At 67.1% G+C, this 50,214-nt stretch carries 61 protein-coding genes, 1 tRNA gene, 1 pseudogene and 1 riboswitch (1 of these 64 only partly in view); of the genes and pseudogenes, 35 read left to right on the forward strand and 28 right to left on the reverse strand.

The genetic code is table 11. The features are described from left to right. Positions 1-584: 584 nt before the first annotated feature. Positions 585-2,018, forward strand: a complete 1,434-nt coding sequence (locus WG901_RS17710) for a porin (protein WP_339588844.1) — start codon at positions 585-587, stop codon at positions 2,016-2,018. 628 nt (positions 2,019-2,646) lie between these two features. On the opposite strand, the gene WG901_RS17715 is transcribed toward WG901_RS17710, so the two are convergent. The 3 genes and pseudogenes from WG901_RS17715 to WG901_RS17725 form a co-directional block, all read right to left on the reverse strand. Next, positions 2,647-2,733: transfer RNA gene (locus tag WG901_RS17715), tRNA-Leu, on the reverse strand. Positions 2,734-2,874: 141 nt separating this feature from the next. Next, the gene (locus tag WG901_RS17720) at positions 2,875-3,462 is read right to left on the reverse strand and encodes a thioredoxin (RefSeq protein WP_339588852.1); all 588 of its coding nucleotides are present in this window, start codon (positions 3,460-3,462) and stop codon (positions 2,875-2,877) included. 291 nt (positions 3,463-3,753) lie between these two features. Then, positions 3,754-3,897 (reverse strand): annotated as a pseudogene (locus tag WG901_RS17725) (MJ0042-type zinc finger domain-containing protein); the annotation flags it as partial. A 50-nt stretch (positions 3,898-3,947) separates the two neighbouring features. Here WG901_RS17725 and ftsE point away from each other — a divergent pair. The 4 genes from ftsE (at position 3,948) to WG901_RS17745 (ending at position 6,897) form a co-directional block, all read left to right on the forward strand. Continuing rightward, positions 3,948-4,691 (forward strand): cell division ATP-binding protein FtsE, encoded by a 744-nt coding sequence (ftsE, locus tag WG901_RS17730; RefSeq protein ID WP_339588439.1) that lies wholly within the window; start codon positions 3,948-3,950, stop codon positions 4,689-4,691. Between the two features lie 98 nt (positions 4,692-4,789). After that, positions 4,790-5,647, forward strand: a complete 858-nt coding sequence (locus WG901_RS17735; RefSeq protein WP_417603726.1) for a cell division protein FtsX — start codon at positions 4,790-4,792, stop codon at positions 5,645-5,647. A 9-nt stretch (positions 5,648-5,656) separates the two neighbouring features. Then, the gene (locus WG901_RS17740) at positions 5,657-6,187 is read left to right on the forward strand and encodes a YdcF family protein (RefSeq protein WP_339588441.1); all 531 of its coding nucleotides are present in this window, start codon (positions 5,657-5,659) and stop codon (positions 6,185-6,187) included. A 2-nt stretch (positions 6,188-6,189) separates the two neighbouring features. Further along, a complete protein-coding gene (locus WG901_RS17745; RefSeq protein WP_339588442.1) occupies positions 6,190-6,897 on the forward strand; it encodes a lysophospholipid acyltransferase family protein in 708 nt (235 codons plus the stop codon). Here the strand turns inward: WG901_RS17745 and WG901_RS17750 are convergent. Genes WG901_RS17750 through WG901_RS17760 form a run of 3 tightly spaced genes read right to left on the reverse strand, consistent with a single transcriptional unit; the run spans position 6,894 to position 9,748 of the window. Beyond that, a complete protein-coding gene (locus WG901_RS17750) occupies positions 6,894-7,685 on the reverse strand; it encodes a transglutaminase-like domain-containing protein (protein ID WP_339588443.1) in 792 nt (263 codons plus the stop codon). The genes WG901_RS17745 and WG901_RS17750 overlap by 4 nt on opposite strands. Before the next feature lie 54 nt (positions 7,686-7,739). Beyond that, complete coding sequence (locus WG901_RS17755; protein ID WP_339588444.1) at positions 7,740-8,654, reverse strand: prephenate/arogenate dehydrogenase family protein; 915 nt, start codon at positions 8,652-8,654, stop codon at positions 7,740-7,742. Further along, positions 8,651-9,748 carry a pyridoxal phosphate-dependent aminotransferase gene (locus WG901_RS17760; RefSeq protein WP_339588445.1) on the reverse strand — a complete coding sequence of 366 codons (1,098 nt, stop codon included), beginning with the start codon at positions 9,746-9,748 and terminating at the stop codon, positions 8,651-8,653. The genes WG901_RS17755 and WG901_RS17760 overlap by 4 nt, the downstream gene beginning before the upstream one ends. A gap of 117 nt (positions 9,749-9,865) precedes the next feature. Here WG901_RS17760 and WG901_RS17765 point away from each other — a divergent pair, with 117 nt between their 5' ends. From WG901_RS17765 to metW, 4 genes are read left to right on the forward strand one after another with little or no spacing between them, the layout of a single operon-like run. Next, complete coding sequence (locus tag WG901_RS17765) at positions 9,866-11,395, forward strand: flavin monoamine oxidase family protein (RefSeq protein ID WP_339588446.1); 1,530 nt, start codon at positions 9,866-9,868, stop codon at positions 11,393-11,395. Between the two features lie 43 nt (positions 11,396-11,438). Further along, positions 11,439-12,548: a homoserine O-acetyltransferase MetX gene (gene metX, locus WG901_RS17770; protein WP_339588447.1), complete on the forward strand. Its 1,110-nt coding sequence runs from the start codon at positions 11,439-11,441 to the stop codon at positions 12,546-12,548. Next, complete coding sequence (locus WG901_RS17775; RefSeq protein ID WP_339588448.1) at positions 12,545-12,976, forward strand: GNAT family N-acetyltransferase; 432 nt, start codon at positions 12,545-12,547, stop codon at positions 12,974-12,976. The genes metX and WG901_RS17775 overlap by 4 nt, the downstream gene beginning before the upstream one ends. Then, positions 12,973-13,566, forward strand: coding sequence for a methionine biosynthesis protein MetW (gene metW / locus WG901_RS17780; RefSeq protein ID WP_339588449.1), 594 nt, complete (start codon positions 12,973-12,975; stop codon positions 13,564-13,566). The genes WG901_RS17775 and metW overlap by 4 nt, the downstream gene beginning before the upstream one ends. A 52-nt stretch (positions 13,567-13,618) precedes the next feature. Here metW and WG901_RS17785 read toward each other — a convergent pair whose 3' ends face one another. Both WG901_RS17785 and WG901_RS17790 read right to left on the reverse strand, forming a co-directional pair. Continuing rightward, on the reverse strand, positions 13,619-14,008 hold the full coding sequence (locus WG901_RS17785) for a VOC family protein (protein ID WP_339588450.1): 390 nt from the start codon (positions 14,006-14,008) through the stop codon (positions 13,619-13,621). Positions 14,009-14,020: 12 nt separating this feature from the next. Beyond that, a complete protein-coding gene (locus WG901_RS17790) occupies positions 14,021-14,401 on the reverse strand; it encodes a VOC family protein (RefSeq protein WP_339588451.1) in 381 nt (126 codons plus the stop codon). A 174-nt stretch (positions 14,402-14,575) separates the two neighbouring features. Between WG901_RS17790 and WG901_RS17795 the strand changes: the two genes are divergently transcribed. Together WG901_RS17795 and WG901_RS17800 are read left to right on the forward strand one after the other, a co-directional pair. Further along, entirely contained in the window at positions 14,576-15,007 is a 432-nt protein-coding gene (locus WG901_RS17795) for a hypothetical protein (RefSeq protein ID WP_339588452.1), read from the forward strand. Positions 15,008-15,093: 86 nt separating this feature from the next. Continuing rightward, positions 15,094-15,765: a glutathione S-transferase family protein gene (locus tag WG901_RS17800; RefSeq protein ID WP_339588453.1), complete on the forward strand. Its 672-nt coding sequence runs from the start codon at positions 15,094-15,096 to the stop codon at positions 15,763-15,765. A 35-nt stretch (positions 15,766-15,800) separates the two neighbouring features. Here the strand turns inward: WG901_RS17800 and WG901_RS17805 are convergent, their stop codons facing one another. Further along, entirely contained in the window at positions 15,801-16,760 is a 960-nt protein-coding gene (locus WG901_RS17805) for a complex I NDUFA9 subunit family protein (protein ID WP_339588454.1), read from the reverse strand. 152 nt (positions 16,761-16,912) lie between these two features. Here WG901_RS17805 and WG901_RS17810 point away from each other — a divergent pair, with 152 nt between their 5' ends. Genes WG901_RS17810 through WG901_RS17825 form a run of 4 tightly spaced genes read left to right on the forward strand, consistent with a single transcriptional unit; the run spans position 16,913 to position 20,113 of the window. Further along, on the forward strand, positions 16,913-18,409 hold the full coding sequence (locus tag WG901_RS17810) for a DHA2 family efflux MFS transporter permease subunit (RefSeq protein WP_339588455.1): 1,497 nt from the start codon (positions 16,913-16,915) through the stop codon (positions 18,407-18,409). Between the two features lie 31 nt (positions 18,410-18,440). Beyond that, entirely contained in the window at positions 18,441-18,995 is a 555-nt protein-coding gene (locus WG901_RS17815; protein ID WP_339588456.1) for a hypothetical protein, read from the forward strand. A gap of 15 nt (positions 18,996-19,010) precedes the next feature. Beyond that, positions 19,011-19,631: a 6-phosphogluconolactonase gene (locus tag WG901_RS17820; protein WP_339588457.1), complete on the forward strand. Its 621-nt coding sequence runs from the start codon at positions 19,011-19,013 to the stop codon at positions 19,629-19,631. Further along, positions 19,619-20,113, forward strand: coding sequence for an NUDIX domain-containing protein (locus tag WG901_RS17825; protein WP_339588458.1), 495 nt, complete (start codon positions 19,619-19,621; stop codon positions 20,111-20,113). Before WG901_RS17820 ends, WG901_RS17825 begins: the two co-directional genes overlap by 13 nt. 112 nt (positions 20,114-20,225) lie before the next feature. Here WG901_RS17825 and dinB read toward each other — a convergent pair whose 3' ends face one another. After that, on the reverse strand, positions 20,226-21,344 hold the full coding sequence (gene dinB / locus WG901_RS17830) for a DNA polymerase IV (RefSeq protein ID WP_339588459.1): 1,119 nt from the start codon (positions 21,342-21,344) through the stop codon (positions 20,226-20,228). Positions 21,345-21,436: 92 nt separating this feature from the next. Here dinB and WG901_RS17835 point away from each other — a divergent pair, with 92 nt between their 5' ends. After that, positions 21,437-22,678, forward strand: coding sequence for a multidrug effflux MFS transporter (locus WG901_RS17835; protein ID WP_339588460.1), 1,242 nt, complete (start codon positions 21,437-21,439; stop codon positions 22,676-22,678). Continuing rightward, a complete protein-coding gene (locus WG901_RS17840; protein ID WP_339588461.1) occupies positions 22,678-24,159 on the forward strand; it encodes a glycerol-3-phosphate dehydrogenase in 1,482 nt (493 codons plus the stop codon). Before WG901_RS17835 ends, WG901_RS17840 begins: the two co-directional genes overlap by 1 nt. Before the next feature lie 2 nt (positions 24,160-24,161). On the opposite strand, the gene WG901_RS17845 is transcribed toward WG901_RS17840, so the two are convergent. The 6 genes from WG901_RS17845 to WG901_RS17870 form a co-directional block, all read right to left on the reverse strand. Beyond that, entirely contained in the window at positions 24,162-24,533 is a 372-nt protein-coding gene (locus WG901_RS17845) for a hypothetical protein (protein WP_339588462.1), read from the reverse strand. A 119-nt stretch (positions 24,534-24,652) separates the two neighbouring features. Then, positions 24,653-25,594 carry a phytoene/squalene synthase family protein gene (locus tag WG901_RS17850; RefSeq protein ID WP_339588463.1) on the reverse strand — a complete coding sequence of 314 codons (942 nt, stop codon included), beginning with the start codon at positions 25,592-25,594 and terminating at the stop codon, positions 24,653-24,655. A gap of 12 nt (positions 25,595-25,606) precedes the next feature. Continuing rightward, a complete protein-coding gene (locus WG901_RS17855; protein ID WP_339588464.1) occupies positions 25,607-26,188 on the reverse strand; it encodes an LOG family protein in 582 nt (193 codons plus the stop codon). Beyond that, positions 26,185-27,663: a phytoene desaturase gene (locus WG901_RS17860; RefSeq protein ID WP_339588465.1), complete on the reverse strand. Its 1,479-nt coding sequence runs from the start codon at positions 27,661-27,663 to the stop codon at positions 26,185-26,187. Before WG901_RS17860 ends, WG901_RS17855 begins: the two co-directional genes overlap by 4 nt. After that, complete coding sequence (gene crtY, locus WG901_RS17865; RefSeq protein WP_339588466.1) at positions 27,660-28,862, reverse strand: lycopene beta-cyclase CrtY; 1,203 nt, start codon at positions 28,860-28,862, stop codon at positions 27,660-27,662. The genes WG901_RS17860 and crtY overlap by 4 nt, the downstream gene beginning before the upstream one ends. A gap of 101 nt (positions 28,863-28,963) precedes the next feature. Beyond that, positions 28,964-29,443 carry a hypothetical protein gene (locus WG901_RS17870; protein WP_339588467.1) on the reverse strand — a complete coding sequence of 160 codons (480 nt, stop codon included), beginning with the start codon at positions 29,441-29,443 and terminating at the stop codon, positions 28,964-28,966. A 134-nt stretch (positions 29,444-29,577) separates the two neighbouring features. On the opposite strand from WG901_RS17870, the gene WG901_RS17875 reads away from it, so the two are divergent. Beyond that, positions 29,578-30,120 (forward strand): GNAT family N-acetyltransferase, encoded by a 543-nt coding sequence (locus tag WG901_RS17875; protein ID WP_339588468.1) that lies wholly within the window; start codon positions 29,578-29,580, stop codon positions 30,118-30,120. Positions 30,121-30,200: 80 nt separating this feature from the next. Then, positions 30,201-31,091, forward strand: a complete 891-nt coding sequence (locus tag WG901_RS17880; RefSeq protein ID WP_339588469.1) for a MipA/OmpV family protein — start codon at positions 30,201-30,203, stop codon at positions 31,089-31,091. Between the two features lie 12 nt (positions 31,092-31,103). Here the strand turns inward: WG901_RS17880 and WG901_RS17885 are convergent, their stop codons facing one another. Continuing rightward, a complete protein-coding gene (locus tag WG901_RS17885) occupies positions 31,104-31,745 on the reverse strand; it encodes an SOS response-associated peptidase family protein (protein ID WP_339588470.1) in 642 nt (213 codons plus the stop codon). A gap of 38 nt (positions 31,746-31,783) precedes the next feature. Beyond that, a riboswitch (TPP riboswitch) is annotated at positions 31,784-31,889 on the forward strand. 47 nt (positions 31,890-31,936) lie between these two features. On the opposite strand from WG901_RS17885, the gene thiC reads away from it, so the two are divergent. Together thiC and WG901_RS17895 are read left to right on the forward strand one after the other, a co-directional pair. Further along, positions 31,937-33,796, forward strand: a complete 1,860-nt coding sequence (thiC, locus tag WG901_RS17890) for a phosphomethylpyrimidine synthase ThiC (RefSeq protein WP_339588471.1) — start codon at positions 31,937-31,939, stop codon at positions 33,794-33,796. Between the two features lie 56 nt (positions 33,797-33,852). After that, a complete protein-coding gene (locus tag WG901_RS17895) occupies positions 33,853-34,293 on the forward strand; it encodes a COG3650 family protein (RefSeq protein WP_339588472.1) in 441 nt (146 codons plus the stop codon). 25 nt (positions 34,294-34,318) lie between these two features. On the opposite strand, the gene WG901_RS17900 is transcribed toward WG901_RS17895, so the two are convergent. Next, complete coding sequence (locus WG901_RS17900) at positions 34,319-34,627, reverse strand: alkylphosphonate utilization protein (protein WP_339588473.1); 309 nt, start codon at positions 34,625-34,627, stop codon at positions 34,319-34,321. Positions 34,628-34,689: 62 nt separating this feature from the next. Between WG901_RS17900 and WG901_RS17905 the strand changes: the two genes are divergently transcribed. Next, entirely contained in the window at positions 34,690-34,983 is a 294-nt protein-coding gene (locus tag WG901_RS17905) for a YciI-like protein (protein ID WP_339588474.1), read from the forward strand. 13 nt (positions 34,984-34,996) lie between these two features. Here the strand turns inward: WG901_RS17905 and WG901_RS17910 are convergent, their stop codons facing one another. Beyond that, positions 34,997-35,239: a DUF2061 domain-containing protein gene (locus tag WG901_RS17910; protein WP_339588475.1), complete on the reverse strand. Its 243-nt coding sequence runs from the start codon at positions 35,237-35,239 to the stop codon at positions 34,997-34,999. A 202-nt stretch (positions 35,240-35,441) separates the two neighbouring features. On the opposite strand from WG901_RS17910, the gene WG901_RS17915 reads away from it, so the two are divergent. Further along, positions 35,442-36,200 carry a sulfite exporter TauE/SafE family protein gene (locus WG901_RS17915; protein WP_339588476.1) on the forward strand — a complete coding sequence of 253 codons (759 nt, stop codon included), beginning with the start codon at positions 35,442-35,444 and terminating at the stop codon, positions 36,198-36,200. A gap of 55 nt (positions 36,201-36,255) precedes the next feature. Here the strand turns inward: WG901_RS17915 and WG901_RS17920 are convergent, their stop codons facing one another. Continuing rightward, positions 36,256-36,546: a hypothetical protein gene (locus WG901_RS17920; protein ID WP_339588477.1), complete on the reverse strand. Its 291-nt coding sequence runs from the start codon at positions 36,544-36,546 to the stop codon at positions 36,256-36,258. 176 nt (positions 36,547-36,722) lie between these two features. On the opposite strand from WG901_RS17920, the gene WG901_RS17925 reads away from it, so the two are divergent. The 4 genes from WG901_RS17925 to WG901_RS17940 are packed head-to-tail and all read left to right on the forward strand — an operon-like array spanning position 36,723 to position 38,447. Next, positions 36,723-37,136: a DUF1801 domain-containing protein gene (locus tag WG901_RS17925; protein WP_339588478.1), complete on the forward strand. Its 414-nt coding sequence runs from the start codon at positions 36,723-36,725 to the stop codon at positions 37,134-37,136. Continuing rightward, positions 37,133-37,624 (forward strand): helix-turn-helix transcriptional regulator, encoded by a 492-nt coding sequence (locus WG901_RS17930; protein WP_339588479.1) that lies wholly within the window; start codon positions 37,133-37,135, stop codon positions 37,622-37,624. Before WG901_RS17925 ends, WG901_RS17930 begins: the two co-directional genes overlap by 4 nt. Further along, complete coding sequence (locus tag WG901_RS17935; RefSeq protein ID WP_339588480.1) at positions 37,621-38,028, forward strand: VOC family protein; 408 nt, start codon at positions 37,621-37,623, stop codon at positions 38,026-38,028. The genes WG901_RS17930 and WG901_RS17935 overlap by 4 nt, the downstream gene beginning before the upstream one ends. Positions 38,029-38,036: 8 nt before the next feature. Then, positions 38,037-38,447 carry a DUF1801 domain-containing protein gene (locus tag WG901_RS17940; protein ID WP_339588481.1) on the forward strand — a complete coding sequence of 137 codons (411 nt, stop codon included), beginning with the start codon at positions 38,037-38,039 and terminating at the stop codon, positions 38,445-38,447. Here WG901_RS17940 and WG901_RS17945 read toward each other — a convergent pair. Beyond that, positions 38,444-38,890, reverse strand: coding sequence for a hypothetical protein (locus WG901_RS17945; protein WP_339588482.1), 447 nt, complete (start codon positions 38,888-38,890; stop codon positions 38,444-38,446). The two genes, WG901_RS17940 and WG901_RS17945, sit on opposite strands and share 4 nt — an antisense overlap. 114 nt (positions 38,891-39,004) lie before the next feature. Between WG901_RS17945 and WG901_RS17950 the strand changes: the two genes are divergently transcribed. From WG901_RS17950 to WG901_RS17960, 3 genes are all read left to right on the forward strand, one after another. After that, complete coding sequence (locus WG901_RS17950) at positions 39,005-39,757, forward strand: DUF72 domain-containing protein (protein ID WP_339588483.1); 753 nt, start codon at positions 39,005-39,007, stop codon at positions 39,755-39,757. Between the two features lie 23 nt (positions 39,758-39,780). After that, a complete protein-coding gene (locus tag WG901_RS17955) occupies positions 39,781-40,074 on the forward strand; it encodes a hypothetical protein (protein ID WP_339588484.1) in 294 nt (97 codons plus the stop codon). Between the two features lie 112 nt (positions 40,075-40,186). Beyond that, positions 40,187-41,725, forward strand: a complete 1,539-nt coding sequence (locus tag WG901_RS17960) for a hypothetical protein (protein ID WP_339588485.1) — start codon at positions 40,187-40,189, stop codon at positions 41,723-41,725. Between the two features lie 6 nt (positions 41,726-41,731). Here WG901_RS17960 and WG901_RS17965 read toward each other — a convergent pair whose 3' ends face one another. After that, on the reverse strand, positions 41,732-42,058 hold the full coding sequence (locus WG901_RS17965) for a lmo0937 family membrane protein (protein WP_339588486.1): 327 nt from the start codon (positions 42,056-42,058) through the stop codon (positions 41,732-41,734). Between the two features lie 36 nt (positions 42,059-42,094). Between WG901_RS17965 and WG901_RS17970 the strand changes: the two genes are divergently transcribed. Further along, positions 42,095-42,601: a hypothetical protein gene (locus tag WG901_RS17970; protein ID WP_339588487.1), complete on the forward strand. Its 507-nt coding sequence runs from the start codon at positions 42,095-42,097 to the stop codon at positions 42,599-42,601. Positions 42,602-42,603: 2 nt separating this feature from the next. On the opposite strand, the gene WG901_RS17975 is transcribed toward WG901_RS17970, so the two are convergent. Next, a complete protein-coding gene (locus tag WG901_RS17975) occupies positions 42,604-42,888 on the reverse strand; it encodes a DUF3175 domain-containing protein (protein ID WP_339588488.1) in 285 nt (94 codons plus the stop codon). A 123-nt stretch (positions 42,889-43,011) separates the two neighbouring features. Here WG901_RS17975 and WG901_RS17980 point away from each other — a divergent pair, with 123 nt between their 5' ends. Beyond that, positions 43,012-44,319 (forward strand): phosphotransferase family protein, encoded by a 1,308-nt coding sequence (locus tag WG901_RS17980; RefSeq protein ID WP_339588489.1) that lies wholly within the window; start codon positions 43,012-43,014, stop codon positions 44,317-44,319. On the opposite strand, the gene WG901_RS17985 is transcribed toward WG901_RS17980, so the two are convergent. After that, complete coding sequence (locus WG901_RS17985) at positions 44,316-44,747, reverse strand: cupin domain-containing protein (protein ID WP_339588490.1); 432 nt, start codon at positions 44,745-44,747, stop codon at positions 44,316-44,318. The two genes, WG901_RS17980 and WG901_RS17985, sit on opposite strands and share 4 nt — an antisense overlap. 142 nt (positions 44,748-44,889) lie before the next feature. On the opposite strand from WG901_RS17985, the gene WG901_RS17990 reads away from it, so the two are divergent. Both WG901_RS17990 and WG901_RS17995 read left to right on the forward strand, forming a co-directional pair. Next, positions 44,890-45,765, forward strand: a complete 876-nt coding sequence (locus WG901_RS17990; RefSeq protein ID WP_339588491.1) for an SDR family NAD(P)-dependent oxidoreductase — start codon at positions 44,890-44,892, stop codon at positions 45,763-45,765. Then, positions 45,762-46,586, forward strand: a complete 825-nt coding sequence (locus WG901_RS17995) for a sugar phosphate isomerase/epimerase family protein (RefSeq protein WP_339588492.1) — start codon at positions 45,762-45,764, stop codon at positions 46,584-46,586. The genes WG901_RS17990 and WG901_RS17995 overlap by 4 nt, the downstream gene beginning before the upstream one ends. On the opposite strand, the gene WG901_RS18000 is transcribed toward WG901_RS17995, so the two are convergent. From WG901_RS18000 to WG901_RS18015, 4 genes are all read right to left on the reverse strand, one after another. Next, positions 46,583-46,864 (reverse strand): DUF427 domain-containing protein, encoded by a 282-nt coding sequence (locus WG901_RS18000; protein ID WP_339588493.1) that lies wholly within the window; start codon positions 46,862-46,864, stop codon positions 46,583-46,585. The genes WG901_RS17995 and WG901_RS18000 overlap by 4 nt on opposite strands. 19 nt (positions 46,865-46,883) lie before the next feature. Beyond that, a complete protein-coding gene (locus WG901_RS18005) occupies positions 46,884-48,467 on the reverse strand; it encodes a GMC family oxidoreductase (protein WP_339588494.1) in 1,584 nt (527 codons plus the stop codon). 74 nt (positions 48,468-48,541) lie between these two features. Then, positions 48,542-49,201, reverse strand: a complete 660-nt coding sequence (alkB, locus tag WG901_RS18010) for a DNA oxidative demethylase AlkB (RefSeq protein WP_339588495.1) — start codon at positions 49,199-49,201, stop codon at positions 48,542-48,544. Then, positions 49,188-49,886 (reverse strand): 2OG-Fe(II) oxygenase, encoded by a 699-nt coding sequence (locus WG901_RS18015; protein WP_339588496.1) that lies wholly within the window; start codon positions 49,884-49,886, stop codon positions 49,188-49,190. Before WG901_RS18015 ends, alkB begins: the two co-directional genes overlap by 14 nt. Before the next feature lie 144 nt (positions 49,887-50,030). Between WG901_RS18015 and WG901_RS18020 the strand changes: the two genes are divergently transcribed. Then, a protein-coding gene (locus WG901_RS18020; protein ID WP_339588497.1) for a VgrG-related protein crosses the window boundary here: on the forward strand, positions 50,031-50,214 show its beginning. The gene runs 572 nt beyond the window's last position; the window shows 184 of its 756 coding nt (coding positions 1-184); it begins with the start codon at positions 50,031-50,033; the stop codon falls past the right edge of the window.

The following is a 50,214-nucleotide window of genomic DNA, read 5'->3' on the forward strand; positions in this document are numbered from 1 at the left end:
ACTCGCCAAGGGGCTAAACTCGCGCGCATCCCCGCAGCGTCCAGCTGCGCCTCCATAAGATGCCGAAGTACAGCTCATGCCTGGAGGTGTCCGAGACACGGCGCCTGCGGTCGATCGAGGCGCTGCCAAAGGATCTTTTCGATCGCCTACCTGCGGCGCGGCGAAGCGTTTGAGGTCTGGCGATGGGAGCGCGCCACCGGTTTTGCAGGCGGCCGTTGCACGTTGCCATGAGTGGCGGCCGGTTGCCTAGGACCGCTGGGCAGGTCCGTCCTGTCGGTCTGTGCCGACCAAGCGGACGTCTAAGGCCTAGGCCCAAGTCACACGAAACGACGGTTGGTTGATCAGGAGTTTGCTCCGATCGGGGCGGTGGATTCCGGCCGGTGCAACGAGATTGCGCTCCGCGAATCTGGAACTCGGGTTTGTGAGAGAACCTGTGTTCCCACGATAAGAAGCAGCTGGGCGAGATTGTCGCGTATATGTGACTTATTAGTCATCTAAATGTCATGAAACCGCAATAAGCGCGCCTTGCAACTGATGGAGAATGCGGCGTGCGCGTATTGAATTCCCATGGCATCGTCCTATCGATGGGCCTGCTTGCGCTGACACCGCAAGCCGCACGCGCACAGTCGAGCGCGGATCTCCAGAAGCAGATCGACGAGCTCAAGGCGCAGGTCCAGGCCCTGACCAATGCCTTGGCGGCCCAAAGGAATGCCCCGGTCGCTCAGGCTCAGGCTCAGGCTCAGGCTCAGGCTCCTGCGTCCATGCCGGCCCCGGCTGTGCCGTCGGATGCATCGCTCGCCGCCGCGCCTGCGCCGGCGCAGGTGGCTGCGGTCACTCCACCCCCCGCGTCGCCCGCGACGAAGCCCAAAGCCTGGTACGACCGCCTGTCGCTGCGCGGCTACACGCAGCTGCGCTACAATGCCTTTCTGTCTGGTGACGACACTGCGCCGGCAGGGCAGTCGCGGCTCCGGTCCGTCCACGACGCTTCGATCTCGGATCGCGGAGGTTTTTCGCTACGCCGTACCCGACTGGTCCTGCAGGGGGACGTGTCGGATCGGGTTTCGCTCTATCTCCAGTCCGATTTTGCGACGGCCGTCAACAACCAGTCGGGCACCGAACGCCGCGAAGGCTTCGTCCAACTGCGCGACGCCTATGCCGACGTGTTCCTCGACAAGGCGAAGACGTTCCGCGTCCGCCTGGGCCAGTCGAAGGTCCCGTTCGGTTGGGAGAACATGCAATCGTCTTCGAACCGCCTCACGCTCGACCGCAGCGATGCGATCAACAGCGCGGTTCCAAGCGAGCGCGATCTCGGCGTCGTCGCCTACTACACGCCTCCGCCTGTCCAGAAGATCTGGGACCGGCTCGCGCACGACGGACAGAAGCTGTTCGGAAATTACGGTGCTTTCGGACTGGGCGTCTTCAACGGCCAAGGCACCAATCGGACCGAGCAGAACCGCGGGCTGATGAAAGTCGCCTTCGCGACCTGGCCGTTCGAACTCGATGGTCTCGGGAACGGTCTCGAGGGACAGGTGTTCGAGATCGGCGCGTCGGGCATGCTCAATGACGTCCTGCCCGAGTTGCGTACCGGTTCGGTGAGCGCGCAGGCGTTCAAGGACAATCGCGTCGGATTGCACGCCATGCTCTATCCCCAGCCATTCGGCATTCAGGCGGAATGGAACTGGGGCAAGGGGCCAGAATTCGATCCCGCCACCCTGTCGATCGCAACCAAGCGCCTCAGTGGCGGCTACGTGCAGTTGATGTATCGCCTTCCGACGGATTCATTTGGCGCTGTCATGCCATATGCGCGCTGGCAAAGGTACCGCGGCGGGTGGAAGGCTTCGGTCAATGCGCCGCGTCTGGAAACTGACGAGGTCGAACTGGGTGTTGAGTGGCAGCCGTGGAAAGCGTTGGAGCTGACGGTAGCCTATGCGAAAATGAAGCGCTCCGAAGCGGACGAGCGGCGCACCGGCCGAGCGGAGGGCGACCTCATTCGCACCCAGGTGCAGTGGAACTATTGATTGCCGCGACCGACGATCGGCAGGCGCACCACTGCGAGTATCCTCAGTGAGCCTCAAGGCAGGGGAGTGCTGCAGGCCGGACATCGCGAGTGCCTCCACCGATTCGGATGCCGTTTCGTGAGGCGAGCTTCAGGATAGGTTCCGCGCGTATCGACGCCGAACCAGGTCGAGGCGTGCGGGCAGGGGCTTGTGCTGGGCAGAGCTTTGTTCTCGCATCGCCCGGCCTCAGCTTCAATGAGTTCGGAAAGCGCGAGGGCGGTGTCGTGCCCAGCTTGCCAGACCGCTTCGCATTCCCCGGACTTGATCCAAAAATCATGGGGCTGCCGCTGCCGTCGCTCCGCCCAAGTCCTGACGCGCAAGCTGCTCCTTTCGAGCGACCTTCCGATCGAGTGGGCGGGGCAGGGGGCGCTCTTGGATGTCACGGCGTCAGGCGCAGAACCCTATTACCCCAGGTGAAGCCGGATTCTTTCAGGCAGAGCGCGCGATTTCGTTGTGCCACGGGGGACACGGCACCGTGCGATCTCTGGCTTCAGCTAGATTTCCGTGTTGCGCCAAAGCCTGCAGGCCTGCGCGACTTTGCGCGGCAGGCTTGCCCGAAGGCAAAAGTCAGTGCTTTTTCGAAGCTACCTGGTGCGGTCGAGAAGACTCGAACTTCCACGGGCTTTCGCCCACAACGACCTCAACGTTGCGCGTCTACCAATTCCGCCACGACCGCTAAATCATCGGGCTGCCGAAGCCGCCCGGGTGGGGTAGGAGCGGGCCATTAGCAAAGGGAGTCGGGGCCTGCAAGCGATGAGTCGGCTTGTTTGCAGACTATTTTTCCGGCTGTTTTCGCGATGGCGGCGAAGCGGCGCCGTCAGCCCGGCTTCCAGCCGATTTCTGCGATCCGAGCGGTCTTGGGAACGTCGGTCACGGCTTCGTTGACCTCGATCGTTTCGCCAGGGGCCAGCAGGCGCTTGGGCGGCGCGACTTCGTACGAGAAGACGATCTTCTCGCGCGCATCGCGCAGCACGATCAGGATCGTCGGTACCGTCCGGCGGGTCTGTCCGACATTGGTGACCGTCCCGCTGGCGCTGAAGAACTCGGCGCCATTGGGCATCGTGCGGCGATCCTGGCGGTTGGCCGGGAAGTTGAGCACGAGGTCGGGCTGCGCCTCGGCGAATGTCGCTCGCGCGAGCGGCATCCAGTCGGGCAGGCCATAGCGCGCCACGACCGCGACGGCGCCCAGGGCAACGACAGCGAAGAGCGCGGCGGCCATCGTCCACATGCGCAGGCGGTTGCGCCGCGGCTTGAACGGCGGTTCGAATTCGAAGCTCGAGCGGGCCTCGTCGAAGTAGCGGTCACCGCCCTCGTCGGCATAGACCCGCGTGGTCTCCTCGGCGATCGGGCCGAGCGGCGGCTCGGGTTCGGGTTCCGGTACGGCTTGGGGCGACGGCCAGGCCAATCCCTCTGCCGCCTGATCGTCGGGCTCGGCTGCGATGGGCGTGACCGTGGGAGAGTCGGCAGGCGCCGGCGGCGTGGCGATCGTCGCGGCCGGAACTGGGTCGGGCGCGACGGGCGGTGCCGGAGGCGGCGGAGCAGGAGGTGGTGACGACGCAGGCGGTGGCGAAGCAGGAGGCGGAGCTGCCGCCGGAGGCTGCGCATCGGCGCCGGACACCAGCGCTTCGGCCGAGGGGCCGTCCTGGAACCAGCTATGCCGACACTTGGCGCATCGAACGGTTCGTCCGTCCACGCCAATCGCGCTGTCCGGAACGACGTAGCGGGTCGAACATGCGGGACACGCGATAATCATGACGCCATTGTTAAACATGCCAGGCCTATGCGCGACAAGGCTTAGGCGGTGGATGGAACGCCGCATTGGCCTTTTTTCCACATGCATAGGTCTGTATAGCCCTCGCCAGACACCGAAGACCCGATCGAAACCGCACAATGAACCAGGCCCCCGACGGCGAAATCGTCCATTTCGACAACGTCGGCCTGCGTTACGGCACCGACCGGGAAGTGCTGAGCGACGTGTCGTTCACGCTTTATCCGGGGAGCTTCTATTTCCTCACCGGCGCGAGTGGCGCCGGCAAGACTTCGCTGCTCAAGCTGCTTTACCTGGCACAACGCCCCTCGCGCGGGATGATCCGCATGTTCGGCGCCGATGCGATCACCCTGCCGCGCGATCGGCTGCCGGCGCTGCGTCGGCGGCTCGGCGTCGTCTTTCAGGACTTTCGCCTGGTGCCGCACCTTTCCGCGGTGGACAACGTCTCGCTGCCGCTGCGCGTCGCAGGAATACCCGAGCGCGATATCGCCAAGCCCGTCGCCGACATGCTCGAATGGGTCGGCCTTGGAGATCGCATGCACGCACGCCCCGCGACGCTTTCGGGCGGCGAACAGCAGCGCGTCGCCATCGCCCGCGCGGTGATCGGCCGCCCCGACCTGCTCGTCGCCGACGAGCCGACGGGCAACGTCGATCCCGACATGGCGATCAAGCTGCTGCGGCTGTTTGAGGCGCTCAACCGCCTGGGCACGACCGTGGTGGTCGCCACCCACGATGTCCATCTGCTCAAGAAGGTGCCGGAATCGCTGATCATGCGGCTCGACAAGGGGCGCTTGTCCGATCCGACGGGAGCTCTACGCTATCCGCCCAAGCGCGCCACGGCGGGCGCGGGCGAGGACGAGGCGTGAACGGAGAAAGCGGCGGCGGAGCGCGAGTGCTGTCCTGGCGGCGGCTGTCGGGGGTCGGCGAGCACGAGCTCGTCCCACAGGCGCGCCTGTCGGGGCCGATGCCCTGGGTGATCGCGATCATGGTGGCCCTGACCGTCATCGCCGCGGCTGCCGGTCTCGCACTGCATAACGCCGCGGACGCCACCAGCGCGGAACTGCGCGGGGGCGTCACCGTCCAGGTCGTCGAGGCCTCCCCCGAGAAGCGCACGCGCCAAGCGCAGGCGGTGGTGCGGAGGCTCGGCCAGATGCCCGAGGTCGAGAGTGTAAGGCTTGTTCCGCAAGACGAACTCGACGGGCTGATCGAGCCCTGGCTCGGCGGCAAGGCCGGGCATGACGACGACGACTACGAGGGCGACGATGCCGCCGCCATTCCGGTCCCGGCGCTGATCGATGCGCGGATCACCGGCGAGGTCACCGAGGCGCGGCTCGCGGCGATCCAGGCGGCCCTGCGTGGCGATGCGCCGGCGGCGCGGGTCGATGCCCAGTCGCGCTGGCTCAAGCCCGTGCTCGATGCGATCGAATCGCTGCAGTGGCTGGCGATCGCGCTCGTCGCCCTGCTGGCGCTGGCGCTGGCCGCCGCCGTTCTGCTCGCGGTGCGCTCGGCGCTCGGCGCCAATCGCGACACGATCGAGATCGTCCATCTGCTCGGCGCGACCGATCGTCAGGTCGCGCGCGTGTTCCAGCGCACTACGGGCATCGATGCCGCGGGCGGTGGCCTGCTGGGCATGGCGCTTGCGCTGGTCGTCCTGCTGTTCCTGGCGCGACGCTTCGCGTCGCTGGGGGCGGGCATGGTCGACTACGGCGCGCTCGACTGGTTCGACTGGATCGTGCTCGGCCTGGTGCCGATCGCGGCGATCGCGCTGGCGATGCTGACCGCGCGTCTCACGGTCCTGCGCACTTTGCGCAAGATGCTCTAAGACGCGCAGATGATCCGCCGAATCCTGTCCTTCGTGGTGCTCGTCTGGCTGCTCGGCTTCGTCTGGTTCGCCGTGGCGCTGTCGGGACCGGTCGAGGGCGGCAAGAGCGATGCCGTGGTGGTGCTGACGGGGGGTGGCGGACGGATCGGTCGCGGGCTCGAGGCGCTGCAGAAGGGCTGGGCGAAGCGGCTGCTGGTCTCGGGTGTGGACCGCGAAGTGCGGCCGCGCGAATTCGCGCACGAGTACAAGGTGCCGCCTGCGCTGATGGCCTGCTGCGTGACCCTGGGCTTCCAGTCGGTCGATACGCGTTCGAACGCCAGTGAGACCGCGGACTGGATAGCGTCGCACAAGTTCCGCTCGGTGCGGCTCGTGACGACAGACTGGCACATGCGCCGCGCGGCGATGGAGCTTAGCGCGCAACTGCCCGGTCATGTCGAACTGATCCGCGACGCAGTGCCGTCGCAGCCTACGTTCCGCACCCTGTTCCTCGAATACAACAAGCTGCTCGCGCGGAGCGTTCAGCGACTGGCAGGGATGTGACGATGGCCGATGCGAACCGGACGCGCCCGGGCGACGTGGCGCGCAGCCTGGTGTTCTATCTCGTCTTCTATTTCGGCACGGTGTTCTACGTGCTGGGCTCGCTCGCGGCCCTGGCTTTGGGGCGGCGGGCCTTCATCGCTGCGGTCGATGGCTGGTCCGCGTTCCACCGCGTCTGTGCGCGTTACCTGCTCGGCATTCGGGTCGTGCTCGAAGGCGAATTGCCGACCGAGGGCGTGCTCATTGCGCTCAAGCACGAAAGCTTCTTCGAGGCGATCGACCTGCCTCACATGCTCCACCGTCCCGCGGTGATCGCCAAGGCCGAACTGCTGCGGATTCCGCTCTGGGGTCTGGTGGGGGCGACCTATGGCCTGGTCGGCGTCGAGCGCGACCAGGGCGCCAAGGCGCTGCGCACGATGCTGACAACGGCGCGCAAGCTGGTGGCCGAAGGGCGCGTCCTGGCCATCTTTCCCGAGGGCACACGCGTACCGCACGGCACTCGACCCGAACTGCAATCTGGCTTCGCCGGGCTCTACAAGCTGTTGGCCCTGCCGGTGGTCCCCGTCGCGGTGAACAGCGGCGGGCTCTATCACCGCCGCTGGAAGCGCCCGGGGACGATAACCCTGCGCGTGGGCGAGACGATTCCCAAGGGATTGCCGCGTGACGAGATCGAGGCGCGCGTGCGCGTGGCGATCAACGTGCTCAATCCCTAGTTGCGCGTGACCCTCACCGATTGGTGATTAAGCTCGGCCCAGCCGTAGCTCGTGAGGAACGAGACGTCGGCGGCATCGCGGCCCACGCCGATCTTGGCCATTTCCTCGGCTTGGGCCATGCCCGTCGGATCGACCAGATACCAGGCGCCGCCAAGGAACACCTCGGGCACCGCATGGAAGTCTTGCGGCTCGACCCCGAGCGCATAGACGCTGGCGAAGCGCGCCGGGATCGCGCTGGCGCGGACGAGCGAGATCAGCAGATGCGCGAAGTCGCGGCAGACGCCTTGGCGCATGACGAAGCTTTCGAGCGCGGTGGTTGCCGACGTGCTGACGCCGGGCTGGTAGGTGCAATGGCTCTGCACCCAGTCGCACATCGCGGCGACCCGCGCGCCGCCGACGAGGCCGCCGAATTGCGCATCGACGAAGTTCTGGAACTGGTCCGATGGACAATAGCGCGATGGCAGCATGTATTGCACCGTTTCGCCGGGGAGCTGGTGTGGCGGCACTACCGCCAGGCTGTGCAATTCCCCGCTGAGACGATGGATCGCGACGGTCGCGGTGTAGCGAACGCGCAACTGGCCCTGCAGCCGCAGCCAGATCCGATCCCCGATCGTGTCATGGCCCGGCACGCGGGCGAAATGCTCGACCGGGCTGATGTCGATATAGGCCTTCTCGACGGTCTGCTCGGGAATCAGCGCGGCCTCGAGCTGGAGCAGAACGTCGGTACGTTCTGCGAAATCGTAGGCGAGTTCCGCCTCGATATTGATTGTCGCGACACCGTTTACCATTCGGCCCCAGAAGAACCGAAACGCGATAAAGTTTCAACGTCTCACTTTTTTAATTCAGATCTTGCCGTGATCGCTGCGGCCGAAATCGGGGCGCGCGTCGTCCTGGCCCTCGGCGATGATCGAGCGGCGGATCGCGCGGGTGCGGCTGAAATGCTCGAACAGCGTATCGCCGTCGCCCACGCGGATGGCCTTCTGCAGCGCGGTCAGGTCCTCGGTGAAGCGCTGGAGCATCTCGAGCACCGCGTCCTTGTTCGACAGGAACACGTCGCGCCACATCGTCGGGTCCGACGCGGCGATGCGGGTGAAGTCGCGGAAGCCGCCGGCCGAATACTTGATCACCTCGCTCTGCGTCACGGCCTCGAGGTCCGAGGCCGTGCCGACGATCGTATAGGCGATCAGGTGCGGCAGGTGGCTGGTAACGGCGAGCACCAGGTCGTGGTGCTGCGCGTCCATGATCTCGACGTTGGCGCCGAGCGCTTCCCAGAACTCGACGAGGCCGGTCAGCAGCAGCAGGTTGCTCGGTTCGGGCGGGGTGACGATGCACCAGCGGTTCTGGAACAGCGAGGCAAAGCCCGCGTCGGGACCCGAATTTTCGGTACCGGCCACGGGATGCGCGGGGATGATCGTATGGTGCGGCAGCGCCTCGCCCAGCGCCTTGGCGACGGCCTGCTTGCTCGAGCCGACGTCGCTGACCAGCGCGGTGGCGGGAATCGCATCGGCGCAGGCGCGCGCCGCTTCGCCCATCGCGCTCGGCGGCACGCAGAAGATCACCAGTTCGGCCTCCCGTACGGCTTCGGCGGCAGTCTCGCAGACCTGGTCGACGAGGCTGCGCTCGGCGGCGCGCGCGCGCGTCTCGGGCAGGTGGTCGTAGCCCGTGGTCTGCGCGTCGGGCAGATATTCGCGCACCGCGAGGCCGATCGAGCCGCCCTGGAGGCCCAGGCCGATGATGGCGATGCGCTGGAAGGTCATTGCGCGGCTTCCGCCATCTCGCGCAGACCTGCGGCGATCACGTCCATCTGTTCGGCGGTGCCGATCGTGATGCGCAGGCCGTGCGGCAGGCCCTGGCCCGGCAGCCACCGGGTGATCGTGCCCCGCTCGGCCAGCCCGTTGTAGGCGGCCTCGCCGGTCAGCTTGCCCGCGAACAGGAGCAGGACGAAATTGGCCTCGCTCGGCACGGCGCGGATACCGTGGTTGCCCATGGCCTCGATCGCCGCGACGAAGCGCTTGCGTTCGGCGGCGTTGTGTTCGCGCGAATGCGTGACGAAGGCCTGATCCTCGACCGCGGCGAGCGCGGTCGCCTGAGCGCTGTTGGACAGGTTGAACGGGCCGCGGATGCGGTTGAGCACGTCGATCACCCCCGGCGCTGCGGTGCCCCAGCCGACGCGTTCGCCGGCCAGGCCGTAGCCCTTGGAGAAGGTGCGCGTGACCAGCACGTTGCCGTGTTCTTCGGCGAGCGCGAGGCCGCCGTCGTCGTCCTCGGGCGCGACATATTCGGCATAGGCCTGGTCGATCACCAGCAGCACGTCCGCGGGCAGGCCAGCGTGCAGCCGCGCGAGTTCCGCGCGCGGCGTGAAAGAGCCCGTCGGATTGTTCGGGTTGGCGACGAAGACCAGCCGGGTCTTCTCGTTGACCATGGCCAGCAGCGCATCGACGTCGGTGCCGTAGTCGTTGTCGGGCGCGACCACCGGCGTCGCGCCGCAGCGGCGCGCGGCGATGTCGTAGAGCGAGAAGCCGTAGCGGACGTAGAGGATCTCGTCGCCGGGACCGGCATAGGCGCTCGCCGCCACGCTCAGCAGCTCGCCCGAACCCGTGCCGCAGATGATCCGCGCGGGATCGACGCCGTGGACCTTGCCGATCGCGGCGCGCAACGCATTGCTGTCGGGATCGGGATAGAGCGAGGGCACCACGGCCTGCGCGCGCGCTGCCAGCGCCTTGGGGCTGGTGCCTAGCGGGTTCTCATTGGCCGAAAGCTTCACGAGCGGCCGTCCGTCCTTGCCGGCACTCTTGCCGGGGACGTAGGCGTGGATCTCGGCGATCCAGGGTTTGGGCTGAGGACCGGTCATGCGGCGGGCTTTAGGGCGGCTTTGGCGCAAAGCACAAGCGCTGCGTTTTCGGCACCTTCACAGAGCGGTCAAAATGATGCTTTCTGTCGCCGGGACGCGACGGCTTGGGGGACGAGCATGCGAACGGACGGACTGTTCTGGCGGGCGCTGAACGCGGCGCGCGCGGCTAACCTGGAAGACATGGGCCAAGCGCCGGCGATCGCGGCATCGGCCGGGCTTACCCGACGCCGGATGCTCGGCGCCATGGCCGCCAGCGCGGCTTTGCCCGTGGTCGGCTGCGCGCCATTGCCCACGGCCAGTTTCTCGACCCGCGTCGCGATCGTCGGCGGTGGCCTCGCCGGGCTGATCGCGCTGCGCGATCTGCGCAAGGCGGGGATAGAAGCGACGCTCTACGAAGCGCGCAGCCGGCTCGGCGGGCGGGTCTCGACCTATCACGGCGGTCCGGTACCGGCCGACGACGGCGGCCAGTTCATCAACGGCGATCACGACGATATCCTGGCGCTGGCGCGCGGGCACGGGCTCGAACTGATCGACCGCGCGCCGCTGGCCGGCAGGACCCTGCTCGTCGATCAGTATTGCCGGGTGCTTTCGGAAGACCAGCTTGCCGAGGACCTGCGGCCATTGGCGGCGGCAATTGCCGCCGATGCCGCGGCGATCGATGCCGATGCCGGCGCCCTGGCCGCGCTCGATGCGATCTCTGTTAGCCAGTATCTCGATCGCCACCACAACGCGGTGAAGCCCTATGTCCGCGCGCTGATGGAAGCGACGATGCGCACCGAATACGGCCAGGATCCGGCCCAGGCCTCGGCCGTCCAGCTCATCTGGAACCTGCCCCAGGTCGATGGCCGCCAGCTGCGCGTGATCGGTTCGAGCGACGAGCGCTACGTGCTCAAGGGCGGTTCGGGCAGCCTGGTCGAAGCGCTGGCGCCCGAGCTGATGCCGCATGTGCATACCGGGCATGTGCTGGAATCGGTGCGGCCCTCGGAAGCCGGCGCGCGCCTGCGCTTCGCCGGCGGAAAGGTCGTCGAGGCAGAGCGCGTGATCGTCACCGTGCCCGCGCCATTGCTGCGCACGATCGACTTCGGCGCCATGCTTCCGCCGATCTGGCAGCGCTACGCGGCCGAGATCGACAACGGCCGCAACGAGAAGCTCAACGCCGCCTACCACGGCAAGCCCTGGGAAGGCTCGATGGGCCGGGCGGGCGACGTCTGGCCGCTGGCCGGTGGCTTCGCCGAGGGCTGGGACGCGACCACCGTGGCGGGCGACACCGGCCTGATGACCTTCTTCATGGGCGGCGCGCAGTGCGCGGCCTCGACCAAGCACGATGCCGCGCGCCTGCGCCGCGATTTCGAGACGGTCGTCGGCGCGGCGGTACCCGGTCTGACCGAGGCCGCGACCACCTGGCAGCGGCGCACCAACTGGAGCAACGACCGCTTCGCGCGCGGCTCCTACGCCTGCTTTCGACCCGGCCAGCTCACGCGTTATGCCGGGCTGTTCTGGCTCGAGGAGGCGGGCAAGGCGGTGCAGAGCCCCACGGTCGGGCCGCTGGTCTTCGCCGGTGAACATCTGTCCGATGCCTGGCCGGGCTTCATGAACGGCGGCGCGCAGACCGGCCGGTTGGCGGCGCAGGCCGTGCTCGGTTCCTGACTCATTGACAGCAGGCGGGACCTCCCCCAAGTCCGCACATCCTATGGCTACTGCCGCCGTCATCGCCGCCAGCGAAGTGCTGGAACTGACCGAACCGCTGCCGCTCGATTGCGGTCAGCAGCTCGAAGGCGTGCGCATCGCCTACGAGGCTTATGGCACGCTCTCCCCGGCACGCGACAACGTCGTGCTGATCCAGCATGCGACGACCGGCGACCAGCACGTCGCCAGCCCGCATCCCAAGACCGGCAAGCCCGGCTGGTGGGATCGCATGGTCGGCCCGGGCAAGCCGATCGACACCGACCGCTTCTTCGTGCTCTGCGCCAATGTCCTGGGCTCCTGCATGGGATCGACCGGGCCGGGCAGCCTCGCGCCTGACGGCAAGCCCTATGCCATGCGCTTTCCGGTCATCACGATCCGCGACATGGTCCGCGCGCAGGTGGCGCTGCTCGACACGCTCGGGATCGACAAGCTCTACTGCGTCGTCGGCGGGTCGATGGGCGGCATGCAGTCGCTAAGCCTCGCCGCCAACTGGCCGCATCTGCCCGAACGCATCATGGTCATCGCCGCCACGGCGACGATGCCGGCGCAGAACATCGCCTTCCAGGAGGTCGGTCGCCAGGCGATCACCGCCGATCCCAACTGGCAGCAGGGCGCCTATTACGGCACCGGCAAGGCGCCCGACGCCGGCCTCGCGGTCGCGCGGATGGCTGCGCACATCACCTATCTGTCCGAGGCCAGCCTGACCGAGAAGTTCGGCCGGCGGCTGCAGGACCGTGCCTCGAAGACCTTCGGTTTCGACGCTGATTTTCAGGTGGAAAGCTACCTGCGCCACCAGGGTGCGAGCTTCACCAACCGCTTCGACGCGAACTCGTACCTCTACATCACGCGCGCGATGAGCTATTTCGACCTCGCCGAGGAGCACGGCGGGCTGCTCGCCGACGCCTTCCGCGCCAGCGACGCACGCTTCTGCGTGATCAGCTTCGACACCGACTGGCTCTATCCGACCGAGCTCTCGCGCAAACTGGTGCACGCGCTCAACGCTTCGGGCGCGCAGGTCAGTTTCGTCGAGCTTTCGGCCCCGTTCGGCCACGACAGCTTTCTGCTGGAAGTTCCCGCGCTCGACCGCGTCATCGCCGGGTTCCTCAGCCGATGAGAGCGCTCCCCGCGGGCTATGTCCTGGTCGACGATCGCGATCGTATCGATGCCGTTGCCGCCCATGCCTATCTGACGCGATCCTATTGGGCCGAGGGCATTCCGCTCGAGACGGTCGCGCGCTCGATCGCCGGTTCGCTCTGCGTCGCGATCCAAAGCGACGGACGCCAGGTCGCCTTCGCGCGGATCATCAGCGACTATGCGACCTTCGCCTATCTGGCCGACGTCCACGTCATCGAGGAGCACCGCGGGCAGGGGCTGTCGCACGTCATGGTCGAGCACTTCCTCGCGCATCCGCGGCTGCAGGGACTGCGGCGCTGGGCGCTGTTCACGCTCGATGCCCACGGGCTCTACGAACAATACGATTTCTCGCGCTATCCCCATCCCGAGCGGGTGATGACGCGCGACGACCCGGACGTGTACCGATGACAGAACTCCGCCCCGACCTCGCGCTGATCGCGCAGAACGTCGCCAAGGGCACGCGCGTGCTCGATGTCGGCTGTGGTGACGGCACCCTGCTGCAGGTGCTGCGCGACGAACGCCAGTGCCAGGTCAACGGCATGGAGATCGATCCGGGCGACGTCGCCGAATGCGTCGGCAAGGGGCTGTCGGTGATCCAGGGTGACGCCGACAAGGACCTCGCCTTCTATCCCGACGGCGCTTTCGACTATGCGATCCTCAGCCAGACCTTGCAGACGACGATGCGCCCAGACCAGGTGATGGAGGAATTGTTGCGTATCGGGCGGAAGGCTTTCGTTTCCTTCCCCAATTTCGCGCACTGGCGGGTGCGACTGTCGCTGCTGTGGGGCGGGCGCATGCCCGTGACGCGGCTGCTGCCCGTGGCCTGGTACGAGACGCCGAACATCCACCACCTGACCGTTTCCGACTTCCGCGCCTTCGTCGAGGAGCGCGGGATCAAGGTCGAGGAAGCCTGGTACCTGTCGGGCGATCGGCTGCGCGGCACCAGCGTCGCCAACTTTCGCGCCGAGCACGCGATCTTTCTGCTGTCGCGCTCATGAAAAACCTCCCCGAGCGGATCGGGGAGGTTCTGAAAGCCGGTAGCCGGTCGGCTCAGCCGATGGTCAGTCCGTGGTAGACGGCCAGCTTGTTGCCATCGGGATCACGCAGATAGGCGCCGAACTTGCCGCCGGTCTGCGGCTTGGGCTCGGGCTTGCCTTCGCAGGTGCCGCCGTTGGCGATACCGGCATCGTACCAGGCCGAGACCTGCTCGTCGCTGTCCGCGGCGAAGAGGATCGTGCCGCCATTGGCATGGGTCGCCGGCTGGCCGTCGCGTGCCGGCCCGACCGCGAAGTTCGGGCCGCCGGGGATCTTGTACATGATGATCGGATATTCGGCCGGCATCGACGAGGGCGGCAGGCCGAGCGCACCGAAAGTGGCGTCGTAGAAGGCGCGCGACTTGGCGAGATCGTTGGTGCCGAGGCGGAGATTGAGCAGGTTCATGAGATCGTTTCCTTACTGGCCGAGCGGATACATCGCGCAGAGCTTGTTGCCGTCGGGATCGCGCAGATAGGCGAGGTGAAGCTTCGCGAAGCCGAGGTCGCGCGGGCCGGGGGCATCCTCGCAGCTCGCGCCGCCGTTGGCGACGCCGGCGGCGTGCCAGGCGTCGGCCTGCTCGGCACTGGCCATCTGGAAGCCGATCGTGCCGCCATTGGCATGCGTCGCGGCCTCGCCGTCGATCGGCTTGGTCACCATGAAGTTAGCGCCGTTGTGCGCATAGGCCAGGCGGGTGCCCATATCCATGCCCGGATTGCCGCCGATCGCGCCGAACAGCGCGTCGTAGAAGGTCTTCGATTTTTGAAGGTCGTTGCTGCCGACGACCACGTGCGTGAACATGGAACCTCTCCCGTTTGTTGTGATGCGGTGCGGTTTCTATCGGCGCGGGGGCCGCGGTCAATGGCTCATTGCCGTCTGTCGCAGACCGCGTTCAGGCGAGGTCAAACTGGGCTATCCTAGGGCGTGCCTTCGTCGATTCGCCCGTTAATTGGTTACACCGGGAAGGACCTTGCCATGCCGCGTCTCATGCCGCGCCGCAGTCTGCTTTCGACCGTTTCGCTCGTCGCCCTCGCGTTCGCGCCGCTGCCGGCCTTCGCACGTGACGATGCGGCCGGCGATGTCGCCAAGCAACTTTCCGATCCGGGCAACCAGGTCGCGGCGACTGTCGCCCTGACCGCGCTTAGTGAAGCCCTGCTCGACATAAGGATAGAGCCGTTGCGACGCGCCCTGGGCGCGATCGGCAGCGATCGGGCCGACGATCTGCCGCTTGACGCGCGGCTGCGCGATCTCGCCGGTCCCGGCGCGCGTGACCTGCCCGGCGACATAGGCCGGACGGTGCCGAAGACGATGGGGGCCGCCGCCGGGATGGCCGGTGCCGTCGGCGAAATGCTGCCCGAACTCCAGGCCGCGATCGACCGGATGAAGAACGCGCTTCCCCAGAACTAGGGCCGGCCACTTTTCCACCCGAATTCGCCGCCATCCGGACTCGCTCCGGGTGGACGCCGCGCACCCGCTTAGGCATTACGACCGGCATGTGGCAGCTCCATCAATTTCCGCTGTGCCCGTTCAGCCGCAAGGTCCGTCTGCTGATGAGCGAGAAGGGCATCGGTTACGAGCTCTGGCGCGAGAGCCCCTGGGAAGGCCGTGACGAATTCCTGGCGATGAACCCGGCCGGGCGCACCCCCGTGCTGCACGATGCCGCGCGCGGCGTGACGCTGTCGGACAGCCGCGCGATCTGTGAATATTTCGAGGAAACCGTCGATCGCAACCCGATGATCAACGGGACCGCGGTCAACCGCGCCGAGATTCGCCGGCTGGTCGCGCTGTTCGACGAGAACTTCTACGGGGACGTCACCGCGCCACTGCTCCACGAGCGGATGAAGAAACGGCTGGTCTATCGGCTTTCACCCGATTCAAAGATGCTGCGCGAGGCGATGAAGCTGGCGCACGAGCACCTCTATTACATCGACTATCTGATCGATAACCGCCCCTGGCTGGCGGGAGCGACGATGAGCCTGGCCGATCTCGCCGCGGCCGCGCAGATCTCGGTGGCCGACTACCTCGGCGGCATCGACTGGTCGGCGCACGAGCAGACACGCGGCTGGTATTCGGTGTTCAAGAGCCGGCCGAGCTTCCGGCCGCTGCTGTCCGAGCGGATGGAAGTGATCCAGCCGCCGAGCCACTATGCGGACGTGAACGCCTGATCCTCGATCCTCCCCGCAAGGGGAGGACCTGCTCGTTATCCAGCCTTGGCCTTCGCGCCGAACCGGCCAAAGCGGCGGTACTGGACCAGCCAGCGATCGAGGAACAGGCCGAGCGGGCGCGGCGTGATGCCGAGTGCGCGCAGGCCCGGCATCGCGCCGTTGGCGACATTGCCGGCCTTGAGCAGCGCGTACTGGTCGCTGGTGATCGGTGCGCCGGGCAGGAAGCCCAGGCTCGCGATCGCCGATCCGACGAAGTCGGGCAGTTCGATCAGCCAGCGGTCGCGGCCCTGGGCCGCGGCGATGCGCTGGTTGAGCTCGAGCACGGTCAGCACTTCGGGACCGGCGATCTCGTAGGTCTTGCCGCCGTGCTTGCCGGGATTGGCAAGGGCGGAGGCGACGGCTTCGGCCGCGTCGTCGACGAACAGCGGCTGGAGCTTCGCCTCGGGCGCGAAGACCGGCATCGCCGGGACCGTGGCGATCAGGCGCGCGAACATGTTCACGAAGTTGTCGTCGGGACCGAACAGGATCGACGGGCGTAGCACCGTCGCCGTCGGGAAGGCCGCGAGCACGGCCTCCTCGCCCTCGGCCTTGGTCCGCGCATAGTCGATCTTCGAATCGGTCTGGGCGCCGATCGCCGAGACATGGACGAAGGAGCCGACGCCGGCGGTGCTGGCAGCGGCCGCGATCTTACCAGCGCCACGGCCCTGGACCGCGTCGAGATCACCGGTGAAGGCACCGACCAGATTGACCACGGCATCGGCGCCCTGGAAGGCGGCGGCCAGGCTGGCCGGGCGCGTGACGTCGACGCGCAGGAACTGGACCTGGCCGAGATTGGCCTGGGTGCGCGAACGGAAAGCGCGTTCGGGATGGCGGCTGGCGATGCGCAGGCGCGCGCCACGCGCGAGCAGCTCCTGCACCAGATGCTTGCCGAAGAAGCCGCTGCCGCCGAGCACGGTCACCAGCTTGCCGCGAAGTTCCTTGCCGTCGCTTGCCATTTCGTTCGATTCCAAAGCGTATTGCGTTGCCGCCCCTTTGCACGCAGCCGCGCAGCCGCGCAACCGTCGGCGCAATGCCCGGGGCGATCGACCGCGTTCCAGACTCGACGTCTCGCCAAAGCGCGGCGGGCGTGCCAAGGCGCCGCCAGCCGATGGACCAAGCCTATCCCCCCGCGCTGCGCCGCAACCTCATCACGCTGTTTGCGCTGTCGGGAGCGTTCATGACGCAGCTCGACGCGACGATCGCGAATGTCGCGCTGCCGCATATGCAGGCCTCGACCTCGGCCTCGCGCGAGCAGGTCACCTGGGTGCTGACCTCCTATATCGTCATGGCCGCGACCTTCACGCCGCTGTCGGGCTGGCTGGCCGGGCGGATCGGCCGCAAGCGCGTGTTCCTCGGCTCGATCGCGGGCTTCACGATCGCCTCGGTGCTATGCGGTGCGGCGGTCAACCTCGACCAGCTGATCGCCTTCCGCCTGCTCCAGGGCATCATGGGCGCCTCGTTGCTGCCGATGAGCCAGGCGATCCTGCTCGACATCAACCCGCCCGAGAAGCACGGCTCGGCCATGGCGATCTGGGGCATGGGTGCGATCCTGGGGCCGATAGTCGGCCCGCTCGCAGGGGGCTGGCTGACCGACAACTTCAGCTGGCGGTGGATCTTCTTCATCAACGTTCCCGTCGGCATCGCCGCTTTCGTCGGATTGATCGGCATCCTCGACGAAACGCGCGACAAGGTTGCCAAGCGGCTCGACCTGACGGGCTTCGCGCTGCTCGCGCTCGCCGTGGCCTCGTTTCAGCTCATGCTCGATCGCGGCCAGATCTGCGACTGGTTCGCCTCGACCGAAATCTGGATCGAGGCGACGATCGCCGCGGGAGCGCTCTATCTGTTCGTCGTCCATTCGCTGACCACGGCGCGGCCCTTCGTCGATCTGGGCATGTTCAAGGATCGCAACTACGTGATCGGCAACCTGCTCGGCTTCTTCCTCGGCGGGCTGATGTACGGGGTAATCGCGCTGACCGCGCCGATGCTGGCCGAGTTGATGAACTATCCGATCGAACTCGTCGGCCTCGTCACCGCGCCGCGCGGGATCGGCACCCTGATCGCCATGCCGATCGCCGGACGGCTCAGCGGCAAGGTCGATGCGCGGATCATGCTGTTCATCGGCCTGGCCTTCTGCGGTTGGTCGATGGCGCTGCTCTCGGGCTCCTCGCTCGAGATGGACAGCGAACTGGTGATCGTCTCGGGGGTGATCCAGGGCTTCGGCGCCGGCCTGATGTTCGTGCCGATCACGATCACGGTGTTCGCCACGCTTGCGCCGCGGTTGCGCAACGAGGGTGCGGCGTTCAACTCGCTGATCCGCAACCTGGGCGCTGCGGTGTGGATTTCGGCGCTGCAGATCCTGACGATCCGCAACGAGGCGACGGTCCATTCGCGGCTGGCGGAAGGGGTGCGGCCGGACAACCCGGCGATGGGTCTGCGCGCGCCCGATTTCGATTTCGGCGTCACCGAATCGATCGCCGTGCTCGACCGCGAAATCTCGCGGCAGGCGTTGATGGTGTCCTATATCGATTCGTTCTGGCTGATCTTCCTGGCCTGCCTGGTCGTGGCGCCGCTGGTGGTGATGCTCAAGAAGCCGCGCCAGGGCTGACGGAGCCGATGCCGCCGTGTAAGCCCGCACGATGAGCGGCCTCTACTTCGCCTTTCTCTGCGTCCTCGTCGCGGGCCTCGGCGCGCGCGACCAGACGACCGTGGCGGCGCTGTCAGCACGCCAGGGCTCGCGCCCAGGCGTGCTGCTGACGGGCATTCTCGTGAGCTTGGCGACCGCCGCCTTCGCGGCCTGGGCGGCCTATTTCACGATACCCCTGCTCGTGCCCAAAGCGCGGCTGGTCATGGCGGCGATCGCGCTCGCGTTGGCCGCGGGCGAATCGCTGTGGCCTTTCGCGACGCGGCGGATGGAGGAGCCGACCGCCTCGCTCGGCGCGCTGGCGATCGTGCTGCTCGCGCACCAACTGACCGATGCCGCGCGATTCCTGATCTTCGCGATCGCCGTGACTTTCGCGGCGCCGGTCTCGGCCGGGATCGGCGGTGCCGCCGGGGCTGCGGTGATGCTGGCGGCGGGCTGGCTGCTGCCCGAAACCTTCGCCGATCGCCGCGTGCGCACGGCGCGTCGAGCGATGGGTGCGGTACTTCTGCTCGCCGCGCTGGTCGTGTTCTTTCAGGCGATGACGTCCTGAGCTAAGCTCGACGTCATGGCCGAAATCGAGATCATCGCCGACGCGTCCGACGTCGAAATCGCCACCTGGCTGCTCGAGCGGCTCGAAGCCGCGCTGACGCTCGATCCGGGGGAGGTCGCGATCTCCGTTCCTGGCGGCTCGACGCCGTTCCCGATCCTCGCCGAGCTCGCGCATGCGCCGCTAGACTGGAGCCGTATCGCCGTCTGGCCCGGCGACGACCGCGTGGTCGAGGAAAGCCACGCGGCGAGCAACGTCGGCCGTATCCGCGCGCTGCTCGAACCCGCGGGCGCGCGGATCGTGCCGCTGGCCGAGGATGCGCGGCCGCCGCATTTCGCGCTGGTCTGGCTCGGCATGGGCGGCGACGGGCATGTCGCCTCGTTGTTCCCCAACACCGACCCGCGCGCTGACGATTCCGCGCGCCTGCGCCGCCTGACCCCCGATCCGCTGCCGCCCGAGGCACCGTTCGACCGGCTGAGCCTGACGATTCCGGCTCTGCTCGATTCGGATCGGCTGCTGTTCGTCATCCGCGGTGCCGACAAGCGTGCGCTGTTCGAGGAGGCCGGGGCGGGGGGCAACGACCTTCCCGTCGCGCGGCTGCTGGCCGCGGCGGCTCAGCCGGTGACATGCTTCACCTGATACCCCGGCCGCTGCATCGCACCGCCTATCGCCTGGCACATGCGCTGCGCGTGGTCTGGTGGCGGCTGCGTCGTCCGCGCATCCACGGCTGCCGCGTGCTCGCCTTCGATGCGGCGGGGCGCGTGCTGCTGGTCCGGCATTCCTACGGCTCGGGCAACTGGATGGCGCCGGGCGGAGGCCTGCGACGCGGCGAGGATCCGCTGCTGGCGGCGGAGCGCGAACTCGGCGAAGAAGTGGGGTGCATCCTCGAAGGCGCCTGGCTGCTGGCCGTCGTCGAGGAGCCGTTGAGCGGTGCGACCAACGTGGTCCACCTTGTTGCCGGCAGGCTCGCCGGCACGCCGCGACCTGATGGCCGCGAGATCGTCGAGGTCGCCTGTTTCGCGCCCGATGCGCTGCCCGCGCCGATGCCGGAGCTGTTGCGCAGGGATCTGCCGGGGTGGTTGGAGAGGGCAAAGACGATGGATAAAGATCCTCCCCTGTAAGGGGAGGGGGACCGCCGAAGGCGGTGGAGGGGTGTCCCGCTAGCGGTGATACCCCTCCGTCAGTCGCTGACGCGACTGCCACCTCCCCTTACAGGGGAGGATCTAGGTTTCGTTACAGCAACGACAACTGCCCGTCCGGCCGCTCTTCCACCTCCTTCTCGCCATCCATCGCCGAGAGCGTGAGCCCCATCAGCCGGATAGGTTGGGGCAGGGGCAGCACCTCGTCGAGCAGAGCGTGGCCGATCTGCGTGAATTCGCGGCGGTCGGCCACCGGCCGTGATAGCGATTTGGCGCGCGTGTGGGTGGTGAAGTCCGAATGCTTGAGTTTGAGCGTCACGGTGCGTCCCTTGGCCTCGGCGCGCTCGATCCGTTCCCAGATGATCTCGATGATGTTGTCGAGCGCCTCGCGCAGCATCGGACCCGACGACAGGTCGCGATCGAAGGTGCGTTCGGCGCCGAGCGACTTGCGCGGCCGGTTGGCCTTGACCCGGCGCAGGTCGATGCCGCGCGCGGCGCGATAGAGATAGTCGGCGAAGGAGCCGAAGTTCGCGCGCAGGAAGGCGATGTCCTTGGCGGCGAGATCGGCGCCGGTCTCGATGCCCAGCTTGCTCATCTTCTCGGCACCGCGCGGGCCGACGCCGTGGAAGCGGCGCACGGGCAGGCCGGCGACGAAGTTCACGCCCTCGCCCGGGCGGATCACGCAGATGCCGTCGGGCTTGTTCTGGTCGCTGGCGAGCTTGGCGAGGAACTTGTTGTACGAAACCCCCGCGCTGGCGGTCAGTCCGCCGGTCTCCTCACGAATGCGCGCGCGGATCAATTCGGCGATCCGCGTGGCCGAGCCGATCCCCTTGAGGTCGTCGGTCACGTCGAGATAAGCTTCGTCCAGCGACAGCGGTTCGACGTGGGGCGTATAGTCGTGGAAGATCGTTCGGATCTGCTGCGACACCGCGCGGTAGACGTCGAAGCGGGCCTTGCGGAAGATCAGGTTCGGGCAGAGCCGCGCTGCCGTGACCGAGGGCATGGCCGAACGCACGCCGAACCGACGCGCCTCGTAGCTCGCCGCCGCGACCACGCCGCGCGCGGCCGATCCGCCCACGGCTACCGGCTGGCCGCGCAGCGACGGATCATCGCGCTGCTCGCAGCTCGCGTAGAAGGCGTCCATGTCGACGTGGATGATCTTGCGCAGCCCCGGCGCGAGTTCATCATCGTCTTGGTCGTCGTCGGCGCTCATGGCGTCAAGGTAGCGATCATCGCTTCGCTCGCGAGGTTTTTTGCGGCGCTTGCCCTAGCCATTGCGCTCCCCATCCGCCACATAGCCCCGGCATGTCCTCCCCCAGCACCCAACCTTTCGCCATGGGCGGACGCGAGTTCGTCGCGATGATGGCTTCGCTGCAGGCGCTGCAGGCGCTGGCGATCGACGCCATGCTGCCCGCACTCGGCGTGATGTCGCACGACCTCGGCGTCGACGGCTCGAACGAGCGTCAGCTGATCATCGGGATCTTCCTGATCGCCTCGGGGCTCGGCTCGCTGTTCCCTGGTGCCTTGGCCGATCGGTTCGGGCGGCGCCCGGTGCTGTTCGTCTGCGTCGGCGGCTATGTGCTGTTCAGCCTTGCTGCGGCGCTGGCCCCCACGTTCGGCGCCCTGCTGGCCATGCGCGCCTGCGCCGGCGTGCTGTCCTCGGGCATGATCGTCGTCAGCTCGGCGACGATCCGCGATCGCTTTTCGGGCGACAAGATGGCGCGCACCCAATCGCTGGTCAGCGTCGTCTTCATGATCGTGCCGATGGCCGCGCCGACGCTGGGCCTGGCCGTGCTCGAACTGTTCGGCAACTGGCGCTGGGTCTTCGGTATCATGGCCGGCCTCGGCGCCGCGGTCTTCGTCTGGGCTTGGCTGCGTCTGCCCGAGACCTTGCATCCCGAATTCCGCCAGAAGATCGATGTGCGCGCGATCGCCGGCAACATGCGGATCGCCTTCACCACGCGTTCGGCCATCGGCTATGTCTTCGCGCTGGCGCTGATCCAGGGCGCGTTGTTCGGCTATATCAACTCCTCGCAGCAACTCGTTGCCGAGCACTTCGGCGCAGGCGACCTGTTTCCGCTGGTCTTCGGCGCCATGGCCATCGCCATGGCCATGGCCAACCTGACCAATTCGCGCATCGTCATGCGCTTCGGCGCGCGGCGGGTGTCCCACGCCGCGGTGATCGCCTATATCATCCTCGGTGCGACCCAGCTATTCTTCGCCTCGGGGGAGGATGAGACAATCTGGCAGTTCATCCCGATCATGACCTTGAACCTTTGCGTGATGGGCTTCATCTCCGCGAACTTCTCAGCCATTGCGCTGCAGCCTTTCGCGCGGATCGCCGGTGCGGCCGCCTCGCTCCAGGTGTTCCTGCGCATGGTGATCGGTTCGGTGCTCGGCGCCTTGATCGGCCAGGCCTATGACGGATCGGCGCGCCCGTTGGCCGTGGCGCTGGTCGCTGCGGGCGTGGGCTGCCTGCTGCTGGTCATGTTCAGCGAGCGCGGCAAGCTGTTCCGCCGCCTACACGGGCAGGTCGAGCAGGCTTGATGCAGACCGTCTACGACCTCGCGGTAATCGGCGGCGGGGTCAACGGTGCGGGCATCGCGCGTGATGCCGCCGGGCGTGGGCTCAAGGTGCTGCTGCTCGAAGCGAACGACCTGGCCAGCGGCACGTCATCGGCCTCGACCAAGCTGATCCACGGCGGCCTGCGCTATCTCGAGCACCGCGAGTTCGGCCTGGTGCGCGAGGCGCTGGCCGAGCGCGAGGCGTTGTGGAAGATCGCGCCGCACATCATCCACCCGATGCGCTTCGTCCTGCCCTATGTCGAAGGCCTGCGGCCCAAGTGGCTGCTGCGGTTAGGGCTGTTCCTTTACGACCACATCGGCGGTCGCAGGAAGCTGCCGACGACGCGGACGATCGATCTGCACCGTCATCCGGCCGGGGGGCCGCTCAAGGCCGGTTTCGCCACGGGTTTCGAATATTCGGACGGCTGGGTCGACGACGCGCGGCTGGTCGTGCTCAACGCGCTCGACGCCTACGAGCACGAGGCCGAGGTGCTGACCGGCGTTCCGGTTCTCGCCGCCTTCCGCGAGGAGAACGGCTGGGATCTCAAGACCCAGGTCGGCCACTTCCACGCCCGCGCCCTCGTCAACGCCGGCGGTCCGGCCGTGCTAGACGTGCTGCGGCTGGCGGGCGAGCGGCCCGACTATGCGATGCGGCTCGTGCGCGGATCGCACATCGTCGTGCCGGCGCTGTTCGACCACCCTTATGCCTATTTCTTCCAGCTGCCCGACGGGCGCATCTTCTTCGCGATCCCCTATGAGCGCGACTTCACCCTGATCGGCACCACCGACGCCGATCATGCCGGGCCGCTCGACGCGATCAAGGCGAGCGCCGAGGAGATCGACTACCTTTGCGAGGGCGTGAACCGCTATTTCATGCAGAAGATCGCGCCGGCCGACGTCGTCTGGTCCTATTCGGGGGTGCGGCCGCTGATCAACGATGGCTCGCGCAAGCCCGAGGCGGCAACGCGCGGCTATCGGCTCGAGCTGTCGGATTCGGAGGAAGGCGCGCCGCTGCTCAGCGTCTACGGCGGCAAGATCACCACCTATCGGCATCTGGCGGAAGAGGCGGTCGACCGGCTGTCGCAGCGCATGGGCGGATTTCCGGGCCGTGCCTGGACGAAGACCGCGCCGCTGCCCGGCGGCGACTTCACGATCAAGGGGCTGCCCAAGCTCAAGGCTGGGCTCGCCGCGGCCTATCCGTTTCTGGCCGAGGAGGACGTGGATCGCGTGGCCCGCGCCTATGGCACGCGCGCGGCGCGATGGCTGGGAGAGGCGAAGAGCTGGGAGGACCTGGGCCAGATCTTCGGCGCAGGCCTCAGCGCGGCCGAAGTCGAATACATGCGCCACGTCGAATTCGCGAGCACCGCGGAAGACGTGCTCTGGCGGCGCTCGAAGCTGGGCCTAAGACTGAACGGCAAGGAGAAGAACGCGCTCGAGGACTATATCCTGGCGCACCCGCACTGAGGTCAGTGGACCTTGGCGGCTTCCTTGGTGTCGATGATCTCCAGCGTCGCGCCGAATTCATCGAGCCCGTGGACCGCGCGCAGTTCGAGCTTGAAGTCGCGGACCTGGGCGACGGTCTTGAGGTGATCGATCGGATAGCGCGCGACGATGAACTCGTCGGCGAAATCGACCACATAGAGGCAGCGGCCGCTGGTCGCGTCGCGCAGCTTGCTCACGTTGAAGCCGTCCGCCGGATACCAGGCGCCCTTGTTCCAGCTCGTGATCGATTTCTGGCAATAGCGGCACTCGGCCGACAACGAGCCATCGGACTCCTTGTACTTCCGACCGGCGGGAACGTGCGTGCGAGTGTACCAGCATTGGGCGAGAGCGGGCATAGGTGCGAACCTGTAGCTAAGTGGTCATATCCCTGTCGCAACCGCATCCCCCATGCAGCGATTGCTTCAAGCCCTAGAACGGTCGCGGTTCGGATTTGTTAAGGGGCGCGGTCGCGCGGTTAACCAAATGTCGTAAGCGCTGCGAGCTCGCGTCGCGAGAGTGCCGGTTTTCCGCCATTCCTTGCCGGCAGGAGCGCCTCGGCGAAGCCGCGCAGGACGAAGCCGAGCTTGGCCGCGGACGAAGTCGTGATGCGCGCGTCGAAGGCCGTTTCGCCCCGGCGCAAGGCTTCGCGGAGGATCGCGCCATAGATTCCCGCGGCCGCGAGCACGGCCCAGCGCTGGCGGAACCCGAGCCGTTGCGCGCCGATCCGGGCCGAGGCCGCGTAGCGCGTTTCGAGGGCGCCGATGCGCTGGATGATGCCCGCCAGGGTGGGGCGATGGCGACGATCCATTAACGTCTCGGGCGCGATTCCGGCCTCGTCGAGCCAGTCGGCGGGCAGGTAGCAGCGCCCGGCCGCATGGTCCTCGGCAACGTCGCGCGCGATGTTCGCGAGCTGGAAGGCGAGGCCGAGGTCGCAGGCCCGGTCGAGCGTGTCCTCGTCGCTCGCGGGCACGCCCATGACCGCGGCTATCATCACCCCGACCGCGCCGGCGACGTGATAGCAGTAGCGCAGCATGTCGGCCTCGGTCTGGGGACGCCAGCCCGCCGCGTCGAGCGCAAAGCCGGCGATCACGTCCTGCGCCATGGCCTGTGTCAGATCGCATTCGCGCGAAAGCTGGCCGAGGGCGTCGAAGGCCGGATCGCCGGTGGGCTCGCCGACGAAGGCCATGTGGGTCAGTCGCTGGATCGTCGCGAGCCGTTCGGCTGCGCCGGCCTGGTCGCCCAATTCGCCGCCGTGGTCCTGCGCATCGGCCAAGTCGTCGCAGGCGCGGCACCAGGCGTAGAGCAGCCAGACGCGCTCCCGCGTTGTGCGGTCGAACAGGCGGCTGGCGGCGGCGAAGCTCTTCGAACCGCGCGCGATCGACTGCTCGGCGTGGGCGAGGAGTTCGCTACGCTCCATGATGCAAGCGGCTCACAGCTCGCTCGCCTTCATCGAGAAGATCGCCTGGACGGGTTCGTGCGCGGCCATGCGCTGGAGCAACAGGTCGAGCTCGGGCTCGGCCAGGATGATGCCCTGGTGCATCGGACGGACGAAGCCGACCTCGGCCATATGGCGGTTGAAGGCGAGCAGGTGGTCGTAAAAGCCGAAGGCGTTGAGCACGCCGACGGGCTTGGCGTGATAGCCGAGCTGCGCCCAGGACACGGCCTCCCACAGCTCGTCCATCGTGCCGACGCCGCCGGGGATCGTCAGAAAGCCGTCGGATAGCTCGGTGAAGGCCAGCTTGCGCGAATGCATGCCGTCGACGACGCGCAGTTCGGTGCAGTCGGTGTTGGCCACTTCGGCGCCAGCCAGCGCTTGCGGGATCACGCCGATCACTTCGCCGCCGGCCTGGAGCGCGCCCGATGCAACTGCGCCCATCAGCCCGAGGCGGCCGCCGCCATAGACCACGCCGATGCCACGCTCGGCCAGGGTGCGGCCGACGTCGCGCGCGAGTTCAACATAGCGTGGATCGGCGGGGGTGGCCGAACCGCAGTAGACCGCGAGGCGCTTCATTTCAGGTCCTCCACCATCAGCCGGGCGGTCGCCTTGGCGCTGCCCACCACGCCCGGGATCCCCGCGCCCGGGTGCGTGCCCGCGCCGACGAGGTACATGTTCTTGATCTTGTCGTCGCGGTTGTGGCCGCGGAACCAGGCGCTCTGAGTCAGGATCGGCTCGAGGCTGAAGGCGCTGCCCTGGTAGGCGTTGAGATCGAGCGCGAAGTCGCGCGGGGCATAGTGGAACTTGGTGATGATGCGGTCGTGGATGTCGGGGATCAACCGGCGGCCGACCTCGTCGAGCACGCGCTTTTCGATCATCGGACCGACCGTATCCCAGTCGATCGGCAGCTTGCCCTGGTTGGCGACGGGGATCAGCGCGTAGAAGGTGCTCTTGCCCGGCGGTGCCAGCGAGGGGTCGGTCACGGTCGGGTGGTGCAGGTAGATCGAGAAGTCTTGCGGCAACACGCCGTGATCGAAGATGTCCTCGAGCAGGCCCTTGTAACGCGGGCCGAACAGGATCGTGTGATGCGGGATCCCGGGCCAGGTACCCTCGACGCCGAAGTGGACGACGAACAGGCTGGGGCTGAAGCGCTTGGTCGCGAGCTTGCGCGCCATCTGCGGCCCGCGCGCGGTGCCCGAAAGGAGATCGCGGTAGGTGTGCATGATGTCGGCGTTGGAGGCGACCGCATCGAAGCGCTCGCGCCAGCCCGAGCAGGTCTCGACCTCGGTTGCGCGGTCGCCCAGGGTGTGGACGTGGAGTACGGGATCGTGGAGCCGCAACACGCCGCCGAGCCGTTCGAAATGCTTGACCATCGCGGCGATCAGCTTGTTGGTGCCGCCGCGAGCCCACCAGACGCCGCCATCCTTCTCGAGCTTGTGGATCAGCGCATAGATCGAGCTCGTGGTCATCGGATTGCCGCCGACGAGCAGGGTGTGGAACGAGAAGGCCTCGCGCAGCTTCTCGTGCTTGATGTAGCTCGAGACCATCGAATAGACCGAGCGCCAGGCCTGGTGCTTCAGCATGGCCGGCGCGGCGCGCAGCATCGCGGTGAAATCGAGGAATGGCACCGAGCCGAGCCGGAGATAGCCTTCCTCGTAGACCGCTGCCGAATATTCGAGGAACTCGGCATAGCCGGCGAGATCCTCGGGCGAGAGCTTGGCGATCTCCTTGTTGAGCGCGGCATCGTCGTTTGAATAGTCGAAGTTGACGCCGTCGGGCCAGTTGAGCCGGTAGAACGGCATGACCGGCATCAATTCGATGTCCTCGGCCATGTCGCGGCCCGAGAGCTGCCAGAGCTCGCGCAGGCAGGCAGGATCGGTGATGACGGTGGGGCCCGCGTCGAACGTGAAGCCTTCGCGCTCCCAGACGTAGGCGCGGCCGCCGGGCTTGTCGCGCGCCTCGACCACCGTGGTCTCGATACCCGAGGATTGAAGCCGGATGGCCAGCGCGAGACCGCCGAAACCGGCACCGATGACGCAGGCGCGTTTCATGCGACGGCTCCCCGATCCGTCAAGGTCAGGTCGGCCAGGGGACGACCGCCGCCGGTCAGCGCGGCCAGCGCGGCGAAAACCGGCACAGGCGGTTTGCCCGCGAGGATGCGGACCATGTCGATGGGGGTGGAGCGGCCGGCGTAGAAGCGCTCGATCAGCGGCTGGGGCAGGCGATAGAAGCGTTCCAGCATGCGAAAGCGGTTTTGTGGCTCGCCGGCACCAAACAGCATTCGCGATAGCATCCGGTAAAAACTCCCCTGCCGCCAATGCGTCCAGGCATGGTCATAGCTTGCCGAAGCGAGCGCCGCACCCGAAACCTGCGGCAGCCCCGCAATATGAAACGCGAAGCGCACGGCATCGGGCAGCGAATAAGAGGTCAGCGGGTGGACCAGCGCAGCGCGGACACCGGCGCGCGCAGGGTTTCGGGCCGGGTCGGGCCAGAAGCGGGTGAAGTCGCCGCGGGCGATCACGGGCAGCACGCCGCGATCGTCGCGCAGGACTTCGGCGATCGTCCAGCCGCGCGCGGCGACATAGGCGTGAAGCGCGGCGACCATGCGGGCGACGTCGAGCTTGGGGTCATCGGTATAATAGGTGTCCTCGACGAAAAGATCGGTTTCGGAAAAGGGTAGCAGATAGACGAAGCGATAGCCGTCGGTCTGTTCGACGCAGGCGTCCATGACGATCGGCCGGGTCAGGCCGTGGGGACGATCGAGCCGCAGGAGCTGGCCGAAGAAGCGCTGCCAGCCGCCGGCCATATGCGGAAGGCCGGAAGCGCCACGTGCGTCGATTACGCCGCCCGCGTTCAGGCTCCGTCCGTCCGATAGCCGCACGAAGTCCTGTCCGGCCTCGACCACTTCGGTATTCGCGAGAAGGCTCGCCACCGGCAGCGCGTCGCGCAGCGCGCGGTCGAGATTCTCGCTGACGATGCTGCGATAGCCGCTGTCGAGCTGGCGCGTATGACCGGGAAAGCGCACCTCGTATCCGTCCCAGCGCGCCGCGACGAGCGGATCGACCAGCCAGGCGTGATCTTGCGCGACGTCGCTGGCGAAGAACGACCAGACGTGCTCGCCGCCGAAGCGCGCGCCGCGTTCGATCACGATGACTCGCAGCTCGGGGCGAAGCCGAGCCAGTGCCAGGGCGATCAGTCCCCCGGCGAGGCCTCCGCCAAGGATGGCGATGTCACAGTCACGCTCGCTCATCGCGGCAAGCGTTTAAAGCAAGGGCGGCCTTGCGCAAGCCGCCCTTGCAATCTCGGAGTGGCTATGAGGACCTTCGCAGGAGCAAGCCTTCGGAATTTGCCTCAGTTACGGGAATTGCGGCTCTTGGGCCGATCCATGCCGCCCTTCTGGACGCAGCCGTCGGTCACGGTCGCCGAGCAGCGTGGATATTCTCTGGCTTCGGTCGGGGCTCCGGCAACCGCGCTCGGATCGGGCGAACCGGCGCCTTGGGTGACTGCGGCGTCGGCCGGTTGCGAAGCCGAGGCGGCCGGGCCGCTCGTCGCCGCAGAGGCGGCCGCATCCGGCGTGCCAGTCGCGGCATCGGCGGAGCCCGGGCTCACCGTCGTCGGACCTGCGGTGGTTTGGCTCTGGCCGGCTGCGTTCGGCGTCGTCGTGCCCGTGGGGTCGCCCGAGCCTGGGGCACCTGGACTTTGCGCCTGCGCAGCGGAGGCCTCGGCTCCCTTCTTGGCGGCGCTGTCCTGCGCTTGGGCCAGTGCCAGAGCGGGAAGCGTGAACGCCAGTGCCGCGCCGGCCATGAGGATGGAATTGCGGATTGCCTTCATCGGTCCTGTCCTTTTCGTCTGGGCTGATTTCGAAAATCGCCCGCATGAGAGAAACCGCGTTGGTCGCCACAAGCTCCGCGGCGATACGCCGTGCTGCCGCTTCCCAAGGGCAATTGGGCGCGATAGTTGGAACCATGACCGTTTCTTACCTGATCGTGCCAGCAAACCCGGCCGACGCCGCGGCGATCGCGGCGATCTATGCCCACCACGTGGTTCATGGCACCGCGACTTTCGAGATCGAGCCGCCCGAAGCCGACGAGATCGCCGCGCGCATGGCCAAGGTCCGGGCGGCGGGCCTGCCCTGGCTCGTTGCGCGCGATCCCGAAGGGGCGGTTCTCGGCTATGCCTATGCGAGTGCCTTCCATGCGCGTGCGGCCTATGGACGGACCTGCGAGGACGCGATCTACATCGCCCACGATCGGCTGGGGCAGGGGCTCGGCAAGGCGCTGCTCGCAGCTTTGATCGAGGCCTGCACCGCGGCGGGTCAGCGACAGATGATCGCGCTGATCGCGGGGACCGAGCCTGCCTCGATCGCGCTCCATGTCCGGGCGGGGTTCGTCGAGGTCGGCCGGCTCGACAGTGTCGGCCGCAAGCACGGGCGCTGGCTCGACGTCATCTACATGCAGCGCGGCTTGGGCGAGGGGGCCGCGACCGCGCCGGAGGAAGAGCCCGCCTGATCGCATTGTCCTGATTGCGAACCTTCCCGTGGCTCACGCGTTAGCCCGGGAACGTTCACCACCAGACACTTGCGAGGACCATGAACCGCATCCTCCTGCCCGCCATCGCATTCGCCGCTTCCGCAGTTCCCGCTCTTGCGCAGGATGTGGTCCCCCCGGCCGACCCCGCGCAGGCCGAAACCCCGGCGCAGGCCGACGCCGTGCTCGAATCGAGCGTGTTCGACGGCGATTTCCTTGTCGTCGCGGCCGGCGCGGTGTCGATGCCCAGCTACGAAGGCTCGGACAACCGCACGATCACCCCGGCGGGCGGCGTCTTCGGACGGATCGCCGGAATCGGCATCAATCCGCGCGCCGCGGGTGTCGCGCTCGATTTCATTCCCGAGGAGAAGGGCCAGCGGCTCAGCTTCAACCTTGGTCCGGTCGCGCGCTATCGCGCCAACCGCACGGGTAGCATCAAGGATCCGGTGGTCGCGCGGCTCGGCAAGCTCGACGGCGTGATCGAAGGCGGCGTCTCGGCGGGCTTATCGCTCAAGGGCGTGATCAATGCCTTCGACCGGATTTCGCTCGGCGCCGACGTGCGCTGGGACATCTCGGGCAAGGGCGGCGGCCGCGTGATCGCGCCGGGCATGACCTACTTCACTCCGGTCTCCAAGGGCCAGGTGATCGGCGCCAGGGTCGGCGCCGAATTCGTCGACCGCAAGTACGCGCAGTACAACTACGGCATCGACGCCGCGGGCAGCGCGGCCAGCGGCCTGCCGCAATATGCCGGGCGCGGTGGCTTCAAGGAGTGGAACGTCGGCGCCTTCACCGCGATCGACCTTTCGGGCAATTTCCTGGACGGCGGCTTCGCGCTCGGCGTTGGCGCGCAATACTCCCGGCTCCAGGGCAGCGCGGCGGAAACTCCGATCTCATCGATCCGCGGAAAACGCGGCCAGTTCTTCGTCGGTGGCGGTCTCGCCTACACGTTTTGACCAACCTAAAGTTTACTTGAGCTTGTCGCGGGAAGCCCGGATTTCCGTCATTGCCGAGGGGTAGGGCGCGATCAGATCGCGTGCCCGGTCCCAGCCGCCGTTGAGCCAGATGTGCATCGCGGCGGGATCGGCGGGAACGATCGCGGGCATCGTCTCGCGGCCTAGTTCGCGCAGCGCGGCACTGGCCGGGCAGGTGATCAGCGCGAAGCTTGGCACTTCGCTGTCCTTCCACACCGCGGCAAAAGCGAACAGCGGCTGGTCGGCGCAGGCGATCCAGTATTGGCGGCGCTTGCCCTCGCGATCGACACCCTTTCCCCATTCCATGAAGGCGGTCGCGGGCACGAGGCAGCGAAACTCGCTGTTGCGCAAGTTGCCGATCCAGAACGGGCTGTCGAGATTGCGCACCGTCGCGATCCCGCGCGCCGGATCGCCGGCCGAGGGGGGCGGAGGCACGCCCCAGACCCGCGGGATCATCCTTCGCGTCGGCGTGCCCTGCGGCCGCGGCCCGGCGACGAACTCGCGCCCCGTCGTCACCACCGGCGCGAAGCCGCCGGGCGCGACGTGACCGCCCGCCCAGGGATCGTTCCGCGAACTGGCGCCGAAGCGCGCGGCGATCGCCGGGGCGTGTGCGTCGAGGCGGTAGAGCAAGGTCATGGGGCGGCTGGACTACTACGGCCGACCAGCCTATTGTCCAGCCATCCCCGGGGAGCCAAGCGGCTGAGAGGTAGGTGTCGCGCCCTACGACCCGTCGAACCTGAACCCGTTAGCACGGGCGGAGGGAAGGGCCGCTCTACGCAAGCGTTCCCGCCATTCGCCCTCGATTCTAAGCCTCTGAGGGAGCGCATATGGCCGACATCAATTCCCGCCTCGAGATCGGCGTCACCACCGGACCGATTCGCGGCTCGAAGAAGATCCACGTCGGCCCGCTCAAGGTCGCCATGCGCGAGATTTACCTCGAGCCCAGCTCGGGCGAACCGCCGGTGCGCGTCTACGACACTTCGGGTCCCTATACCGATCCCGATGCGACGATCGACATTGCCGCCGGTCTCGCCCCGCTGCGCCGCGACTGGCAGCTGGCCCGCGGCGACGTCGAGGAATACGAGCCGCGCGAGGTCAAGCCCGAGGACAACGGCCAGCTCGGCCCCGATCGCTCGGGCGGCGTCCCGCCGTTCCCCACCGCGCTGCGTCGTCCGCTGCGCGCCAAGGCCGGCGCCAACCTCAGCCAGATGCACTATGCCCGTCGCGGCATCATCACCCCCGAGATGGAATATGTCGCCGAGCGCGAGAACCTCGGCCGCGCCCGCCTCGCCGAATACAAGCGCGACGGCGAAAGCTTCGGCGCGAGCATTCCCGACTACGTGACGCCCGAATTCGTGCGCAGCGAAGTCGCCCGCGGCCGCGCGATCATTCCCAGCAACGTCAACCACCCCGAATGCGAGCCGATGGCGATCGGCCGCAACTTCCTGGTCAAGATCAACGCCAACATCGGCAACTCGGCGGTCGCCTCGGACGTTGCCAGCGAAGTCGACAAGATGGTCTGGTCGATCCGCTGGGGCGCCGACACCGTCATGGACCTGTCGACCGGCCGCAACATCCACGACACGCGCGAGTGGATCATCCGCAACAGCCCCGTTCCGATCGGCACCGTGCCGATCTACCAGGCGCTCGAGAAGGTCGGCGGCGTGGCCGAGGACCTGACCTGGGAGATCTTCCGCGACACCTTGATCGAACAGGCCGAGCAGGGCGTCGACTACTTCACGATCCACGCCGGCGTCCGCCTGCCCTACGTGCCGCTCGCCGCCAAGCGGATGACCGGCATCGTCAGCCGCGGTGGCTCGATCATGGCCAAGTGGTGCCTGGCGCACCACAAGGAGAGCTTCCTCTACGAGCGCTTCGACGAGATCACCGAGATCATGAAGGCCTACGACGTGGCCTATTCGCTCGGCGACGGTCTGCGCCCCGGCTCGATCTACGACGCCAACGACGAGGCCCAGTTCGCCGAGCTCTATACCCTGGGCGAGCTGACCAAGCGCGCCTGGGAGCAGGACGTCCAGGTCATGATCGAGGGCCCCGGCCACGTGCCGATGCACAAGATCAAGGAGAATATGGAAAAGCAGCTCGAGTCCTGCGGCGAGGCGCCGTTCTACACGCTCGGGCCGCTGACCACCGACATCGCGCCGGGCTATGACCACATCACCAGCGGCATCGGCGCCGCCCAGATCGGCTGGTACGGCACGGCGATGCTCTGCTACGTCACGCCCAAGGAGCACCTGGGCCTGCCCGACCGCGACGATGTGAAGGTCGGCGTCGTCACCTACAAGCTGGCCGCCCACGCGGCGGATCTCGCCAAGGGGCATCCCGCCGCGCAGGTCCGCGACGACGCGCTGAGCAAGGCGCGCTTCGAATTCCGCTGGCGCGACCAGTTCAACCTGTCGCTCGATCCCGACACGGCCGAGAAGTACCACGACCAGACCCTGCCGGCCGAAGGCGCCAAGTCGGCGCACTTCTGCTCGATGTGCGGGCCGAAGTTCTGTTCGATGAAGATCAGCCAGGAAGTGCGCGAATTCGCCAAGCTGCAGAACCAGCCCTCCGACGGCTTCGTCGCCGCCGAGGAGGCCGAGGCGGGCATGGCGCAGATGAGCAAGGTCTACGACGAAACCGGCCGCGAGCTCTACATGGGCGCGGGCGATCGCGACCACGATTGAGGAAAAGGGGAAGTGCGGGGGCTATTGTCCCCGCACCCCCGACACTTGGAATTCCGATGCGCTCGTTCGCTATCCTCCCGCTGCTTCTCCTCGCCGCCTGCAACGGCCATGGCGGTTCGCATGACGCCACCAGCGGGGCCGACGGGGCGAAGCCGACCAACTATACCGGCGTCGGTGCCGACGAGACCTTGCGCTTCACCGGCACCGAACCGTTCTGGGGCGGCAGCGTCACGGGTACGGCGCTGACCTACGAGACGCCCGAGCAGCCCAAGGGCATCGCGGTCACGGTCCATCGCTTCGCCGGCAACAACGGCCTCGCCTTCTCGGGCGCGGTGGCGGGCAAGCCCTTCGACATGGCCGTGACCGAAAGCGCCTGCAGCGACGGCATGTCCGATCGCACCTATCCGCTGTCGGTCACGCTCCAGCTCGGCACCGAGACGCGCCAGGGCTGCGCCTGGACCGACAAGCGCAAGTTCACCGGGCCAGCGAAGCCGTAGTTCCGAGATCGCCCGTTACCGAACCTCACCGCTTGCGCACGAACTCCGCGCGCAGGACGAGGCCCTTGATTCCGTCGAACTTGCAGTCAATCTCCTGCGCGTCCCCGGTCAGACGGATCGACTTGATCACGGTACCCTGCTTGAGCGTCCGCCCCGCGCCTTTGACCTCGAGATCCTTGATCAAGGTCACCTGGTCGCCGTCGGCGAGCAGATTGCCCACGGCATCGCGCACCTCGACCCTGTCGGCGGCTGCGCGCTTGGTGGCGAGTTCGGAGGCCGGCATCCATTCGCCGCTGTCCTCGTCGAACACGTAGTCTTCGTCGTCGCCGGCCATCGTCGTGTCTCCTGTGCGCCGCGGCATTGACAGCCGCGCGTCGCTTTGGCCAGCCTGCCGGAATGAAACACTTCCTGCTGACCTACCACCTCGCCCCCGACTACCTCGAGCGCCGGCCCACGTTCCGCGCCGAGCATCTGGCCCTGGCGCAGGAAGCCGTCGCGCGTGGCGAACTCCTGCTCGGCGGCGCGCTCGACCCCGCGGATCGCGCGGTCCTGCTGTTTGCCGGAGAGGACAGCATTGCGGCCGAACGCTTTGCAGCGAGCGATCCCTACGTGATCGAGGGCCTGGTCGAACGGTGGGAGGTGCGGGCCTGGACGACGGTGGTGGGAGCCGGGGCGTCGGTTTCCCTCTAGGGCGCTGCCCACATCACGCGGCTGCTCTCACGCCGTGATCGTGCGTCACCAGACGGGACAGCGACAACCCGTCGCGTTCGACGTCCCGCTTCCAGGCGCGTTCGTGAAAGAAGAACACCACCGCGTTGACCAGTGGTTCGACGAGGGCGATGCCGCCGGCCAGCGCGAGCGAGCCGGTGAAGGCATAGGCCACGCCGAAGCCGACCATAAGGTGGAGCGAGAGAAAGCTGGCGGTCTTGGTCAGGTCGCGGGTCATGGCTGTGTCCTGTCGGCGATGTCTTGCTGGCCTGATGTATTGCGAGCGATTCGCAAGTTCCAGTGAGGCCTGCTGCTGACAGTGATCGGCCAGAGCGATCGTGGGTGACGATCGTCGAGTTCCGGTCACGCTCGCTTGAGACCTCGTGAACCGCGGAATTCCGGGGCAGACAGCCCCGCGCGGCTCGGCTAGGGCGCCGGCGATGCTGCACGATCCCTGGTTCATTCTCGCCGCCGTCGTTTCCGTCACGCTGGTGGGGCTGGCCAAGGGCGGTTTCGCCGGGCTCGGCGCTTTGGGTACGCCGGTCATGGCGCTGGCGATCTCGCCGGTCGCCGCGGCGGGGATCCTGCTGCCGATCCTGATCGTCCAGGACGTCGTCTCGGTCTGGTCGTTCCGCCATGCGTGGGATCGCTGGATCGTCGCCTGGATGCTGCCTGGCGCCTTTGTCGGCGTGGCGATCGGCTGGGGCTTTGCCGAGGTGCTGCCGGTTTCTGCCGTGCTGACCGCGCTCGGCGCAATCACCCTGGTGTTCGGCGCCTGGCGGCTGTGGGTCGAGCGTGGCGGACGCGACGTGGCGGCGACCAATTCGCCGGGCTGGGTCGGCTCGCTGTTCGGCGTGGCGATGGGCTTCACCAGCCAGGTTGCCCATGCCGGGGCGCCGCCGTTCCAGATCTGGGTCGGCCCGCGCAGGCTGCCGCATCTGACCTATGTAGGCACCAGTTCGGTGGCTTTTGCCGTGCTCAATTGGGTCAAGGTGCCCGCCTATATCGCGCTTGGCGAGTTCACCACCGAGAACCTGACGGCCTCGGCGATGTTGGTGCCCGTGGCGATCGCCTCGACGCTGGGCGGAGTCTGGCTCGTGCGACGGATCGACCCGGCGCGGTTCTACGGGCTGATGTACGTGTTGATGGTGCTGCTCGGCGGCAAGTTGCTGTGGGACGGCCTGGCGGCGCTGGTCTGATGGAAAGGGCGGGGACCGAGGTCGCCCGCCCACCCATTTCGTCTGATCGGATGCCCTAGCGCATCGCTACGGCTTGGACGCTGCGCTTCACGTCGCGCAAGGCGAGGTCGATGGGCGTGCCGTTGTAGGTGCCGTGAACGCGCGTCTCGCCGACCACGAGGCGGAACGACTTGCCGGCATCGTCCTTGCCGGTGATGACGGTACGGCCGTTCACCATTGCGGTCGTGTAATTGTAGCTGACGCCGTCACGCGCGAAGGCGACTTCGTCGGCATGGGCTGCGGCGGGCAGCAGGACCACGCCGGTTGCGAGTGCGAAGAGCTTCACGGTCTTGAGATTGAGGAACATGGCATACATCCTGTGTTGGAGAGGATAATGCCTCGGGCATCCGTATGTTGTGCGGTTAGAATGGCATTGTTGCGTTGCAGCGCAATTGTATTGTGCGACGCAGCAATTGCGCTTTTCGCAAGCGCATGGCCCAGGGAATGTGTAGAATAGCGCGCGACTGAAGACCGGTGGAGGCGATGACCGAAGAGCAACCCGTCCTGCTTTCGGGCGGCAATCCGCAGATCGCCAAAGGCGAGGGCGACGCCGTGGTCCAGCGCTACATTGCGGCCATGCCCGGCTGGAAGCGTAAACTCGGCGTGGCGCTCGACGCCCTCATCGCGCGCGAGGTGCCCGGCGTGTGCAAGGCGGTGAAATGGAACTCGTCGTTCTATGGCGCACCCGATGCCGAGGGCTGGTTCCTGTCCTATCACTGCTTTGCGAAGTACGTGAAGGTCACCTTCTTCCGTGGGACCTCGCTCGACCCGGTCCCTGCGGGCAAGTCGAAGCATGCCGAAGTCCGCTATCTCGACATTCGCGAGGGCGAATTCGACGCGGCGCGCTTCGCCGACTGGGTCCGCCAGGCGAGCGTCCTGCCGGGCGAGAAGCTATGAGCGACAGCGCGAGCCAGGATCCGCTGCTGCTGCGCCGCCTGCTGCGCGCCAGGGACAGGATGGACGCGCTTTCGCACGAGGACTGGCCGGTGTCGCGACTCGCTGCGGTCAGCGGCGTGTCCGAGGCGCATTTCGCGCGCTCGTTCCGCCAGGCCTTCGGCGTGCCGCCGCACCGCTATCTGCTGACGCGGCGGATCGAGCGCGCGAAGGCGCTGCTGCGCGACAGCGACCTGGCAGTGACCGCGATAGCCTTCGAGACCGGCTGGAACAGCCTTGGCACCTTCGGCCGGACCTTCCGCGACGTCACCGGCGAGAGCCCGGGCGAATTCCGCGCGCGCGAGCGGGCGATCGCACAGCCGCTCGACCGGGTACCCGCCTGCTATCTTTCGGCCGCGCATCGGCCCGACCTCACAATCGCAGTTTCGGAGAAGCGCCGGCTCGAAACCGACGATAGAGGCGCCGGGACACAAACGATGGAGGTCCCATGAGCGAAGCAATCCAGGTTATCGGTCTCTACGTGCGGGATCAGGACGAGGCGCACGATTTCTACGTCGGCAAGCTGGGCTTCGCGGTCCACACCGACCAGCGCAACGGCGACTATCGCTGGCTGACCGTCGAGCACCCGCAACAGCCCGGTTTCCTACTCGGCCTGTTCCGTCCGCAGGCGCCGATGCACGATCCGGCGACCGTGCAGGCACTGAACGAGCTCGTCGCCAAGGGAGCCATGCCGCCATTGGTCCTGGCGGTCGACGATTGCCAGGCGACCTACGAACGGCTCAGCGCGACGGGCGTGGAATTCACCCAGGAACCGATCGCGCGCTATGGCAACGTCGATGCCAATTTCCGCGATCCCTCGGGCAACGGCTGGAAGATCATCGAGGCAGGGGCATGAGCCCGGAAATGAGCGAAGGCACACCAGCGGCACGGATCGACGCGAAGCTCGTTGGGCTTGGTGACTGGCGCGGTGAGGCCTTGTCGCGCATGCGCGCGCTGATCCACGAGGCCGATCCCGAAGTGGTCGAGGCGGTCAAATGGGTGAAGCCCTCGAATCCCTCGGGCGTGCCGACCTGGGAGCACGCGGGCATCGTCTGCACGGGCGAGGTCTACAAGGCCTACGTCAAGCTGACCTTCGCCCAGGGCGCCGCGCTCGACGATCCGCAAGGCCTGTTCAACGCTGGCCTGGGCGGCGGCACACGCCGCGCGATCGACATTCGCGAAGGCGATACGGTCGACCCCGAGGCCTTCAAGGCACTGGTGCGCGAGGCCGTGGCGCTCAACGCCGGCAAGGCAAGGAAGCCCAAGCGCGGCTAGCCGATAGTCGCAGATTCGGCCTCGGGCTCGACCGCGGCGGGTTGCGGTTCGGCCTGCGCGCCTTCAGCCGCGGCCCGGGCGGCGTTGCGCGCCTCGGCCGCCTCGTCGAGCGGGGTGGTGGCGGGACGGATTACCAGCGCGACGGGTTCGGGCGCTTCGGCAATCGGTTCGGGCTCGGGCACCCGGGCGGTGACGGTGCCGTATTCGATCGGGCGTCGCTTCCAACTCGGCGTGCGGTCGGCATACGTATTGCTGGTGACGTAAGTCGGGGCGAAGACCGGGATGTCGGGGGCTTGGCGCTCGGTGAAGATCGGATCGGGCTTGGCCTGCCGCCACGATGGTTCGGGCAGCGGTACCATCTCGGGATCGGCGGCGAAGCCCATGACCATGCCAAGCAGCGGACCGCCGGCGAGTACGGACAGGATCAATCTGCGAGCGTGCATGATACGACTCCGAACGCTCCCGCCGCCAAAGGAACGCGGGGCCAAGGCCAGGGGTTCCGGCTTTCCTAGCGGTGTCGATCCCGCCTAGGGTGCGGTCGGTCGAAGGAGACGCGAATGGCGCAGGGCAAGATCCACGTGGGTGTCGGCGGCTGGACCTACGAGCCGTGGCGGGGTGGGGCTTTCTATCCAGACAAATGGCCCCAGGCGAAGGAGCTCGATTATGCCGGCCAGCACCTGACCGGGATCGAGATCAATGGCACCTTCTACGGCCGCCAGAAGCCCGCGAGCTTCATCAAGTGGCGCGAAGCCGTGCCCGAAGGCTTCGTCTTCACCGCCAAGGCCAATCGCTTCTGCACCAATCGCAAGATCCTGGCCGAGGCCGGTGAGAGCATCGCCAAGTTCGCCGAGCAGGGCATCACCGAACTCGGCGCCAAGCTCGGACCGATTCTCTGGCAGCTCGCCGCGACCAAGAAGTTCGAGGCCGAGGACATCGCGGCATTCCTCCAACTGCTGCCCGCCGAGCAGGACGGGCTCAAGCTGCGCCACGCGATCGAGCCGCGGCACGAGAGCTTCGACGATCCCGCCTTCTTCGCGCTGTGCCGCGAGGCGGGGGTCGCCGTGGTCTATGCCGAGGCCGAGAAATTCCCGCGCTTTGCGCAGCAGACCGCGGATTTTACCTATGCGCGCATCCAATGCGCAGTGGAGGAGGAACCACTCGGCTACAGCGATGCCGAGCTCGATCGGCTGGCCGATCTTGCACGCGGCTGGGCCAAGGGCGGGCGCGAAGTTTTCCTGTTCTTCATTTCCGGTGCGAAAGTGAGGAACCCCGCAGCGGCGCAGGCATTGATCGCGCGCCTTGCGTCCTAGCGGCGGCGGCCGCATAGCGGGGAATGGACGAAAGGACCTTGCGCCATATGAAGATGCTCGGCGGTGACCTCGTGGCTCTGTGGGGTGAGGCGGCCTCGGTCATCTGGCTGCGTACGCAGCGCATCGCGCAGGGTGGGCCCGAGGCCATGGCCGAGGCAGGGCTGATGGTCAGCGAGAAGATCGCCGCACAGCAGGATCTGCTCGGCAAGCTCGCCACGGGCAAGCTCGGCAAGACGCCGATCGCGATCGCGGCCAACAGCACGCGCTACATGCTGGAGGGCGTGCGCGCCAATCGCCGGCGGTTGTCGCGCGGCTGAGGCCGGCTATCGCGCGAAAATACATCGAGAACCGAGCAGTCGACTGCGCCGGAGGTCTGCCCAAGCGCTTGGTGGACGGATAGCATCGGGCGTCAGGGCAGCGGGGGCATCGATGCGGAAGAGATTGTTGTGGGCGCTGTTGGCCATCGCGGCGGCACCGGCCGCGGCTCGCGCCGAATGGCTCGAGGCGTCGTCTGCTCATTTCGTCGTCTATGCTGACGACAGCGAACGCGATATCCGCACCTTCTCGCAGCAGCTTGAACGATATCATTCGGCCATGGCGCTTCTGACCGGCGCGCGCGACGCGCCGCCGCCGAGCCCGTCGAATCGCGTCACCGTCTTCGTCGTGTCGAATCAGGCGCAGGTGCGCAAGCTCTATGGCGAGGGCAGCCGCTACGTCGGCGGGTTCTACATGCCGCGCGCTGGCGCTTCGGCCGCGATCGTGCCGCGCGTTGCCACGGGCACGGCCAAGCCCGCGCCCTCTATGCTGGTGCTGCTCCACGAATATGCGCATCACTTCATGATCTCGACGAGCGCCTTCCCCATGCCGCGCTGGTATTCGGAAGGCGGCGCCGAATTCTTCGCCTCGGCGGGTTTCCCTTCCGACGGTGCCGTCGAGATCGGCCGTCCGGCGATGCATCGCGCCGCCGAACTGCTGCTGCCCGGCTTCGCGCGCGACGTGCCCGTGGCCGAACTGCTCGATCCCGCCGCCCGCCGCCGCGATCGCACCGGCTACGATGCGTTTTACGGGAAGAGCTGGGCGCTGTTCCACTATCTGACCTTCGACAAGGCGCGCGACGGCCAGATGCTGCGCTATCTTCAGGGAATGCAGCAGGGCAAGAGCTCGCGCGAAGCCGGGCTCGCGGCTTTCGGAGACTTCGATCAGCTCGAACGCGATCTCGACAGCTATCTCCACAAGTCGCGCACCATGATGTTCAACCTGAAGCCCGATATGATAGCGATCGGCCCCGTCGAAGTCCGCCGTTTGACTGCGGGGGAGGCTGCGATGATGGCGGTTCGCGTGCAATCGCATCGCGGCGTCACCGCGGAAAAGGCCAGGGCCCTGTTGCCTGAGGCCCGTGCGGTCGCGCTACGCTTTCCCGAGGATCCCGCGGTTTTGGCATCACTGGCCGAAGCCGAGCACGATGCCGGCAACGATGCCGAGGCGATCGTCGCAGCCGACGCGGCGATCGCGCGCAATCCCGCTCTGGCCAGCGCGCATGTGCAGAAGGGGATGTCGCTGTTCCGCCAGGCGGCCACGGCGACCGATCGCACGGCAGCCTATTCGAAGGCTCGCGTTGCGTTCGCCGTACTCAACAGGCGCGAGCCCGATCATCCGCTGCCGCTGATCTATTACTATCGCAGCTTCGTCGAGCAGGGGCTTGCACCCCCGGATCTGGCGCTGCACGGATTGGCCCGCGCGGTCGAGATGGCGCCCTTCGACCTCGGCCTACGCATGACCTTGGGAATGGCGCTCATCCGTCGCCACGAGGGCGAAACGGCGAAACGCGCCATCGCCCCGGTCGCCTACAATCCGCACGGCGGACGCCTCGCGGCGATCGCGCAGACGGTGATGGCGAGGCTCGACAGCGATCCCAAGTGGGACGCACGCGGTATCGAAACCGTGAACACCGGTGATGACGAGGAATAATCCGCGTCAGCGCGGCCGCGTGCGCCGGGCAAAATGCAACACGATCGCGACAACCGCGAGCACGATCAGCAGGTGGATCATTGCCCCGGTTATCTTGAGTGCAAGCGCGCCGAGTAGCCAGAGGATGACTAGAACAAGGGCGATGGCTCCCCACATGGGCGAAACTCCTCTTCGGGCGCCGGGAAAGCGCGATTTGTAAAAGAAACGTGCCGATGCGCCGGCTGTTCCGGGAACGCCTTGCGACTCGCCATCAATAGGAACATAATGGGAACAACGAGCCGCGTTGGCGGCGTCGCTACGAGTTGCATGATGTTGAATGGTAATTCCCTGCATGCGATGGCCAAGCCGTCATCGGTGCCGTGTGGCCAGATGGCTCGGCTTCCCTGGATGTCGAAGCGACGACCTCGCGAGGTTCTGCATTGGACGGTGCTGCCCGAAGCGCCCGAGGGCCAAGCGTGGCCGATCGAGACAATTCTGCATGTGCTCGCAGCCCTCGATGCGGCGCCTTTCACTTTGGTGTTCGATCGTGCCAAGGGCCAGCGTGGCGGCACCGCAGAAATCGTCTGCCGGCGGACGCCCCGGCTTGCGGGTCTGCTCGTTCGGACGCTTCTCGCGGATTTCGCGAGGGCCGGGCTCGAGCGCAAGCGCAAGGCCCGGCCGCACGTCACGCTCGACTACGCCTGGCAGGGTGAGGACTTCGACACGCCGATAGAGCCGATTGTCTGGGAAGTGGATCGGCTGCTGCTGATCGAGAGTGTCACGGGCAAGAGCCAGCATGTTGGGCATGGTGAATGGCCGCTGGTTCCGCGACAGGGCACGCTGTTTCCGTTGCGATCATGCGACCGCGAAGCCGCTGGACTGGTGATGGGGCTCTGAGTCTAGGCTTTCCCGGCCTTGTCGAAGAGCTTTCGCAGCTCATCCTTGGCGCTTTCGAGCACACGCTTCTGACCGGGATCGAGGTCCGTGCCGGCGCGGTTGATGTAGAAGGTCAGCATCGACATTGCCGACCGGAACGGGGTTGCCCGGCGACGATGGCTTGCCTCGGCAGACTGCTTCAACGAAGCGGCGATCGCCTTGGGGTCGGTTCGCGTGAAGACGTCGCGATCGATGTCGAGCGCGTTCGAATGCCGGGTCACGTCCTGCGACCATTTGCTGGTGGCCATTGGCCTCTCCTGGTGTCGCCCTCGATACGAACTTGCGGATCACCTCGCGCAAACGCACGCGGGGGTACAAGCGTTCCGCACGGGGCTGGCGTTAAGCGGCGTGGCCTGCCAAGTGCCGGGGCCATGACCGATACGCGCTCCGACCGAATGGACCTGTTCACCGGCGATCACACGGGTTTGGCCGTGCCCGCCCATGCCGAGGCGCTGCGCACCGCGGGCGCCGAATTTCTGACCTGGGCCTTTCGTGCCTTCGGAGCGATCGGCGACGACAATGCGGTGACGCGCGTGGTCGAATTCGTGCCTTGCGGGGGAGGCAGCACCGGCGACAAGCTGTTCCTGACGATCGAATATGCGCAGCCCGAGACGGGGCTCGATACGCGGCTCTTCGTCAAGTTCTCGCGCGATTTCGCCGACGAGCGGCGCGATCGGCAGCGCTGGGAAATGCAGTCCGAAGTGCCCTTCGAGATGCTGACGCGCCGGCCCGGCTTTCCGATCCGCGTGCCGCGCGCCTATTTCGCCGACTATCACGGCGAGACGGGCACGGGTCTGATCGTCACCGAGCGCGTGGCTTATGGCGAAGGCACGATCGAGCCGCACCGGCGCAAGTGCCTCGATCACCTGACGATGGACGATCCGCTGCCCTATTACCGCGAGGTCGTCACCGCGCTCGCGCGGCTCTGCGCGGCGCACAAGGCGGGGCGGCTCGCCCCCGATATCGACGCAGTGTTTCCCTTCGATCCGGTCAGCGGCTCGGCGGATCCCATCCGCTATGACGCGGCCGGGCTCCAGGCCGAGCTCGACCGCGCTTTCGCTTTCGCCGAACGTGCGCCGCAGCTACTGCCGCCCGAAGTCCGCAGCCCCGAATTCCATGCGCAGATCGCGCGCGACGCGCACCGCATCCGCGAGCACGAGGCCGCGCTCCAGCGCTACCTGACGGGCAACCGCGATCTCATTGCGCTGTGCCACTGGAACGCGCACATCGACAATTGCTTCTTCTGGCGCGACGCGGCCGGCGATCTTCATACGGGGCTGATCGACTGGGGCCGCGTCGGCCAGATCACGTTCGGCTCGATCCTCTGGGGCGGGCTCAGCGCCGCGCACCACGACATCTGGGATCATCACATCGACGAACTGCTTGCGCTGTTCGCCAGCGAGTACCACGCCCACGGCGGCCCGCGGGTGACCAAGGACGAGGTCGAGTTCCACCTGACCTTGCACATGGCGACGATGGGCGTGGCGCGCGTGCTGGCCTTCCCCGAAGTGATCCTGTTCCGCCTGCCCGAATGCGTCGAGGCAGAAGGGCCGCAGGACGCGATGTTCCTGCCGGTCGATCCCGCACGCAATTCGCTGCACATCTATACGGTGTTCTTGAAATTCTGGCGCCGCCAGGACTTCGGCGCCGCGCTCGATCGATTGCTCGCGCGCGCTTAGCGCACCGGCGCCCAGCCCTCGGGCGCGAGTTCGAAGCCGGCGAAGTCGAAGCCCGGCGAAACCACGCAGCTGACCAGCACCCAGCCGTCGACGGGCTCGGCGGCTTGCCAATGGCCGGGCGGGACGAGCGCCTGCGGTTCCTCGCCCGCGAGCACCTCGCCGCCGAGCGTGATCTTTCGCACCGGACCTTTATCTTCGGGTGCCAGCGACAGCGTCAGCGGCCCGCCGGCGTGCCAGAGCCATATCTCGGCAGCATCGACCCGGTGCCAGTGCGAGCGTTCGCCGACGTCGAGCAGGAAATGGATCGCGGTCGCGCTCGCGCGCTCGCCCGGCGCAGCCTCGGCGCGCCAGGTTTCGCGGTACCAGCCGCCCTCGGGATGGGGCTCGAGCCCCAGTTTCACGATGATCGCTGCCGCGCTGCCTTCCATGCGGCCATAGTGGCAGACGCATATGAAAATGCCATGGCCAGGCCGGCGACGATCTGGCCCGACTGCGACGGTTCGTCCGAATCGGTCAATTGCCAGGTGGGCACCCGCTTCTAGACTGCCCGCAAAATCGGGAGAGCAACTCATGACGTCCACAGACCAATCGCCCTTCGCGGGCGCCAACGCGCTGATCTTCGGCGGCGCCAAGGGTATCGGCCGCTGCGTCGCGCTCGAATGGGCACGGCGTGGCGCGAGGCTGGCCGTGGCCGACATCGATGAGGATGCGGCCAAGGCGACCGCGGCGGAGATCGCGGCCGCTGGCGGCGAGGCCGTGGGTCTGGCGGCAAACGTCATGTCGGAGGAATCGATCGCCGCGGCCATCGCCGCCGCCGAAGCCGCGCTGGGAGAGATCGACATCCTGATGAACAATGTCGGCGGCATTCTCAACGGCCATCCCGAGGACGTCCCGATGCGCGAGTGGCAGCGGATCATGGAGCTCAATTACCTGGGCTCGGCCCGCGCGACGACGCAGATGCTGCCAAAGTTTCTCGCGCGCGGCCGCGGCTACCTGGTCAACACTGCCTCGTTCGCCGGGTTCTATCCCTATGCCGCGAGCCGCATTCCCTATGCGGCCTCGAAGGCGGCGGTGATCGCGATGACCGAATCGCTGGCGCTCTATTGCGAGCCGCTGGGCGTGCGCGTCGCCTGCCTGATCCCGGGGCCGGTCGCGACGGGGGTGATGGATACGATGACTTCGTGGACCGAAAACTGCCCCATGCGCGGTCCGGGCAAGGAGACGACCCTGATGCTGCCTGAGGCCGTGGCCACGGTGCTGGCCGACGGTATGCGTGACGGGCGCATCCTGATCCCCTCGGACGACGTCGCCTTCGACGTGGTCAAGCGTTGGGCGGAATCGCCCGACGATTTCATCCGCGCCAAGATCGCCGAGTTCGAGAGCGGCGACCGCGGCAATCCGATCGTGCCCGAGGCGATCCTCGCGGCGATGGGAGCGAAGAAGTGACTGCCAACCGTCTGGGCATGGAAATGCTGACAGTGCTCAGCATGCCGCCGGCCGACTACGTGCGGCTGGCGGGCAAGCTCGGCTGCGCCTCCATCTCGATGGGGCTCTCGGGTCTGCCGCTCGAACGCTACGGCATCACCGACGCGCTCTATCCGGCGTGGTCGCTGCGCGACGATCCGGCGCTGCGCCGCGAGACGCTGGCGGCCTTGCGCGATACCGGCGTCAGGATCGGCCTGGCCGAAGGTTTCGGCGCTACTGCGGCCGAGGATGTCAGCCGCTTCGCCGGCGACCTCGACCTCTTCGCCGAACTCGGGGCGCAGCGTCTCAACGCTATCTGCCTGGAAGACGACATGGCCATGGCCACCGATCAGCTCGCCAGGCTGGCTGAAATGGCGGCGGCGCGCGGAATGGCCTTCACCATCGAGTTCTTCCCCTGCGAGGGGATCAACTCGTTCGAGCGCACGCTCTCGGTCATCGACGGCATCGGCCGCGACCGTGCCAAGGTGCTGCTCGACACGATGCACTTTTTCCGTACCGGCGGGACGCTCGAGAAGCTGCAGGCGGCGGGCACCGATGTGGTCGGCTACGTCCAACTCGCCGATGCGCCGAACACGCCGCCCGACGCGGACTATTTCCGCGACGCCATGTTCGCGCGGCTGGTGCCGGGCGCGGGCGAACTGCCGCTACGCGAACTGATCGCGGCGCTGCCCGCGGACCTGCCGATCAGTGTCGAAGTGCCGCGGCTCGACGACCTGCGCGCCGAAGGTCCGCGCGCCTATGCCGAGCGCGTGATCGCGGCGGCGCGAGAGCTCGGCGCCTAGGAAACCTCCACACCCTTCCAGAAGGCCAAGCGGCCGCGGATGTTATCCGCCTTGGGCTTGGTCTCGGGATAGTACCAGGCCGCGTCCTTGTTGGTCTGGCCGTCCACCTCGATCGAGTAATAGGAGGCCAGGCCCTTCCACGGACAGGTCGTGTGCGTGTCGCTCGGACGGAGCAGGCTCTGATCGACGGCTTCGGGCGGGAAGTAGTGGTTGCCTTCGACGACCACCGTCTCGTCGCTCCGCGCGATCACCGCGCCGTTCCAACGTGCCTCGACCATCGGCGAATCCTCCTCGCGCCTATTGCGCGGCCTGCAATACCATCTCCGCGCCCTTTTCGGCGATCATCATCGTCGGGGCATTGGTGTTGCCCGAGGTGATCCGCGGCATGACCGAGGCGTCGATCACGCGCAGGCCGTCGACACCCTTCACGCGCAGTTCGGCATCGACCACGGTGCCCATCGCCGCGGTGCCGACCGGGTGGAAGATCGTCGTGCCGATCGCGCCAGCGGCGCGCTGGAGATCTTCCTCGCTGTCGTGATCCCGGCCGGGGCGGATCTCGTCGGGGTGATAGCGTGCCATGGCCGGCTGCGCAGCGATCTCGCGGGTGATACGGATCGCCTGGGCGGCGACGCGGCGGTCTTCCTCGGTGGCGAGATAGTTGGGGCGGATGCTCGGGCTCGCCGTGGGATCGGCGCTGTTGATCGCGGTGCGGCCGCGGCTCTCGGGGCGCAGGTTGCAGACCGAGGCGGTGAAGGCGGGGAAGGGATCGAGCCCGCCGCCGAAGGCTTCGAGGCTCAATGGCTGGACGTGGTATTCGAGATTGGCCGTGGCGTAGCGGTCATGGCTTTTCACGAACATGCCGAGCTGGCTCGGCGCCATGGCCATCGGCCCCGAACGCCGCAGCAGGTATTCGAGCCCGATCAAGCCTTTGCCGAAGAGGTTCGCGGCACGCTGGTTGAGCGTCGAGACACCCGATACGCGATAGGCGCAGCGCAGTTGCAGGTGATCCTGAAGGTTGCCACCGACCTCGGGCATATCGCGCAAGGGTGCGATGCCGAGGTCGCAGAGGCGATGCGCGTCGCCGATCCCCGAGCGTTCGAGCACGGCCGGCGAACCGATCGCACCCGCCGCCAGGATCACTTCGCCGTCTGCGCGCGCGACGTGGTCCCGGTCGCCCAGCCGATAGGCGACGTCGACCGCGCGGCCGTCCTCGAACAGCACCCTGTCGACCAGCGCGCCGGTCACGACCTTGAGGTTGGCACGACTGCGCACGGGCTTGAGGAAAGCGTCCGAGGCGCTCCAGCGCCAGCCCTTGCGCTGGGTCACCTGGAAGAACGAGGAGCCTTCGTTGTCGCCGCGATTGAAGTCCTCGATCGCCGGCAGGCCCCATTCCTCGGCCGCGCGCTGGAAGGCTTCGAGGATGTCCCAGCGCAGCCGCTGCTTCTCGACGCGGATCTCGCCGCCCTGGCCATGGAATTCGCTCGCGCCGTCGTAGTGGTCTTCGGCGCGGGTGAAATAGGGTCGTACCTCGTCCCAGCCCCAGCCGGGATTGCCGGCCTGGCGCCAGCCGTCGTAGTCGGCCGCCTGCCCGCGCATGTAGATCATGCCGTTGATCGACGACGAGCCGCCGAGCACGCGCCCGCGCGGGTATTTCAGCTGGCGCCCGCCGAGCCCCTGCTCGGCCTCGGTTTGATAGAGCCAGTCGGTGCGCGGATTGCCGATGCAGTAGAGGTAGCCCACCGGCACCTTGATCCAGATGTAGTCGTCCTTGCCGCCCGCTTCGAGCAGCAGCACGCGGTTGCGCGGATCGGCGGAGAGCCGGTTGGCGAGCACGCAGCCGGCGCTTCCGCCGCCGGCGATGATGTAGTCGAACGCGTCCATGTGTCCCGTCCGGCATTCCCGGATCGCAGCGGTGGGGCAAGAGTTTTGTTCGTCCTGCCGGCCAAGACTAGGACCTATGCCAGGTTGGGAAGACGCGCCCGCCGGAATGTGAGGTTGAAGCGCAGGTCGCCGGTCTCGGGGTGATGTGCCTTGCGCAGCATATCGATGCCGTGAAAGGTCAGCCGGGCCGGGCCGCCCCAGACCACGATGTCGCCGTGGAACAGGTTGTGCCGCCGCGGCCGGTCGCTGCGCTGCTGGCCGCCCCAGATGAACCGCGCGGGCACGCCGAGCGAGACCGACACGATCGGCGCATCGTGCCGTGCCTCGTCGCGGTCCTGGTGCAGCGACAGCCGCGTGCCCGGGGCATAGCGGTTGATCAGGCAGGCATCGGGTGCGAAGCCCGGAAAGCCCGCGGTTTCGGCGGCGCGGCGCGCCAGGTCGCGGAACTGAGAGGGCATTGCCGGCCAAGCTTGACCCGATAGCGGATCGTCGTCGGTGTAGCGATAGCCGCGCCGGTCGCTGACCCAGCCGGCATCCCCGCAATTGGTCATGGCCACCGACATCGTGCCGCCGGTGCGCGTTTCGAGGTGGCGGAACGGCGCCTGCGCGGCGATCCGCGCGATCTCGGCGAGAAGCGCGCTCGCTTCGTCCAGCGCGAAGTCGCCGAGCAGCCAGGCGCCCGGATCGAGTGCGATTTTTTCACGGTCGGTGGCGAACAGGTCAGGCAGCATCATGGAAGATGATCCCCAGGGCGTGGCGGCACCCTGCGCGCAAGGCGCTGACCCCATGGCGCAGCGTCACGCGATAGTCGCCGCGACTGCCCGTCACAGGGCGCTGGTTGACCGCGAAGACCACGGCGTCGCCCTGTGCCAGCGGCACGACTTCGGCACGCGACTGCATGCGCGGGCGCTGCTCGGTCAGGATGAACTCGCCGCCCGCGAAGTCGTGGGCCGGATCGGAAAGCAGCACTGCGACCTGCAAGGGGAACACGTGTTCGCCGTAAAGATCCTGGTGCAGGCAGTTGTAGTCGCCGGGGCCGTAGCGCAGCAGCAGCGGCGTCGGCCGGCGTTGGCCGGCTGCGTGGCAGCGCGCGAGGAATTCGCCGTGATCGGCGGGAAAGCGCACGGGCAGGCCCATGCGCTCGTGCCACCGGTTGGCGATCGGTGCGAGCCGCGCATAGAGCGCGCGTCGCAGGTCTGCGATCATCGGCGGTAGCGGATAGGCGAAATAGCGATATTCGCCGCGGCCGAACCCGTGCCGCGCCATGTGCACCTGGCTGCGGAAATGCGCGGGTGCATCGTATAGCGCGGTGAGGGCGGTACAGTCCGCTGGGCTCAGCAGTTCGGGCAAAATCGACCAGCCGCGAGCATCGAGGTCGTCGGCAAGTTCGGACGCCGAAAGGGGGAGCAATGCATTCATCGCGGCACGGATAGGCACACATTCGGGCCTCGGCCTCCCGCCGCTTGCGTTCGAACCGTGATGCCAACCGACAAACCGTTTTCCTACATCGTCCTGTTTCGACAGCGTGCCAAGCGTAACGCGAAAGGAGGAAAAATGGAACATATGGTAAACAAAAAACCGGTCTTCGATGCGGTGCGCCTCATGCTCGGGCGCAGTTTCAGCCAGGACGAAGTCGACAATCTCGATCGTGCGCTCGACGCGGCCTTGTTGTCGCCGAGCTTGCACAGGCTCGGCGCGCTATCCGAGCGTTTCGAGAGCGGCGATCGCGGGGCCGGTGCCGTGTCGC

This window comes from Novosphingobium anseongense, from assembly GCF_037482895.1.
GTDB lineage: Bacteria > Pseudomonadota > Alphaproteobacteria > Sphingomonadales > Sphingomonadaceae > Novosphingobium > Novosphingobium anseongense.

What these genes read in the sequence shown, in the direction of transcription:
- WG901_RS17710 (WP_339588844.1), top strand. Translation starts at nt 585, where the DNA reads ATGGGCCTGCTTGCGCTGACACCGCAAGCCGCACGCGCACAGTCGAGC.
- ftsE (WP_339588439.1), top strand. Translation starts at nt 3,948, where the DNA reads ATGAACCAGGCCCCCGACGGCGAAATCGTCCATTTCGACAACGTCGGC.
- WG901_RS17735 (WP_417603726.1), top strand. Translation starts at nt 4,790, where the DNA reads ATGCCCTGGGTGATCGCGATCATGGTGGCCCTGACCGTCATCGCCGCG.
- WG901_RS17740 (WP_339588441.1), top strand. Translation starts at nt 5,657, where the DNA reads ATGATCCGCCGAATCCTGTCCTTCGTGGTGCTCGTCTGGCTGCTCGGC.
- WG901_RS17745 (WP_339588442.1), top strand. Translation starts at nt 6,190, where the DNA reads ATGGCCGATGCGAACCGGACGCGCCCGGGCGACGTGGCGCGCAGCCTG.
- WG901_RS17750 (WP_339588443.1), bottom strand. Translation starts at nt 7,685, where the DNA reads ATGGTAAACGGTGTCGCGACAATCAATATCGAGGCGGAACTCGCCTAC.
- WG901_RS17755 (WP_339588444.1), bottom strand. Translation starts at nt 8,654, where the DNA reads ATGACCTTCCAGCGCATCGCCATCATCGGCCTGGGCCTCCAGGGCGGC.
- WG901_RS17760 (WP_339588445.1), bottom strand. Translation starts at nt 9,748, where the DNA reads ATGACCGGTCCTCAGCCCAAACCCTGGATCGCCGAGATCCACGCCTAC.
- WG901_RS17765 (WP_339588446.1), top strand. Translation starts at nt 9,866, where the DNA reads ATGCGAACGGACGGACTGTTCTGGCGGGCGCTGAACGCGGCGCGCGCG.
- metX (WP_339588447.1), top strand. Translation starts at nt 11,439, where the DNA reads ATGGCTACTGCCGCCGTCATCGCCGCCAGCGAAGTGCTGGAACTGACC.
- WG901_RS17775 (WP_339588448.1), top strand. Translation starts at nt 12,545, where the DNA reads ATGAGAGCGCTCCCCGCGGGCTATGTCCTGGTCGACGATCGCGATCGT.
- metW (WP_339588449.1), top strand. Translation starts at nt 12,973, where the DNA reads ATGACAGAACTCCGCCCCGACCTCGCGCTGATCGCGCAGAACGTCGCC.
- WG901_RS17785 (WP_339588450.1), bottom strand. Translation starts at nt 14,008, where the DNA reads ATGAACCTGCTCAATCTCCGCCTCGGCACCAACGATCTCGCCAAGTCG.
- WG901_RS17790 (WP_339588451.1), bottom strand. Translation starts at nt 14,401, where the DNA reads ATGTTCACGCACGTGGTCGTCGGCAGCAACGACCTTCAAAAATCGAAG.
- WG901_RS17795 (WP_339588452.1), top strand. Translation starts at nt 14,576, where the DNA reads ATGCCGCGTCTCATGCCGCGCCGCAGTCTGCTTTCGACCGTTTCGCTC.
- WG901_RS17800 (WP_339588453.1), top strand. Translation starts at nt 15,094, where the DNA reads ATGTGGCAGCTCCATCAATTTCCGCTGTGCCCGTTCAGCCGCAAGGTC.
- WG901_RS17805 (WP_339588454.1), bottom strand. Translation starts at nt 16,760, where the DNA reads ATGGCAAGCGACGGCAAGGAACTTCGCGGCAAGCTGGTGACCGTGCTC.
- WG901_RS17810 (WP_339588455.1), top strand. Translation starts at nt 16,913, where the DNA reads ATGGACCAAGCCTATCCCCCCGCGCTGCGCCGCAACCTCATCACGCTG.
- WG901_RS17815 (WP_339588456.1), top strand. Translation starts at nt 18,441, where the DNA reads ATGAGCGGCCTCTACTTCGCCTTTCTCTGCGTCCTCGTCGCGGGCCTC.
- WG901_RS17820 (WP_339588457.1), top strand. Translation starts at nt 19,011, where the DNA reads ATGGCCGAAATCGAGATCATCGCCGACGCGTCCGACGTCGAAATCGCC.
- WG901_RS17825 (WP_339588458.1), top strand. Translation starts at nt 19,619, where the DNA reads ATGCTTCACCTGATACCCCGGCCGCTGCATCGCACCGCCTATCGCCTG.
- dinB (WP_339588459.1), bottom strand. Translation starts at nt 21,344, where the DNA reads ATGAGCGCCGACGACGACCAAGACGATGATGAACTCGCGCCGGGGCTG.
- WG901_RS17835 (WP_339588460.1), top strand. Translation starts at nt 21,437, where the DNA reads ATGTCCTCCCCCAGCACCCAACCTTTCGCCATGGGCGGACGCGAGTTC.
- WG901_RS17840 (WP_339588461.1), top strand. Translation starts at nt 22,678, where the DNA reads ATGCAGACCGTCTACGACCTCGCGGTAATCGGCGGCGGGGTCAACGGT.
- WG901_RS17845 (WP_339588462.1), bottom strand. Translation starts at nt 24,533, where the DNA reads ATGCCCGCTCTCGCCCAATGCTGGTACACTCGCACGCACGTTCCCGCC.
- WG901_RS17850 (WP_339588463.1), bottom strand. Translation starts at nt 25,594, where the DNA reads ATGGAGCGTAGCGAACTCCTCGCCCACGCCGAGCAGTCGATCGCGCGC.
- WG901_RS17855 (WP_339588464.1), bottom strand. Translation starts at nt 26,188, where the DNA reads ATGAAGCGCCTCGCGGTCTACTGCGGTTCGGCCACCCCCGCCGATCCA.
- WG901_RS17860 (WP_339588465.1), bottom strand. Translation starts at nt 27,663, where the DNA reads ATGAAACGCGCCTGCGTCATCGGTGCCGGTTTCGGCGGTCTCGCGCTG.
- crtY (WP_339588466.1), bottom strand. Translation starts at nt 28,862, where the DNA reads ATGAGCGAGCGTGACTGTGACATCGCCATCCTTGGCGGAGGCCTCGCC.
- WG901_RS17870 (WP_339588467.1), bottom strand. Translation starts at nt 29,443, where the DNA reads ATGAAGGCAATCCGCAATTCCATCCTCATGGCCGGCGCGGCACTGGCG.
- WG901_RS17875 (WP_339588468.1), top strand. Translation starts at nt 29,578, where the DNA reads ATGACCGTTTCTTACCTGATCGTGCCAGCAAACCCGGCCGACGCCGCG.
- WG901_RS17880 (WP_339588469.1), top strand. Translation starts at nt 30,201, where the DNA reads ATGAACCGCATCCTCCTGCCCGCCATCGCATTCGCCGCTTCCGCAGTT.
- WG901_RS17885 (WP_339588470.1), bottom strand. Translation starts at nt 31,745, where the DNA reads ATGACCTTGCTCTACCGCCTCGACGCACACGCCCCGGCGATCGCCGCG.
- thiC (WP_339588471.1), top strand. Translation starts at nt 31,937, where the DNA reads ATGGCCGACATCAATTCCCGCCTCGAGATCGGCGTCACCACCGGACCG.
- WG901_RS17895 (WP_339588472.1), top strand. Translation starts at nt 33,853, where the DNA reads ATGCGCTCGTTCGCTATCCTCCCGCTGCTTCTCCTCGCCGCCTGCAAC.
- WG901_RS17900 (WP_339588473.1), bottom strand. Translation starts at nt 34,627, where the DNA reads ATGGCCGGCGACGACGAAGACTACGTGTTCGACGAGGACAGCGGCGAA.
- WG901_RS17905 (WP_339588474.1), top strand. Translation starts at nt 34,690, where the DNA reads ATGAAACACTTCCTGCTGACCTACCACCTCGCCCCCGACTACCTCGAG.
- WG901_RS17910 (WP_339588475.1), bottom strand. Translation starts at nt 35,239, where the DNA reads ATGACCCGCGACCTGACCAAGACCGCCAGCTTTCTCTCGCTCCACCTT.
- WG901_RS17915 (WP_339588476.1), top strand. Translation starts at nt 35,442, where the DNA reads ATGCTGCACGATCCCTGGTTCATTCTCGCCGCCGTCGTTTCCGTCACG.
- WG901_RS17920 (WP_339588477.1), bottom strand. Translation starts at nt 36,546, where the DNA reads ATGTTCCTCAATCTCAAGACCGTGAAGCTCTTCGCACTCGCAACCGGC.
- WG901_RS17925 (WP_339588478.1), top strand. Translation starts at nt 36,723, where the DNA reads ATGACCGAAGAGCAACCCGTCCTGCTTTCGGGCGGCAATCCGCAGATC.
- WG901_RS17930 (WP_339588479.1), top strand. Translation starts at nt 37,133, where the DNA reads ATGAGCGACAGCGCGAGCCAGGATCCGCTGCTGCTGCGCCGCCTGCTG.
- WG901_RS17935 (WP_339588480.1), top strand. Translation starts at nt 37,621, where the DNA reads ATGAGCGAAGCAATCCAGGTTATCGGTCTCTACGTGCGGGATCAGGAC.
- WG901_RS17940 (WP_339588481.1), top strand. Translation starts at nt 38,037, where the DNA reads ATGAGCGAAGGCACACCAGCGGCACGGATCGACGCGAAGCTCGTTGGG.
- WG901_RS17945 (WP_339588482.1), bottom strand. Translation starts at nt 38,890, where the DNA reads ATGCACGCTCGCAGATTGATCCTGTCCGTACTCGCCGGCGGTCCGCTG.
- WG901_RS17950 (WP_339588483.1), top strand. Translation starts at nt 39,005, where the DNA reads ATGGCGCAGGGCAAGATCCACGTGGGTGTCGGCGGCTGGACCTACGAG.
- WG901_RS17955 (WP_339588484.1), top strand. Translation starts at nt 39,781, where the DNA reads ATGGACGAAAGGACCTTGCGCCATATGAAGATGCTCGGCGGTGACCTC.
- WG901_RS17960 (WP_339588485.1), top strand. Translation starts at nt 40,187, where the DNA reads ATGCGGAAGAGATTGTTGTGGGCGCTGTTGGCCATCGCGGCGGCACCG.
- WG901_RS17965 (WP_339588486.1), bottom strand. Translation starts at nt 42,058, where the DNA reads ATGCAGGGAATTACCATTCAACATCATGCAACTCGTAGCGACGCCGCC.
- WG901_RS17970 (WP_339588487.1), top strand. Translation starts at nt 42,095, where the DNA reads ATGGCTCGGCTTCCCTGGATGTCGAAGCGACGACCTCGCGAGGTTCTG.
- WG901_RS17975 (WP_339588488.1), bottom strand. Translation starts at nt 42,888, where the DNA reads ATGGCCACCAGCAAATGGTCGCAGGACGTGACCCGGCATTCGAACGCG.
- WG901_RS17980 (WP_339588489.1), top strand. Translation starts at nt 43,012, where the DNA reads ATGACCGATACGCGCTCCGACCGAATGGACCTGTTCACCGGCGATCAC.
- WG901_RS17985 (WP_339588490.1), bottom strand. Translation starts at nt 44,747, where the DNA reads ATGGAAGGCAGCGCGGCAGCGATCATCGTGAAACTGGGGCTCGAGCCC.
- WG901_RS17990 (WP_339588491.1), top strand. Translation starts at nt 44,890, where the DNA reads ATGACGTCCACAGACCAATCGCCCTTCGCGGGCGCCAACGCGCTGATC.
- WG901_RS18000 (WP_339588493.1), bottom strand. Translation starts at nt 46,864, where the DNA reads ATGGTCGAGGCACGTTGGAACGGCGCGGTGATCGCGCGGAGCGACGAG.
- WG901_RS18005 (WP_339588494.1), bottom strand. Translation starts at nt 48,467, where the DNA reads ATGGACGCGTTCGACTACATCATCGCCGGCGGCGGAAGCGCCGGCTGC.
- alkB (WP_339588495.1), bottom strand. Translation starts at nt 49,201, where the DNA reads ATGATGCTGCCTGACCTGTTCGCCACCGACCGTGAAAAAATCGCACTC.
- WG901_RS18015 (WP_339588496.1), bottom strand. Translation starts at nt 49,886, where the DNA reads ATGAATGCATTGCTCCCCCTTTCGGCGTCCGAACTTGCCGACGACCTC.